Source organism: Sphingomonas trueperi, assembly GCF_011927635.1.
Classification (GTDB): Bacteria; Pseudomonadota; Alphaproteobacteria; order Sphingomonadales; family Sphingomonadaceae; genus Sphingomonas; species Sphingomonas trueperi.
This window is the reverse complement of the sequence record NZ_JAATJB010000001.1, coordinates 113,028-168,090: the sequence shown is the minus strand read 5'-3', so window position 1 is coordinate 168,090 and position 55,063 is coordinate 113,028. Positions and strand designations below refer to the sequence as shown.

59 protein-coding genes, 1 tRNA gene and 1 pseudogene (2 of these 61 only partly in view) are annotated in these 55,063 nt (G+C 69.0%); 49 read left to right on the top strand and 12 right to left on the bottom strand.

Translation table 11 applies throughout. From position 1 onward, the window contains the following. The 7 genes from GGR89_RS00830 to GGR89_RS00800 all read left to right on the top strand — a co-directional run. A protein-coding gene (locus tag GGR89_RS00830; protein WP_241213563.1) for a TonB-dependent receptor crosses the window boundary here: on the top strand, nucleotides 1-100 show its final stretch. Its footprint begins 2,900 nt before the window's first position; 100 of the gene's 3,000 nt are visible here — the last part of the coding sequence; the start codon falls outside the window, past its left edge; its stop codon occupies nucleotides 98-100. An 87-nt stretch (nucleotides 101-187) separates the two neighbouring features. Next, the gene (locus GGR89_RS00825) at nucleotides 188-1,246 is read left to right on the top strand and encodes a glycoside hydrolase family 43 protein (protein ID WP_125975493.1); all 1,059 of its coding nucleotides are present in this window, start codon (nucleotides 188-190) and stop codon (nucleotides 1,244-1,246) included. A gap of 26 nt (nucleotides 1,247-1,272) precedes the next feature. Continuing rightward, nucleotides 1,273-3,609, top strand: a complete 2,337-nt coding sequence (locus GGR89_RS00820) for a GH92 family glycosyl hydrolase (protein ID WP_125975496.1) — start codon at nucleotides 1,273-1,275, stop codon at nucleotides 3,607-3,609. Between the two features lie 17 nt (nucleotides 3,610-3,626). After that, entirely contained in the window at nucleotides 3,627-5,063 is a 1,437-nt protein-coding gene (locus GGR89_RS00815; protein ID WP_125975499.1) for a glycoside hydrolase family 125 protein, read from the top strand. 28 nt (nucleotides 5,064-5,091) lie between these two features. Then, nucleotides 5,092-7,413 carry a GH92 family glycosyl hydrolase gene (locus GGR89_RS00810; RefSeq protein WP_126002353.1) on the top strand — a complete coding sequence of 774 codons (2,322 nt, stop codon included), beginning with the start codon at nucleotides 5,092-5,094 and terminating at the stop codon, nucleotides 7,411-7,413. 317 nt (nucleotides 7,414-7,730) lie between these two features. Further along, on the top strand, nucleotides 7,731-10,745 hold the full coding sequence (locus GGR89_RS00805) for a TonB-dependent receptor plug domain-containing protein (RefSeq protein ID WP_241217942.1): 3,015 nt from the start codon (nucleotides 7,731-7,733) through the stop codon (nucleotides 10,743-10,745). Between the two features lie 212 nt (nucleotides 10,746-10,957). Next, on the top strand, nucleotides 10,958-11,248 hold the full coding sequence (locus tag GGR89_RS00800; protein ID WP_125975503.1) for a UvrB/UvrC motif-containing protein: 291 nt from the start codon (nucleotides 10,958-10,960) through the stop codon (nucleotides 11,246-11,248). 100 nt (nucleotides 11,249-11,348) lie between these two features. On the opposite strand, the gene era is transcribed toward GGR89_RS00800, so the two are convergent. The 3 genes from era to lepB form a co-directional block, all read right to left on the bottom strand. Then, a complete protein-coding gene (era, locus tag GGR89_RS00795) occupies nucleotides 11,349-12,257 on the bottom strand; it encodes a GTPase Era (protein ID WP_126002352.1) in 909 nt (302 codons plus the stop codon). A gap of 178 nt (nucleotides 12,258-12,435) precedes the next feature. Then, on the bottom strand, nucleotides 12,436-13,101 hold the full coding sequence (gene rnc, locus GGR89_RS00790) for a ribonuclease III (protein ID WP_126002439.1): 666 nt from the start codon (nucleotides 13,099-13,101) through the stop codon (nucleotides 12,436-12,438). Nucleotides 13,102-13,103: 2 nt separating this feature from the next. Then, complete coding sequence (gene lepB, locus GGR89_RS00785) at nucleotides 13,104-13,967, bottom strand: signal peptidase I (RefSeq protein WP_206431239.1); 864 nt, start codon at nucleotides 13,965-13,967, stop codon at nucleotides 13,104-13,106. 104 nt (nucleotides 13,968-14,071) lie between these two features. On the opposite strand from lepB, the gene pgi reads away from it, so the two are divergent. The 3 genes from pgi (at nucleotide 14,072) to gorA (ending at nucleotide 17,446) form a co-directional block, all read left to right on the top strand. Next, on the top strand, nucleotides 14,072-15,568 hold the full coding sequence (gene pgi, locus GGR89_RS00780) for a glucose-6-phosphate isomerase (RefSeq protein WP_125975505.1): 1,497 nt from the start codon (nucleotides 14,072-14,074) through the stop codon (nucleotides 15,566-15,568). Beyond that, complete coding sequence (locus GGR89_RS00775) at nucleotides 15,565-15,870, top strand: alkylphosphonate utilization protein (RefSeq protein ID WP_125975507.1); 306 nt, start codon at nucleotides 15,565-15,567, stop codon at nucleotides 15,868-15,870. The genes pgi and GGR89_RS00775 overlap by 4 nt, the downstream gene beginning before the upstream one ends. 229 nt (nucleotides 15,871-16,099) lie before the next feature. Continuing rightward, nucleotides 16,100-17,446 carry a glutathione-disulfide reductase gene (gene gorA, locus GGR89_RS00770; protein ID WP_125975509.1) on the top strand — a complete coding sequence of 449 codons (1,347 nt, stop codon included), beginning with the start codon at nucleotides 16,100-16,102 and terminating at the stop codon, nucleotides 17,444-17,446. A gap of 34 nt (nucleotides 17,447-17,480) precedes the next feature. Here gorA and GGR89_RS00765 read toward each other — a convergent pair whose 3' ends face one another. Then, nucleotides 17,481-18,746: a dicarboxylate/amino acid:cation symporter gene (locus GGR89_RS00765; RefSeq protein WP_125975511.1), complete on the bottom strand. Its 1,266-nt coding sequence runs from the start codon at nucleotides 18,744-18,746 to the stop codon at nucleotides 17,481-17,483. 71 nt (nucleotides 18,747-18,817) lie between these two features. On the opposite strand from GGR89_RS00765, the gene glmM reads away from it, so the two are divergent. The 8 genes from glmM (at nucleotide 18,818) to folP (ending at nucleotide 25,895) form a co-directional block, all read left to right on the top strand. After that, entirely contained in the window at nucleotides 18,818-20,158 is a 1,341-nt protein-coding gene (glmM, locus tag GGR89_RS00760; RefSeq protein ID WP_125975513.1) for a phosphoglucosamine mutase, read from the top strand. A gap of 29 nt (nucleotides 20,159-20,187) precedes the next feature. Further along, nucleotides 20,188-20,472 carry a hypothetical protein gene (locus tag GGR89_RS00755; protein WP_125975515.1) on the top strand — a complete coding sequence of 95 codons (285 nt, stop codon included), beginning with the start codon at nucleotides 20,188-20,190 and terminating at the stop codon, nucleotides 20,470-20,472. A gap of 43 nt (nucleotides 20,473-20,515) precedes the next feature. Further along, nucleotides 20,516-20,740 carry a DUF1272 domain-containing protein gene (locus GGR89_RS00750; RefSeq protein WP_125975517.1) on the top strand — a complete coding sequence of 75 codons (225 nt, stop codon included), beginning with the start codon at nucleotides 20,516-20,518 and terminating at the stop codon, nucleotides 20,738-20,740. A 4-nt stretch (nucleotides 20,741-20,744) separates the two neighbouring features. Beyond that, the gene (thiD, locus tag GGR89_RS00745; protein WP_125975519.1) at nucleotides 20,745-21,905 is read left to right on the top strand and encodes a bifunctional hydroxymethylpyrimidine kinase/phosphomethylpyrimidine kinase; all 1,161 of its coding nucleotides are present in this window, start codon (nucleotides 20,745-20,747) and stop codon (nucleotides 21,903-21,905) included. Continuing rightward, a complete protein-coding gene (locus tag GGR89_RS00740) occupies nucleotides 21,898-22,524 on the top strand; it encodes a ribonuclease HII (RefSeq protein WP_125975521.1) in 627 nt (208 codons plus the stop codon). Before thiD ends, GGR89_RS00740 begins: the two co-directional genes overlap by 8 nt. Before the next feature lie 236 nt (nucleotides 22,525-22,760). Then, nucleotides 22,761-23,330, top strand: coding sequence for a hypothetical protein (locus GGR89_RS00735; RefSeq protein WP_125975523.1), 570 nt, complete (start codon nucleotides 22,761-22,763; stop codon nucleotides 23,328-23,330). A gap of 251 nt (nucleotides 23,331-23,581) precedes the next feature. Next, nucleotides 23,582-24,712: a site-specific DNA-methyltransferase gene (locus GGR89_RS00730; protein ID WP_125975525.1), complete on the top strand. Its 1,131-nt coding sequence runs from the start codon at nucleotides 23,582-23,584 to the stop codon at nucleotides 24,710-24,712. 85 nt (nucleotides 24,713-24,797) lie between these two features. Continuing rightward, entirely contained in the window at nucleotides 24,798-25,895 is a 1,098-nt protein-coding gene (folP, locus tag GGR89_RS00725) for a dihydropteroate synthase (protein ID WP_125975527.1), read from the top strand. On the opposite strand, the gene GGR89_RS00720 is transcribed toward folP, so the two are convergent. Beyond that, a complete protein-coding gene (locus tag GGR89_RS00720) occupies nucleotides 25,880-27,307 on the bottom strand; it encodes a sigma-54-dependent transcriptional regulator (RefSeq protein WP_125975529.1) in 1,428 nt (475 codons plus the stop codon). The genes folP and GGR89_RS00720 overlap by 16 nt on opposite strands. 160 nt (nucleotides 27,308-27,467) lie before the next feature. Between GGR89_RS00720 and GGR89_RS00715 the strand changes: the two genes are divergently transcribed. The 9 genes from GGR89_RS00715 (at nucleotide 27,468) to GGR89_RS00675 (ending at nucleotide 33,149) form a co-directional block, all read left to right on the top strand. Continuing rightward, complete coding sequence (locus GGR89_RS00715) at nucleotides 27,468-27,605, top strand: aa3-type cytochrome c oxidase subunit IV (RefSeq protein ID WP_125975531.1); 138 nt, start codon at nucleotides 27,468-27,470, stop codon at nucleotides 27,603-27,605. Nucleotide 27,606: 1 nt separating this feature from the next. Beyond that, nucleotides 27,607-28,728 carry an NAD(P) transhydrogenase subunit alpha gene (locus tag GGR89_RS00710; RefSeq protein WP_125975533.1) on the top strand — a complete coding sequence of 374 codons (1,122 nt, stop codon included), beginning with the start codon at nucleotides 27,607-27,609 and terminating at the stop codon, nucleotides 28,726-28,728. A gap of 176 nt (nucleotides 28,729-28,904) precedes the next feature. Then, nucleotides 28,905-29,198, top strand: coding sequence for a proton-translocating transhydrogenase family protein (locus GGR89_RS00705; protein ID WP_093297885.1), 294 nt, complete (start codon nucleotides 28,905-28,907; stop codon nucleotides 29,196-29,198). A 2-nt stretch (nucleotides 29,199-29,200) separates the two neighbouring features. Continuing rightward, nucleotides 29,201-30,676, top strand: coding sequence for an NAD(P)(+) transhydrogenase (Re/Si-specific) subunit beta (locus GGR89_RS00700; RefSeq protein WP_125975535.1), 1,476 nt, complete (start codon nucleotides 29,201-29,203; stop codon nucleotides 30,674-30,676). A 12-nt stretch (nucleotides 30,677-30,688) separates the two neighbouring features. Further along, entirely contained in the window at nucleotides 30,689-31,225 is a 537-nt protein-coding gene (locus GGR89_RS00695) for a hypothetical protein (RefSeq protein ID WP_125975537.1), read from the top strand. Between the two features lie 63 nt (nucleotides 31,226-31,288). After that, entirely contained in the window at nucleotides 31,289-31,564 is a 276-nt protein-coding gene (locus GGR89_RS00690; RefSeq protein WP_125975539.1) for a hypothetical protein, read from the top strand. Nucleotides 31,565-31,701: 137 nt separating this feature from the next. Then, nucleotides 31,702-32,646: a helix-turn-helix domain-containing protein gene (locus GGR89_RS00685; RefSeq protein ID WP_125975541.1), complete on the top strand. Its 945-nt coding sequence runs from the start codon at nucleotides 31,702-31,704 to the stop codon at nucleotides 32,644-32,646. Nucleotides 32,647-32,707: 61 nt separating this feature from the next. Beyond that, nucleotides 32,708-32,783, top strand: a tRNA-Val gene (locus GGR89_RS00680). 114 nt (nucleotides 32,784-32,897) lie between these two features. Continuing rightward, nucleotides 32,898-33,149, top strand: coding sequence for a hypothetical protein (locus GGR89_RS00675; protein ID WP_125975543.1), 252 nt, complete (start codon nucleotides 32,898-32,900; stop codon nucleotides 33,147-33,149). Between the two features lie 528 nt (nucleotides 33,150-33,677). Here GGR89_RS00675 and epsC read toward each other — a convergent pair. The 4 genes and pseudogenes from epsC to GGR89_RS00655 all read right to left on the bottom strand — a co-directional run. Beyond that, a pseudogene (epsC, locus tag GGR89_RS00670) lies at nucleotides 33,678-34,241 on the bottom strand (serine O-acetyltransferase EpsC); the annotation flags it as partial. Nucleotides 34,242-34,333: 92 nt separating this feature from the next. Then, nucleotides 34,334-35,632, bottom strand: a complete 1,299-nt coding sequence (locus tag GGR89_RS00665) for a dicarboxylate/amino acid:cation symporter (protein ID WP_125975545.1) — start codon at nucleotides 35,630-35,632, stop codon at nucleotides 34,334-34,336. Nucleotides 35,633-35,756: 124 nt separating this feature from the next. Continuing rightward, nucleotides 35,757-36,125, bottom strand: coding sequence for a hypothetical protein (locus tag GGR89_RS00660; protein ID WP_125975547.1), 369 nt, complete (start codon nucleotides 36,123-36,125; stop codon nucleotides 35,757-35,759). A 69-nt stretch (nucleotides 36,126-36,194) separates the two neighbouring features. After that, nucleotides 36,195-36,758: a helix-turn-helix domain-containing protein gene (locus GGR89_RS00655; protein ID WP_125975549.1), complete on the bottom strand. Its 564-nt coding sequence runs from the start codon at nucleotides 36,756-36,758 to the stop codon at nucleotides 36,195-36,197. 90 nt (nucleotides 36,759-36,848) lie between these two features. On the opposite strand from GGR89_RS00655, the gene GGR89_RS00650 reads away from it, so the two are divergent. Then, entirely contained in the window at nucleotides 36,849-37,292 is a 444-nt protein-coding gene (locus GGR89_RS00650) for a DUF6456 domain-containing protein (RefSeq protein WP_125975551.1), read from the top strand. Here the strand turns inward: GGR89_RS00650 and GGR89_RS00645 are convergent. After that, entirely contained in the window at nucleotides 37,285-39,831 is a 2,547-nt protein-coding gene (locus GGR89_RS00645; RefSeq protein ID WP_245201524.1) for a DUF2339 domain-containing protein, read from the bottom strand. The two genes, GGR89_RS00650 and GGR89_RS00645, sit on opposite strands and share 8 nt — an antisense overlap. Nucleotides 39,832-39,880: 49 nt before the next feature. On the opposite strand from GGR89_RS00645, the gene GGR89_RS00640 reads away from it, so the two are divergent. Both GGR89_RS00640 and dapF read left to right on the top strand, forming a co-directional pair. Beyond that, a complete protein-coding gene (locus GGR89_RS00640; protein WP_125975554.1) occupies nucleotides 39,881-40,555 on the top strand; it encodes a glutathione S-transferase family protein in 675 nt (224 codons plus the stop codon). 9 nt (nucleotides 40,556-40,564) lie between these two features. Then, a complete protein-coding gene (gene dapF / locus GGR89_RS00635) occupies nucleotides 40,565-41,512 on the top strand; it encodes a diaminopimelate epimerase (RefSeq protein ID WP_209092075.1) in 948 nt (315 codons plus the stop codon). 34 nt (nucleotides 41,513-41,546) lie between these two features. Here the strand turns inward: dapF and GGR89_RS00630 are convergent, their stop codons facing one another. Next, nucleotides 41,547-41,783, bottom strand: a complete 237-nt coding sequence (locus tag GGR89_RS00630) for a helix-turn-helix domain-containing protein (RefSeq protein ID WP_125975558.1) — start codon at nucleotides 41,781-41,783, stop codon at nucleotides 41,547-41,549. After that, a complete protein-coding gene (locus tag GGR89_RS00625; RefSeq protein WP_241217943.1) occupies nucleotides 41,783-42,412 on the bottom strand; it encodes a hypothetical protein in 630 nt (209 codons plus the stop codon). Before GGR89_RS00625 ends, GGR89_RS00630 begins: the two co-directional genes overlap by 1 nt. Before the next feature lie 87 nt (nucleotides 42,413-42,499). On the opposite strand from GGR89_RS00625, the gene GGR89_RS00620 reads away from it, so the two are divergent. The 19 genes from GGR89_RS00620 to GGR89_RS00535 all read left to right on the top strand — a co-directional run. Continuing rightward, nucleotides 42,500-43,174 carry an acyloxyacyl hydrolase gene (locus tag GGR89_RS00620; RefSeq protein WP_125975562.1) on the top strand — a complete coding sequence of 225 codons (675 nt, stop codon included), beginning with the start codon at nucleotides 42,500-42,502 and terminating at the stop codon, nucleotides 43,172-43,174. A 172-nt stretch (nucleotides 43,175-43,346) separates the two neighbouring features. Next, on the top strand, nucleotides 43,347-43,850 hold the full coding sequence (locus GGR89_RS00615) for a hypothetical protein (protein ID WP_164542657.1): 504 nt from the start codon (nucleotides 43,347-43,349) through the stop codon (nucleotides 43,848-43,850). Beyond that, the gene (locus tag GGR89_RS00610) at nucleotides 43,847-45,172 is read left to right on the top strand and encodes a DNA-packaging protein (protein WP_125975566.1); all 1,326 of its coding nucleotides are present in this window, start codon (nucleotides 43,847-43,849) and stop codon (nucleotides 45,170-45,172) included. The genes GGR89_RS00615 and GGR89_RS00610 overlap by 4 nt, the downstream gene beginning before the upstream one ends. Nucleotides 45,173-45,364: 192 nt before the next feature. Beyond that, a complete protein-coding gene (locus GGR89_RS00605; protein WP_241213577.1) occupies nucleotides 45,365-45,655 on the top strand; it encodes a hypothetical protein in 291 nt (96 codons plus the stop codon). Then, nucleotides 45,652-46,752 carry a phage portal protein gene (locus GGR89_RS00600; protein ID WP_125975570.1) on the top strand — a complete coding sequence of 367 codons (1,101 nt, stop codon included), beginning with the start codon at nucleotides 45,652-45,654 and terminating at the stop codon, nucleotides 46,750-46,752. The genes GGR89_RS00605 and GGR89_RS00600 overlap by 4 nt, the downstream gene beginning before the upstream one ends. Beyond that, entirely contained in the window at nucleotides 46,749-47,057 is a 309-nt protein-coding gene (locus GGR89_RS00595) for a DUF6127 family protein (protein WP_125975572.1), read from the top strand. Before GGR89_RS00600 ends, GGR89_RS00595 begins: the two co-directional genes overlap by 4 nt. Next, nucleotides 47,054-47,422 (top strand): HK97 family phage prohead protease, encoded by a 369-nt coding sequence (locus tag GGR89_RS00590; protein ID WP_125975574.1) that lies wholly within the window; start codon nucleotides 47,054-47,056, stop codon nucleotides 47,420-47,422. The genes GGR89_RS00595 and GGR89_RS00590 overlap by 4 nt, the downstream gene beginning before the upstream one ends. Nucleotides 47,423-47,455: 33 nt before the next feature. Further along, entirely contained in the window at nucleotides 47,456-48,481 is a 1,026-nt protein-coding gene (locus tag GGR89_RS00585; protein ID WP_125975576.1) for a phage major capsid protein, read from the top strand. A gap of 16 nt (nucleotides 48,482-48,497) precedes the next feature. Further along, nucleotides 48,498-48,764, top strand: a complete 267-nt coding sequence (locus GGR89_RS00580; protein ID WP_125975578.1) for a spike base protein, RCAP_Rcc01079 family — start codon at nucleotides 48,498-48,500, stop codon at nucleotides 48,762-48,764. 139 nt (nucleotides 48,765-48,903) lie between these two features. Beyond that, entirely contained in the window at nucleotides 48,904-50,124 is a 1,221-nt protein-coding gene (locus GGR89_RS00575; protein WP_167712682.1) for a glycine-rich domain-containing protein, read from the top strand. 11 nt (nucleotides 50,125-50,135) lie between these two features. Next, entirely contained in the window at nucleotides 50,136-50,258 is a 123-nt protein-coding gene (locus tag GGR89_RS22550) for a hypothetical protein (RefSeq protein WP_277600102.1), read from the top strand. 61 nt (nucleotides 50,259-50,319) lie between these two features. Then, entirely contained in the window at nucleotides 50,320-50,886 is a 567-nt protein-coding gene (locus GGR89_RS00570) for a head-tail connector protein (protein WP_125974708.1), read from the top strand. After that, a complete protein-coding gene (locus GGR89_RS00565; protein ID WP_125974706.1) occupies nucleotides 50,871-51,080 on the top strand; it encodes a hypothetical protein in 210 nt (69 codons plus the stop codon). Before GGR89_RS00570 ends, GGR89_RS00565 begins: the two co-directional genes overlap by 16 nt. After that, nucleotides 51,077-51,478, top strand: coding sequence for a tail completion protein gp17 (gp17, locus tag GGR89_RS00560; protein WP_125974703.1), 402 nt, complete (start codon nucleotides 51,077-51,079; stop codon nucleotides 51,476-51,478). Before GGR89_RS00565 ends, gp17 begins: the two co-directional genes overlap by 4 nt. 174 nt (nucleotides 51,479-51,652) lie before the next feature. Then, complete coding sequence (locus GGR89_RS00555) at nucleotides 51,653-52,060, top strand: phage tail tube protein (RefSeq protein ID WP_125974701.1); 408 nt, start codon at nucleotides 51,653-51,655, stop codon at nucleotides 52,058-52,060. Beyond that, nucleotides 52,057-52,371, top strand: a complete 315-nt coding sequence (locus GGR89_RS00550; protein ID WP_125974699.1) for a gene transfer agent family protein — start codon at nucleotides 52,057-52,059, stop codon at nucleotides 52,369-52,371. Before GGR89_RS00555 ends, GGR89_RS00550 begins: the two co-directional genes overlap by 4 nt. Beyond that, a complete protein-coding gene (locus GGR89_RS00545; RefSeq protein ID WP_125974697.1) occupies nucleotides 52,368-52,562 on the top strand; it encodes a phage tail assembly chaperone in 195 nt (64 codons plus the stop codon). The genes GGR89_RS00550 and GGR89_RS00545 overlap by 4 nt, the downstream gene beginning before the upstream one ends. Further along, nucleotides 52,555-53,115 carry a tail tape measure protein gene (locus GGR89_RS00540; protein ID WP_125974695.1) on the top strand — a complete coding sequence of 187 codons (561 nt, stop codon included), beginning with the start codon at nucleotides 52,555-52,557 and terminating at the stop codon, nucleotides 53,113-53,115. The genes GGR89_RS00545 and GGR89_RS00540 overlap by 8 nt, the downstream gene beginning before the upstream one ends. Beyond that, nucleotides 53,115-55,063: the 5' portion of a DUF2460 domain-containing protein gene (locus GGR89_RS00535; protein WP_125974693.1), read on the top strand. 310 nt of this gene lie beyond the right edge of the window; 1,949 of the gene's 2,259 nt are visible here — the first part of the coding sequence; it begins with the start codon at nucleotides 53,115-53,117; its stop codon lies off the right edge, out of view. The genes GGR89_RS00540 and GGR89_RS00535 overlap by 1 nt, the downstream gene beginning before the upstream one ends.

Here is a 55,063-nt window from a genome sequence, read left to right as displayed (position 1 = left end):
GGAGGAGCGGGCGCATCTCGGCAATGACACCGACGCCCGCTTCATCAGCAATCAATATACCGGCCGCCGCGCCTATCTGGGCCTCGCCTACAAATTCTGATCAACCCCCCCTCTGGCGGGGCGGCCACGTGCCGCCCCGCCACCTTTTTTCCGCTTTTCATGCTGCGGATCGGCCAAGGAGAGGCTCATGCGAACGAAGCTCCGCCGGGCGCTCGCCCTTCTCGCCCTGATGGCGCCGCTCGCCGCCTCCGCGTCCAACCCGATCGTGCGCGGCTGGTATGCCGATCCCGAGATCCGGGTGTTCGCCGGGCAGTACTGGATCTACCCCACCTATTCCGCCGATGACGGCGCGCCCGATCGCACCCGCCGCTTCACGCCCGCGCAGGAAGAAGCGCGCAAGCGCAAGACGGTGCGGCCCTCCTACGCCTACCAGACCTTCTTTAACGCCTTCTCCTCGCCCGATCTCGTCCACTGGACGAAGCACTCCCATGTCCTCGACGTGACGCGGATTTCCTGGGCGGCCTATGCGATCTGGGCGCCCTCGGTGATCGAGGCGCAGGGGCGCTACTACATGTTCTTCTCCGCCAACGACATCCAGAGTGACAAGGAGCAGGGCGGCATCGGCCTCGCGGTCAGCGACAAGCCCGGCGGCCCCTTCCGCGATGCGCTCGGCAAGCCGCTGATCGGCGGCTTCCACAACGGCGCGCAGCCGATCGACCCCTTCGTGTTCCGCGACACCGATGGGCAGGTCTATCTCTATTATGGCGGCTGGCGGCACTGCAACGTGGTGCGGCTGAGCAAGGACCTGCGCCGCGTGCTGCCCTATCCCGACGGTTCGACCTGGAAGGAGATCACGCCGCCGGGCTATGTCGAGGGCTCCTTCGTCATCAAGCGCAAGGGGATCTATTACCTGATGTGGTCCGAAGGCGAATGGACGGGATCGGACTACCGCGTCGCCTATGCGACCGGGCCGAGTCCCACGGGTCCGTTCACGCCGCGCGGGACCATCCTCCAGGAGGATCCGAAGATCGCGCGCGGGGCGGGGCACCATTCGGTGGTCAACGTGCCCGGCACCGATCGCTGGTACATCGCCTATCACCGCCGCCCGCTCGCCGACCAGCAGGGCGAGCACCGCGAACTCGCCATCGACCGCATGACCTTCAACCCAGACGGCTCGATCCAGCCGGTCACGCTCACCAACCAGGGCGTGGCGCCCGAGCCGCTCCGCCGCACCCGCCGCAATTAACGACGCGCCCAGCCAAAGGAACCCTCGTGCCCCTTTTCTCCGCCAAGCCGCTCCGCGCCGCTGCCTTCGCGCTCCTCGCCAGCGTCGCCACGCTGCCTGCCATCGCGCAGCAATCCGATCGCAGCGAGGCGCTGGTCGATCTGGTGAACCCGCTGATGGGCACCGATTCCACCTATGAGCTGTCCTACGGCAACACCTATCCGGCGGTGGCGGTGCCCTGGGGCATGAACTTCTGGACCCCGGTCACCGGCAAGCCCGGCAGCGGCTGGGGCTATATGTACCATGACAACAAGATCAACGGCATCAAGCAGACCCACCAGCCCAGCCCGTGGATGAACGACTATGCCGCCTTTGCGCTGATGGCGGAGACCGGCCCGGTGCGGATCCGCGAGGCCGAGCGCGCCTCCTGGTACAGCCACAAGGCCGAGGAGAGCCACCCGTACAGCTACCGCGTCTACCTCGCCGACTATGACGTGACCGCCGAAGTGGCGCCCACCGCGCGCGCCGCGCAGTTCCGCTTCACCTTCCCCAAGGCCGACGACGCGCATATCGTGCTCGATGCCTTCGCCGGCGGATCGAGCGTCACCATCGACCGCGCACGGCGGCGGATCAGCGGCTGGGTGCGCAACAACCATGGCGGCGTGCCGGGCAATTTCCGCAACTATTTCGTCGCCGAGTTCGACCATGACTTCGCGGTCACGCGCAGCTGGGACGACAATTGGCAGCTGACCGCGGCCGCGCAGCGCGAGGGCGATCACGTCGGCGCAGTGGTGAGCTTCGCCACCCGCGCGGGCGAGCAAGTCCATGTGAAGGTCGCCTCGTCCTTCATCAGCCCCGAACAGGCCGAGCGCAACCTCGCCAGCGAGATCGGCGGCGACGACTTCGAGCAGACCAAGGCCAAGGCCAAGGCGGCGTGGGAGAAGGAGCTCGGCCGCGTCCGCGTGACCGATCCCAATCTCGACAATCGCCGCACCTTCTATTCGGCGCTGTACCGCATGCTGCAGTTCCCGCGCATGTTCTACGAGATCGATGGGCAGGGCCGCCAAGTGCACTACAGCCCCTATGACGGGCAGGTGCATCCCGGACCGATGTACACCGACAACGGCTTCTGGGACACGTGGCGCGCGGTCTTCCCCTGGTTCGCGCTGATGTACCGCGAGCGCGATGCCGAGATCATGCAGGGGCTGGTCAACACCTACAAGGAAGGCGGCTGGCTGCCCGAATGGGCGAGCCCCGGCTATCGCGACGTGATGATCGGCTCCAACTCGGCGATCCTGATCGCCGATGCGTACCTCAACGGCGTGCGCGGGTTCGATATCGAGCCGCTCTACGAGGCGATGGTCAAGAACGCGACGACCAGCCAGGGCCGGCCGAAGGACAAGAACGGCAATGTCGTCGGCGCGGTCGGCCGCGAGGGCGCGGAGTATTATAACCAGCTCGGCTATGTGCCCTATGACGTCGGCATCAACGAGAATGCCGCGCGCACGCTCGAATATGCCACCGCCGATTTCTCGCTCTCGCGCCTCGCCGCGGCGCTGGGCAAGAAGGACGATGCCCGCCTCTATGCCGGGCGGGCGCAGAATTTCCGCAAGCTCTACGATCCCGAGAGCGGCTGGATGCGCGGCCGCAACAAGGACGGGTCGTGGGAGACGCCGTTCAATCCGTACAAATGGGGCGATGCCTTCACCGAGGGCAATGCGCTGCATTACAGCTGGTCGGTGATGCAGGACGTGCAGGGCCTGATCGACCTGATGGGCGGCGACGCCAAGTTCGTCGACCGGCTGGACTCGGTGTTCGCCACCGCGCCAATCTTCGACGACAGCTATTATGGGCAGGTGATCCACGAGATCCGCGAGATGCAGATCGTCGACATGGGGCAATACGCCCATGGCAACCAGCCGATCCAGCACATGATCTATCTGTACGACTGGGCCGGGGCGCCGTGGAAGACGCAGGCGCATGTCCGCGACGTGATGCGCAAGCTCTATGCCGCCACGCCGGACGGCTATCCTGGCGACGAGGACAATGGCCAGACCTCGGCCTGGTACGTCTTCTCGGCGCTCGGCTTCTATCCGGTGACGCCGACGGTCGGCCAATATGCGGTTGGCAGCCCGCTGTTCCGCAACGTCCGGCTCACCATGCCCGGCGGCAAGGTGCTGACGATCGAGGCGGCCAACAACAGCGCCGAGAATGTCTACATCCAGTCCGCCACGCTGAACGGCCGCGCTTATGCCAAGCCCTGGCTGTCGCGCGAGGCGCTGCAGGCCGGCGGCACGTTGCGCTTCGTGATGGGGCCGACGCCGAACAAGAACTGGGGCGCGCGCAAGGCCGATGCGCCCTTCTCGATGAGCGCGCCCAAGTGAGCGCGGGGGAGTATCGCATGCGGTTCGATCGACGTTCGCTGATGGCTGGTGCCGCGGCGCTGGGTGCCGCCGCCGCGCTGCCGGGTGCGGCGCGCGCGGCCACTGCCTTCACGAGCAAGCGCCCGCCGGTCGCCAAGCGCCGCTTCGTCAGCAAGGCGGTGGAGGCGGAGATCGCGCGGGTGAAGGCGCGCATCGCCGATCCCGAACTCGCCTGGCTGTTCGAGAATTGCTACCCGAACACGCTCGACACCACGGTGGAGATCGGCACGCTCGACGGCCGGCCCGACACCTTCATCATCACCGGCGACATCAACGCGATGTGGCTGCGCGACAGCTCGGCCCAGGCGCAGACCTATGTCCATCTCGCCGGCCAGGATCCGGCGCTGCGCCAGCTGTTCGTCGGGCTGATTCAGCGCCAGGCGCGCTGCATCCTGGTCGACCCCTATGCCAATGCGTTCGAGAAGGACCCCAAGGCCAAGTCGAGCCTCGAATGGTCGCAGGTCGACGTGACCGACATGAAGCCGGGCGTCGCCGAGCGGAAATGGGAAATCGATTCGCTCTGCTACACGATGCGGATCGCGCACGCTTATTGGACGCACACGCGCGACAAGACACCGTTCGACGATCTCTGGTCGCAGGGCGCCAAGCTGGCGGTCGCCACCTTCCGCGTGCAGCAGCGCAAGGAAGGGCCGGGTCCCTATCACTTCCAGCGTCAGGCGGTCGCGCCGACCGATAGCGTGCCGATGGGCGGCTATGGCGCGCCGACGCGCAAGATCGGGCTGATCCACTCGATGTTCCGCCCCTCGGACGATGCCTGTGTCTATCCCTTCCTGATCCCGTCCAACCTCTTCGCGGTATCGGCGTTGCGCAAGGTGGCCCAACTCCACCGCGAGACGCGCGGCGACGAAGCGGCGGCGAAGGATGCCGAGGCGCTCGCCGACGAGGTGGAGAAGGCGCTGCACGAACATGCGCTGGTGCCGGACGGCAAGGGCGGCAAGGTCTGGGCCTATGAGATCGACGGCTTCGGCAACTGGATCTTCATGGACGACGCCAACGTCCCCAGCCTCTCCGGCCTGGCGATGATCGACGCCGCGCGCCGCGACGATCCGCTGTTTCGTCGCACCGCCGATCTCGCCTGGAGCGATCGCAACCCGTATTATTTCGAGGGCAAGGCGGCGAAGGGCATCGGCGGGCCACATATTGGGCTCGACATGATCTGGCCGATGTCGATCATCACCCATGCGCTCAACAGCGACGACGATGCCGTGATCGCCCAGTGCCTGACCTGGCTGAAGACCACGCATGGCGGCACCGGCTTCATGCACGAGAGCTTCAACAAGGACGATCCCGCCAAGTTCACCCGTGCCTGGTTCGCCTGGACCAACGGGCTGTTCGGCGACCTGATCCTCGACCTCGAGCGGCGCCGCCCCGCGCTGCTCGCCCGCACCTACTGATCCCTTTGCTTCCATGGAGCCGATGCCGATGACCATCGCCACACGCCGCCAACTCCTGCTGGGCAGCGGCACCGCCGCGATCGCCGCCGCGCTGCCGCGCACCGCCTGGTCCGCCGCCTTCGAGGCCGCACGGCCCGATCTGTTCATCGGTACCGGCGGGCACGGCCACACCTTCCCCGGGCCGGCGCTGCCCTTCGGCATGGTCCAGCTCGGGCCGGATACCGACAACAGCCGCTGGGATGCCTGTTCGGGCTATCACAAGGACGATGCCACGCTCCTGGGCTTCTCCCATACGCATCTGTCCGGCACCGGCATCGGCGACATGCTCGACGTGCTGGTGGTGCCGCGCCGCGGTCCGCTCAAGCTGACCCCCGGCACGCTGGAAAAGCCCGAGGGCAGCTATCGCCAGCGTTATTCGGACGAGCATGCCGAGCCCGGCTATTACCGCGTCCGACTGGAATCGGGCGTGCTCGCGGAGCTGACCGTCACCGAGCGCACCGGCCAGCATCGCTACACCTTCCCCAAGGGCGAGGGGCATATCCTGATCGATTTCGCCCATGCGATCATCGACAGCTGGGACAAGGGCACGCTGGTCGAGGACGCAGCGCTGGCGCTTTCGCCGGACGGGCTGCTGACCGGCAGCCGCAAGGTCAATCGCTGGGCCAAGGGGCGGCACATCCACTTCGCGATGCAGCTGTCGCGCAAGCCGAGCCGCGTGCAGTTCTTCGGCGATGACGACGTGCCCGCGCCGGCCGGCGCGACGGGCGTCACCGGCAAGCGGCTGAAGGTCGCCTTCTTCTTCGACGATGCGGGCGCCGCGCCGATCGAGATCAAGACCGGCATCTCGGCGGTCGACGTCGCGGGCGCCAAGGCGGCGCTCGTGGCCGAAGCGCCGGGCTGGGCGTTCGACGCTACCCGCGCGGCGGCGGCGCGGACCTGGTCGCGCGAACTCGACTGCATCCGCGTCGAGGGCGGCACGCCCGCGCACCGCACGATCATGGCGAGCGCGCTCTACCATGCCTCGCTGTCGCCGACACTCTTCACCGATCGCGACGGCCGCTATGTCGGCCTCGACCGGCAGGTCCACCAGGCGCCGGCCGACGCGCCCGCCTACAGCACCTATTCGCTATGGGACACCTACCGCGCGCTGCACCCGCTGCTCACCCTGATCCGCCCGGACATGGCGGCGCGCTTTACCCAGGACCTTGTCCGCCAGACCCAGCAGAGCCCCTATGGCCCGCCGGTCTGGCCGCTCCAGGGCGTCGAGACCGCGTGCATGATCGGCTGGCACGCCGTGTCGGTGCTCGCCGAGGCGCGCAACAAGGGCATCCAGGCCGATTATGCCGCCGCCTGGCCCAAGATCCGCGCGCGTGCCTTCGACCGGACCTTCCCGGACATCGACAGCACGCTGGGCCGCGGCTTCTACTACGACCTCGGCTATGTGCCGGCCGACAAGATCTGGGAATCGGTCAGCCGCACCCAGGAATATGCCTATGACGATTGGGCGATGGCGGTGCTCGCCGAAGCGGCCGGCGCGCACGACGATGCGGCGGCGCTGCGCAAGCGCGCGCAGAACTATCGCAACGTGATCAGCACCGAGATCGGCTTTGCGCGGCCGCGCTTTTCCGACGGCAGCTGGTGGAAGGACTATGACCCGATCCAGCTCGGCCACAACCCCGACAAGCAGCGCGATTATACCGAAGCCAATGGCTGGCAGGCGACCTTCCTCAACCAGCATGACGTCTACGGCCTGATCGAGCTGTTCGGCGGCGACGCGAAGTTCGAGGCCAAGCTCGATGCGCTGTTCACCGCGCCCTCGACGCTGCCCAAGAACGCGCCGCCGGACATTTCCGGCCTGGTCGGCCAGTACGCGCATGGCAACGAGCCCAACCAGCACGTCGCCTATCTCTATGCCTATGCCGGCGCGCCGTGGAAGACGCAGGCGATGGTCCGCCGCCTGTGCAACGAGATGTACAAGGCCGATCCGGACGGCGTGATCGGCAACGACGATTGCGGCCAGACCAGCGCCTGGTTCATCCTCAGCGCGCTCGGCTTCTACCCCGTCGATCCGGTGAGCGGCGTCTATGTGTTCGGCTCGCCGCTGTTCGATCGGGCCGAGATGCAGCTGGGCGGCGGGCGGACCCTGCGCATCCGCGCGGTCGGCAATGCAGCGGACCGGCCCTATGTCCAATCCGTTACCTGGAACGGCAAGCCTTGGACCCGCAACTGGATCGGTCATGCCGATCTGGCACGCGGCGGCGAACTGGTCTTCACCATGGGGGCCAAGCCGTCCGGATTCGGCGCTGCCAAGGCGGATCGGCCGCCCTCCTATGGACGCCTCGCGGGCTGAACAGACTTTGCGGGGAGCCCACATGCTCCCCGCAAAACGTTTGCGCTAAAACCAGAATGTAACCTTTCGGCAACGCATCGCAAAATATCGCAATCAAATTTCCTTTTTCGGTAACCAGGATGTTGCCGGGATGAAACCAGCATGACACCTTCTTGACACCAGGCCCGGTAAGGCGGGTCGGGACCCCAGACGCGAGCATCGCGCAGCCGCGCTCCCCCGAGCGTGGCGGTCCCGATCGGCCGGATGTCCCGAGGCCCTGGTCAGCAAGAGGGGACTTGTTCATGATGCTACGGGGAGTTTGGGCCAGCAGCTGTTGCGTGGCCGCGTTGATGGCGGCGCCTGCCGCCGCGCAGACCAATGACAATCCGCCGGTCTCGATCGGCGACCCGGTCGCCTCGGCGAAGTTGGCCGACGAATCGGACCAGGACGCAGCCGGCGGTCCGATCGTCGTCACCGGCACCCGCATCGTGCGCCCGAACAACCGTTCGGCCGCGCCGATCGTCACCACCACCGCTGCCGAGATCGCCGCGCAGGGCGCGACCACGATCGAGGAAGTGACCAACCGCCTGCCGCAGGTGCAGGTCAATTCCGAGCAGAATTTCAGCGACTCCGAAGGCCGCCAGCGCATCAAGCTGCGCAGTCTGGGCTATGAGCGCACGCTGATGCTGATCGACGGCCTGCGCATCGGCCTGCCCAACTCGGTCGACGTCGGCATCATCCCGAACGCGCTGGTCGATCGCATCGACGTGCTCACCGGCGGCGCCTCGTCGGTCTACGGGTCGGACGCGGTCGCGGGCGTGGTCAACTTCGTCATGAAGAAGAACTTCACCGGCATCCGCATCGACGGCAACTACAGCTTCTTCAACCATAACAACCGCAGCAGCGCGGTGACCGATGCGGCAGAGCGCGCCGGCTTCAACGCCCCGCTGGGGATGAAGAACGACGGCGGCCGTGCCGACGTCAGCATCGCGGCAGGCACCAACCTGTTCGACGGCCGCGTCAACATCTCGGCCTTCGCCGACTATCGCCAGTCGAGCCTGGTCCGCCTGCGCGACCGCGCGAACGCCACGTGCGAAGTGGTGACTAGCAGCCGCACCTCGCCGCTCGCCTGCTCGCGCGCGACGTTCACGCCGGCGGGCACGATCATCCCGCAGTCGGGCGCCAGCGCCGGCCAGGTGCTGGTCAACAATCCGAACGGCAACGGCACCTTCATTCCGATCAACAGCGGCGGTCCCGGCAGCTCGGCCAATCCGTATGATGACTGGGCCTTCCAGCGGCCGTTCCACCGCGTCAACGCCGGCGGCTTCCTGACCGCGCAGCTCGACGATCACATCGAGCTGTACAGCAACGTGCTGTGGTATCGCGACAAGTCGTACAACACCCAGCTGAACCGCACGTTCAACTTCGGCGCCTATGGCACCACCCCGTTCCAGGTGAATTGCGATAACCCGTTCCTCTCGGCCTCGCAGGCCCAGACCCTGTGCGGACCGAATGCGGGCCTGGCGGGCCAGTACGCGCCGATCGACGTGCGCTATCGCTTCGATTCCCAGCCGCTGGTGCGCCAGGAGTACATCAACGCCGGCTATCGCATCGTCGCAGGCCTGCGCGGCCGGGTGCTCGACAATGCCTGGTCCTATGACGTGGCCGGCATGCTGTCGCGTGCCCAGCTCGACACGATCGATCTGCCACGCGCGCGCTACGCCAGCATCAACCGTTCGCTCGACGTGGTGAACGTGAACGGCCGACCGACCTGCCGCTCGGTGGTCAACGGCACCGATCCCGCCTGCGTGCCGTTCAACGCCTTCGCGCCGTTCAACAATGATTCGGCGCTGAACAACTATCTGTTCGGCGGTGCGACCGGCGGCATCGCCAAGCGCATTCCGCGCCTGATGCAGTTCCTTGGCACGGTGAGCGGCGATCTCGGCAAGTACGGCATCACCTCGCCCTTCGCCGAGCAGGGCATCGCGATCGCGATCGGCGCCGAATATCGCGACGAGATGGATCGTACCGACTACAACGAGGTCTTCCGTCAGAACAACAGCAGCGGCGCCAACGTTCGCGCCACCCAGAACATCCTGGAAGGCAACATCGAAATCCAGGCGCCGCTGGTCGAGCGCCAGTCCTGGACGCACCTGCTGCAGCTGAACGGCGGCTATCGTCTGTCCAAGTACAACCGCCTGGACGACAAGTTCGGTACGTGGAAGATCGAAGGCATCTGGGCGCCCGTCGAGGACATCACCTTCCGCGCCTCGATCAACAAGTCGCAGGCGGCGCCTGGCGTCGGTGCGGCGGCCAATGCGTCGAACATCTTCTGGAACCAGGGCTTCTACGCGGATCCCTGCGCCCCGCAGATCAATGCGTCGAACCCGAACGGCCCGCGCGTCGCGCCGTCCTGGACGCCGCAGCAGTGCGCGAATACGGGTCTGCCAACCAACCTCTACAACAGCGCCACGCTGATCTGCCCGAACGATGCCTGCACCGTTCGCGAAGGCGGCTTCGCGTTGCGGCCAGAAACGGCTTATGGCAAGACGTTCGGCGTGGTCCTCCGCCCGCGCTTCGTGCCGGGCCTCACCGTGTCGGTCGATCGCTGGCTGATCGATCTGGAAGACCAGCTTGAGTTCTTCAACCCGCTCGACTGGCTCAACGGCTGCCTCACCACCGGTAACGACTATTATTGCCGCGGCATCAAGCGCAACGCCGACGGCACGCTGTCCAGCTCGCCGACGACCAGCCCGGCGACCGGCTGGGTTTCGCGTGGGTCGACCAACGGCTACAAGTCCAAATCGCATGGCTGGGACTTCCAGGGCCAGTATAATGTCGGCCTGGGCGGTGTCGGTTCGCTCGACATGAGCTTCAACGGCACACTGATGACGCTGGTTGGCAGCCAGGGCGCGCCGACCATCACGCCGCGCGACTGCACCGGCTATTTCGGCAGCGGTTGCGGCGAGAGCATGCCGACCTGGGCGCACCAGTTCCGCACCACCTGGATGGCGCCGAGCCGCATCGTCAGCGTGTCGCTCAACTGGCGTCACCGCAGCGGCATGCCGATGACGGCCTACGCCCCCGCCAGCACCGGCATCCCGGCACTGCCGGAAGCCGACAAGCGCGATGCCTATCCGGGCATCAAGGCCTATGACTGGTTCGACCTGGCGCTGACCTTCGACATCAACAAGCGCATGACGTTCCGTCTTGCCGCCAACAATATCTTCGATCGCGACCCGCCGATCGTGCCGGACAGCCGCAGCCGTATCGGCCTGCTGCGCGGCAACACGATCATGGGCTACGACCTGCTGGGCCGCCAGCTGGTCGCGGGTGTCTCGCTGCGCCTGTAACGAAACTGCAGCCTTCCCCCCGGAGATTCGTCTCCGGGGGATTATACCCGACGGGGCATCACCCCGCGACGGCCGACCTCGGCAGTCCGAACCGCACCAGATTCCGCGCAGCCCGTCGGCGTCGCTGGCCGAGCTCCGGCGAGGCCGCGGCGCACTGCGCCCGATTGGCGGCGGCCCTGTGGCCCGGATGCGTCCTCGTGCGTTACCGCCGAATGCCTATGACGATCGAACGCCTGCAGCAGCAGATGGATGAAGCCGTCGCCGCTCTCGATTTCGAGACCGCGCGACGATGCCGGGACATGATCAGTGCGATGCGCGCCGGCGCCACCGCCGCGGAGGCGGCGGCGTCCGATTTTGCCGGCCTGCAGCGCCAGACACCCGGCGCCATGGGCTTGGGAACAAGCCAACAAAAGGTGATACCGCCGCCGGGATGGAGCCCGCCGCCTCGGCCCGATCCGATGACTGCGCGGCGTTCCCGGCGGGGTCGCGGCCGCACCCGCTGACGCGGCCGACGGTGCTATCGGCGCGGAATGGACGCGCTGGAGTTTGCCCTTGCATGCTCGCGGGCCTGCCGGTGGAACGGTGTCCGCCCGGGGCCGGGCCTCAGTCTACCCAGTCGAGCCCGATTTCGCGGTACAGGCCGCGATCTTCCTCCCACTTGGGATTGACCTTGACGTGCAGGTACAGGTGCACCGGCACGCCGAGCAGCTTCGCGAGCTCGGCGCGGGCGCGGCTGCCGATTTCCTTGAGGCGCTGGCCGCCCTTGCCCAGCACGATCGCCCGCTGAGTGTCGCGCGCCACGAGGATCTGCTGGTGGATCTCGACCGAGCCGTCCGCCCGCTCGCTATACTTCTCGGTCTCGATCGCGCTGGCATAGGGCAGCTCGGCATGGAGCTGCAGGTAGAGCTGCTCGCGGGTCACTTCGGCGGCGAGCATGCGATCGGTCGCGTCCGAGACCTGGTCCTCGGGGAAATGCCACTCGCCCTGCGGCATCGCGCCGGCGAGCGCGGCCTTGAGTTCGGGGACGCCGTCGCCGGTCTGGGCCGAGACGAAATAGGTCTCGTCGAACGCCAGCGCCTCGTTGAGCTTGGCGGCATGGCCGAGCAGGCGCGGCTTGTCGGCGATGTCGACCTTGTTGAGGATCAGGATCTTGCGCCCCTTGCGGCCGCGCAGGCTGTCGATCACCGCATGGACCTTGGGGCCGATACCGCCCTTGCCGTCGACGACCAGCGCGACGAGATCGGCGCCATCGGTGCCGTCCCACGCCGCTGCGACCATCGCTCGGTCCAGCCGCCGCTCGGGTTCGAAGATGCCGGGGGTGTCGACCAGGATGATCTGGGTGTCGCCTTCGATGGCGATGCCCATCACGCGCGCGCGCGTCGTCTGCGCCTTGGGGCTGACGATGGCGACCTTCTGGCCGACCAGGGCATTGACCAGCGTCGACTTGCCGGCATTCGGCGCGCCGAGGATCGCGACGACGCCGCAGGATTGGGGGGTGGTGGGTTCGGTCATGGGTTCCGGTTGTACTGGGGAATGGGGGCGGGGGCGAGGGGGCTGTTCGAGGCCGAAAACCCGTCATCCCGACGAAAGTCGGGATCCATTGCCCTCACCGGCTCGGCTCGAGCCATGGCGTAGAAGCTACTGGATCCCGGCTTTCGCCGGGATGACGAAGATTGAGGGGGCGCTTTGTTCAGCCGCCCAGCTTGGCCAGCAGCGCCGCTGCCGCCGCGGTTTCGGCTTCCTGCTTGTTGCTGCCCTCGGCGCTCGCTTCGGCGAGCTTGCCGATCGACACCTTTACCGTGAAGCGCGGCGCGTGGTTGGGGCCGGAGCGGTCGAGGATTTCATATTCGGGCGGACGGCGGTTGCGCGCGGCAGCCCATTCCTGGAGCGCCGACTTGGGATGCTTGGGCGCCTTGGCGTGTTCGTCGATCCGGTTGCCCCAGGCCTTGCGGACAAAGGCGCGCGCGGCGTCGAGCCCGGCCTCGCGATACCAGGCGCCGATCAGCGCCTCCATCACGTCGCCCAGCACATTGTCGCTGTCGGCGGCGCCGTCGTCGCGCGCCTGCTTGCCGAGGCGGAGATGCGGCACCACGCCCAGCTCGCGCGCGACATCGGCGCAGACCGGGCCGGTCACCAGCGAGTTGAGCCGACGCGAGAGCGCGCCTTCTGGCTCCTCCGGGAACCGCTCGAACAGCCATTCGGCGACGATCAGCCCCAGCACCCGGTCGCCGAGGAATTCGAGCCGCTGGTAGTTGCCGGCGGCCTGGCTGCCATGGGTCAGCGCGCGCTGGAAGGCCGGCAGGTCTTTGGCGGGGCGGCCGAACGTCTTTTCGACCCAGCCGCCCAGATCGGGCACGCTCAGAAGCCTTCTCCGATCCGGCTCCACCGCGCCGCGGTGAACCAGGTCCAGGGGAGGAACCAGTTGGCACCGCCGTCAGTCGACCAGAAGTTCACCACCGCCTTGCCCTCGATATTCTCGATCGGCACGAAACCGATGCCCGAGCCATAGGGCGGCTGCTGGAAGCGGCTGTCAGTGGAGTTGTCGCGGTTGTCGCCCATCAGGAACACATGGCCGGCGGGGACGGTGAACACCTGCGTGTTGTCCTGCGGCAGATTGTCCTGATCGAGCACGTTATACTGCTTGCCGTTGGGCAGCGTCTCGCGGAACTGCGGGATGCGGCAGATCGGTGCGCCCTTGGCGTCCGCGGTCTGGAACTGCGTCGGGCAATGGGTGAAGTTCGGCGTGATCGGCAGCACGAAATCGGCGATGCGCTGCTTGGGCACCGGCTTGCCGTTGAGGATCACCTGGCCGTTGACCATCTCGATCGTGTCGCCGGGCAGGCCGATGACGCGCTTGATCCAGTCCTCGCCATTATGGTTCGGTGCCTTGAACACCACCACGTCGCCGCGGGCAGGATCGCGCGGCAGGATGCGGCCCGGGATCAGCGGCAGGCTCCACGGCAGCGAGTGCTTGGAGTAGCCATAGTTCCACTTGGTGATGAACAGATAGTCGCCGATCAGCAACCGCGGCAGCATCGACTCGCTCGGAATGCTGAACGGCGAGAAGATGAAGCTGCGCACCACGAACACGATCAGCGCCAGCTTGAGCAGGAAGGTGGCGAGGTCCCGCCACTCCGACTTCGGCTTTTCCGGCTTTGGGCCAGGCGCTTGCACGTTTTCGGGGCGCGAGGCGACGGGTTCGGTGGAGGCGGGCGTTTCCATGGGCACTGCTCTGCTAGGGCGCGGCGGGGAGGTCAAGCGGCGGAATGAGGCTGGAATGGGCCGGTGCGGGACGATAGGGGAGCGCTGCCACCAAGGAGATGAACATGGCCTTGCCCGACTGGACGCCGATCCAAGCCCTTCCCCAGACCAAGCTCACCGACCTGTTCGCTGCCGACGCCGAGCGGCTGTCGCGGCTGAGCGTCGATGTCGCCGGCATCCATTTCGACTGGTCCAAGACGCACCTGACGGCGGAGGCCGTGTCGGCCTTCGCCGCGCTGGCGCAGCAGATGGACTTCGCCGCCAAGCGCGACGCGCTGTTCGCCGGCGAGGTTGTCAACGTAACCGAAGGCCGCGCCGCCGAGCATACCGCCGAGCGCTATGAGGGCGCGCCCGAGAGCGTCGCCCGCGCGCGTTCGCAGCACGAGCGGATGCGCGCGCTGATCGATGCGATCGAGGCCGAGGCGCTGGGGCCGATTCGTCATATCCTCCACATCGGTATCGGCGGCTCCGCGCTGGGTCCGGACCTGCTGGTCGACGCGCTGGGTCGCGACATGGACCGCTACGACGTGGCGATCGTCTCCAATGTCGACGGCGTGGCGCTCGAAGACGCGATGGACGCGTTCGATCCGCAGGCGACGCTGCTGGTGATCGCCAGCAAGACCTTCACCACCACCGAGACGATGCTCAACGCGCAGAGCGCGCTTGCCTGGATGGCCGAGGGCGGCGTCGAGGATCCCTATGGCCAGGTGGTGGCGCTGACCGCTTCCCCCGACAAGGCGGTGGAATGGGGCGTCGACGAGACGCGCGTGCTGCCCTTCTACGAGAGCGTCGGTGGCCGCTATTCGCTGTGGTCGTCGATCGGCTTCCCGGCGGCGCTGGCGCTGGGCTGGGAGGCGTTCGCGGAACTGCTCGAAGGTGCGGCCGAGATGGACCGCCACTTCCGCCTGACCGATCTTTCGCAGAACGCGCCCGCGCTCGCGGCGTTCGCGGACCTCTATTACACCCAGGCGCGCGGCTGCGAGACCCGCGCGACCTTCGCCTATGACGAGCGGCTGAAGCTGCTGCCGAGCTATCTCCAGCAGTTGGAGATGGAATCGAACGGCAAGCGCGTCACGGCGCAGGGCGAGGTCGTGACCTACCCGACCTCGGCGATCACCTGGGGCGGCGTCGGCACCGATGCGCAGCATGCGGTGTTCCAGCTGCTCCACCAGGGTACGCACCTCGTGCCGCTCGAGTTCGTCGGCGTGATCGAGGCCGGCGACGCGCTGGCGCCGGAGCATCACCGCCAGCTGCTGCTCAACATGTTCGCGCAGGGCGCGGCGCTGATGGCCGGCAAGGGGCATGAGGATCCCGCACGCAGCTATCCGGGCGATCGTCCGTCGTCGACGCTGCTGCTCGACGCCGTCGACCCGCGCACGCTGGGTGCGCTGATCGCCTTCTACGAGCACCGGGTGTTCGTGAACGCGGTGCTGCTCGGCATCAATCCCTTCGACCAGTTCGGCGTCGAGCTGGGCAAGGAAATGGCCAAGGCGGCGGACAAGGGCGGGCTGGACTTCGACCCCTCGACCAACGACCTGATCCAGCGGGCGTTCGGCGCATGAGCGGCGAAGAAGAATATGTGTACGACGAGCCGAGCGGGGAGTGGATCCCCGCCGCCGAGGCCGCGGCCAAGGCTGCGGCCGCCGATACGGTGGAGGTGCGGGACTCGGTCGGCAACCTGCTGCAGGATGGCGACCAGGTGACGCTGATCAAGGACCTGACCGTCAAGGGCGCCGGCCAGACGCTCAAGCGTGGCACCTTGATCAAGTCGATCCGCCTGACCGGGGACGCGCAGGAAATCGACTGCAAGTTCGACGGCATCAAGGGCCTCGTCCTCCGCGCGGAGTTCGTCCGCAAGCGGTGAGCTCCGTTCCTTTCCCGCTTGCGGGAGAGGCTGGGGGAGGGGCCAACGTGGCGGCTCATGCCGTTACGGCGCAGTCCGCACCTGCCCATCCCCTCCTCCGACCCCTCCCGCAAGCGGGAGGGGAGCGATGGCGAGAGCGGTCGCACTCTTGTTTTCGGGCGCCGCACCCTATCTTCCTTCTCGACCCCTTCTTCCGGCCCCTCGCGCCGGCACACCTCCGGAGTGAACCATGTCCGACTATGACTTCGACCTGTTCGTGATCGGCGCGGGCTCCGGCGGCACGCGCGCTTCGCGCATGTCGGCGGCGTACGGCGCCAAGGTTGCGGTGGCGGAGGAATATCGCGTCGGCGGCACCTGCGTGATCCGCGGCTGCGTGCCCAAGAAGCTGCTCATCTTCGGCGCGCATTTCGCCGAGGATCTGAAGGACGCGCGCCGCTTCGGCTGGGACGTCCCCGATTGCCGCTTCGACTGGCCGACGCTGCGCGACAACGTCCTCGCCGATGTCGACCGGCTCAACGGCCTCTACACCCAGGGGCTGGAGAATAACGGCGTCACCATCTTCCACGAGCGCGCCACCATCACTGGCCCCAACGAGGTGACGCTGGCTAGCGGCAAGGTGGTACGCGCCAAGACGATCCTGATCGCCGCCGGTGCGCATCCGCACGTGCCGAGTTTCCCCGGCAGCGAGCATGGCATCACCTCGAACGAGGTATTCCATCTGGAGACGCTCCCCAAGCGCGTGCTGATCGCTGGCGGCGGCTATATCGCCAACGAGTTCGCCGGCATCTTCAACGAGTTCGGCTCGAAGGTGACGCTGGTCAACCGCACCGACGTGATCCTGCGCGGCTATGATGCGCAGGTCCGCGACCGGCTGCTCCAGATCTCGATGACAAAGGGCATCGAGTTCCGCTTCTTCGCCGAGTTCGAGAAGATCGAGAAGCAGGCCGATGAGAGTCTGCTGGTCTCGATGAGCGGGCATGATCCGATCGAAGTCGATTGCGTGCTGTTCGCCACCGGGCGCGTGCCCAACACGAAGGGGTTGGGCCTCGAGACCGTCGGCGTCGAGCTGAACGAGCGCGGTGCGATCAAGGTGGATGCCGATAATCGTAGCACGGTCGAGAGCATCTATGCGGTCGGCGACGTGACCGATCGCGTGCAGCTGACCCCGGTGGCGATCCGCGAGGGCCAGGCTTTTGCCGACACGCTGTTCGGCGGCAAGCCGCACCAGGTCGATTATCACTGCATTCCGAGCGCGGTGTTCAGCCACCCGCCGATCGCCTCGGTGGGCATGACCGAGGGCGAGGCGCGCAACAAGCTCGGCTCGGTGAAGGTCTATACCTCGGACTTCCGCGCGATGAAGAACGTGCTCGCCGGGCGGCACGAGCGCGCGCTGTACAAGATGATCTGCGACGGCGTGACCGGCCGGGTGGTGGGCCTCCACATGATCGGGCCGGATGCGCCGGAAATCCTCCAGGCGGCCGCGGTGGCGGTGAAGGCCGGGCTGACCAAGGATGCGTTCGACGCCACCGTCGCGCTGCACCCGACCATGGCCGAGGAACTGGTGCTGCTGAAGTAAGGGGCGCGCGCCTCCCCAGGGGGAGGCGCTTCCCTCAGGCCTCGTGGCGCAGGATCGCGTCGCCCGAGCCCGGCTGTGCGCCTGCCTTGCGCGACAGCCAGATCGTCGTGGCGAGATCCCAGGTGACGTTGCCGACGGTGCGCATGATGTCCGGCAGCGTCTCCACCGCGACCAGCAGGCCGAGCGGCGTGATCGGCGCACCGATCGTAGCCGCGACGGGCGAGATCGCGCTGACATAGCTCACCGTGCCCGGCAGCGACACCGAGCCCAGCGAGGTCAAGGTGGCAACGACGGCGCCCACCAGCAGAGTCGCCGGGTGCAGCGGCACGCCGAACCATTCGGCGACGTAGATGGCGACGGCGAAGTTCATCGCCGGGCCGGTCGAGCGGAAGATCGCCACCGCCAGCGGCATGGTGACGCCCGAGACCGCGACCGGCACGCCGACCTCTTCCGCGCCCTCGATCATCACCGGCAGCGTGGCGAGTGAGGATTGGGTGCTGAGCGCCACCGCCTGGCTGGGAAGTGCCGCGCGGAACATGCGGCCCAGCCCGATGCGGCCACCGAGCACGGCGGCGGGGTAAGCGAACAGCGTCACCACCAGCCCGACCGCCGAGACGATCAGGATGTAGTGGAACAGCGCGCCGAACGCGCCGGTGCCCGCCTTGGCGCCGACCACCAGCGCTAGCGCGAACACGCCGACGGGGCCGATCCACAGCACCCAGTCGATCACCACCAGCATCACGTCGCGCACCGCGACGAAGAAGTTGGTGAGCAGCGCGCGCGATTCCGCCGCGACCCGGGTGATCGCGAAGGCGAAGACCAGCGAGAAGATGATCAGCGACAGGAAGGCGTTCTCGGCTGCCGCCTTGACGATGTTGGCGGGAATGATCGCGGCGAGGAACTCGCCCAGCGGCGGCACCGGGCCGATCTTCTCGGCACCGGTCAGCGCGGCGCGCAGGCTGGCGGCGGATTCCTGCGGTAGCGGCGCGATCTTGAGAAACAGCGGGGTCAGCACCGCGGCCAGCAGCGCCGAGCAGAACAGCAGCACGACATAGAGCGCGATCGCCCGGCCGGCGAGGCGGCCGGCGGCGGCGGCCTCGGCGGTGGCGGTGACGCCGGTGATCAGCAGCGCGACGACCAGCGGCACGATCGTCATCTGCAGGCCGTTGAGCCATGCTTGGCCGACCGGCTGTGCCCAGCCGGCGATCGTCAGCCCCCATTGCGGAGAAAAAGCCGCCAGCGCGGCGCCGGCCGCGAGCCCGGCCAGCAGGGAAAGAAGAATACGGGTAGGTTGCGACATGCTCGCCCTTTGAGGTTTTCGCCGCTATCACAGCACGCACACAACGCCACAAGGGCGCGAGATCGAGACGCATGGCAAGAAAATATTTCGGCACGGACGGCATTCGCGGCGCAACGAACCTCGCACCGATGACGGCGGCGATGGCGATGAAGGTGGGGATGGCCGCCGGCGCGCACTTCCGCCGCGGCGACCATCGGCATCGGGTGGTGATCGGCAAGGACACCCGACTTTCCGGCTATATGCTCGAAAATGCGATGGTTGCCGGCTTCACCAGCGTCGGCATGGACGTGGTGCTGGTCGGCCCGATGCCGACCCCGGCCGTCGCGATGCTCACCCATTCGATGCGCGCCGATCTGGGCGTGATGATCTCCGCCAGCCACAATCCCTATGCCGACAACGGCATCAAGCTGTTCGGCCCGGACGGGTTCAAGCTTTCCGACGCCGATGAGGAGGCGATCGAGGCGCTGATCGACGGCGACGTGCCGCTGGCCGCCTCCGCCGATATCGGCCGCGCCCGCCGCGTCGAGGACGCGCGCGGCCGATACATCCACTTCGCCAAGTCGACCTTCCCGTCGGACCTGACGCTGGACGGCCTCAAGGTCGTGGTCGATTGCGCCAATGGCGCGGCCTATCAGGTCGCTCCCTCGGCGCTGTGGGAGCTTGGCGCCGAGGTCGTCTCGATCGGCGTCAGCCCCAACGGCAAGAACATCAACGACGGCGTCGGCTCCACGGCGCCGCAGGTGCTGAGCGAGACGGTGGTCGGCTCGGGCGCGGCACTGGGCATCGCGCTCGACGGCGATGCCGACCGGCTGATCGTGGTGGACGAAACCGGCACGGTGATCGACGGCGACCAGCTGATGGCGCTGATCGCCACCGGCTGGGCGCGGCAGGGCAAGCTCGCCGGGGGCGGGCTGGTCGCCACCGTCATGTCGAACCTGGGGCTGGAGCGGCACCTCGCCGCGCAGGGCCTGGGGCTGGTGCGCACCAAGGTGGGCGACCGCTATGTGCTCGAGAAGATGCGCGGTTCCGGCTACAATGTCGGCGGCGAGCAGAGCGGGCACATCATCCTCTCCGATTATGCGACCACCGGCGACGGGCTGGTCGCGGCGCTGCAGGTACTCGCCGAGATCGTCCGCGCAGGCGCGCCGGCGAGCGAGGTGCTCCACCGTTTCGAGCCGCTGCCCCAGCTGCTCAAGAACGTCCGCTTCGCCGGGGGCAAGCCGCTGGACGACGCGCGCGTGCAGGACGTGATCGCCGCCGCCGAGGCCGAGCTGAAGGGCCGCGGCCGCCTGGTGATCCGCGCCTCGGGTACCGAGCCGGTGATCCGCGTCATGGCCGAAGGCGACGACAAGGCGCAGGTGGAAGCGGTGGTCGACCGCGTATGCGATGCGGTGCGCGTCGCGGCAGGGTGATCGGCCAGGCGTCGCCGAAGGGTAGCTTCATGGATCGCTCGCCGCACATATTGGGCGCCGCGTCGAATTTGCTCGGTATCGCGCTGCTGATCATCACCGGCCTCAAGCTGACCAAGGTTGCCGATCAAACGATGGCCGACGAGGTGGCCATGGGCGCGTGCCTCTGCTTCGCCAGCAGCTGCCTGCTCTCCTATCTCGCGATCCGCTCGCCCGAGGCAACGCGGACGGAGGACATCGCCGACAAGGCATTCCTGTGCGGGCTGGGGGCGCTGCTGGTCGCGGTGCTGATCGTCGCCTTCAACCCGCCGCGCTGAGCGGCGCTTGCCTCCCGCGGCAAGGTGACTAGAAGGTTGGCCGATGCTGGAAATGCGGCCCGATTGCGAACGCTGCGGCGTCGACCTCCCCGCCGATGCCGGCGGCGCGTTCATCTGCTCGTTCGAATGCACCTTCTGCGCCGAATGCGCCGATGACATGGACGAGCGCTGCCCCAATTGCGGCGGCGAACTGCTCGATCGCCCCGCCCGCGTCGGCGACGCGCTGCGGCGACATCCGGCATCCACCGAGCGCAAGCACAAGGGATAAGGCCATGGGCGCACGCGTGCTGATCATTGCAGGCTCGGATTCCGGCGGCGGCGCCGGGATCCAGGCCGACATCAAGACCGTCACCATGCTCGGCGGCCATGCCATGACCGCGATCACCGCGATCACGGCGCAGAACACGGTGGGCGTGCAGGCAGTGCATCCGGTGCCGACCGACATGGTGATCGCGCAGATCGACTCGGTGGTGCGCGACATCGGTGTCGACGCGGTGAAGATCGGCATGATCGGCTCGGCGCGCACGGCGCTCGCAGTGGCGGAGCGACTGGACGAGCTGCCCGGCGTGCCGGTAGTGTTCGATCCGGTGATGGTTGCGACCAGCGGCGCCCGGCTGGCGGACGAGGCGACCGTCGCCGCGTTCGAACGGCTGATGGACCGCGCGACGGTGGTGACGCCGAACCTGCCCGAACTGGAGGCGCTGGGCCGCGATCCGCAGGAGATCGTCGCGGCGCATGGCTGCGCGGTGCTGGTGAAGGGGGGGCACGGCGAAGGGCCCGAGGTGGTCGACACGCTCTACTCCGTCGATCCGGAAGATCCGCCGCAGATCGAGTGGCGCGACCCCAAGATCGATACCGAGAACACGCATGGCACCGGCTGCACCTTGGCCTCCGCCATCGCCTGCGGGCTCGCCTGCGAATGGGACCTGCCCGAGGCGGTCAGCCGGGCACGCCGCTTCGTGCGGATTGCGATGCGCGAGGCCGAGGGGCTGGGGCGCGGGCATGGGCCCATGGCGCAGCAGGCGGTGCGGCTCGACCTCAACATGAGCTTCTTCGAGCCGATGCTGAACCAGGTGACGGTGCCGGCCAGGGATCTGGCCGCCAGCGAGCGCTTCTACCGGCTGCTCGGGCTGCGCCAGGTGGTGCGCGCCTCCCCGCGCTACGCCCGGTTCGAGACCGAGGGCGGCGCGACCTTCTCGATCGCCACCGACGAGGCGTATACCGCGCCGGTCGTCTATTTCGAATGCGGCGATCTCGACGTGACCGTTGCCTATCTCCAGCAGCAGGGCTTTCGCTTCGAGCAGGAGCCCCAGGACGAGAAATGGGGCTGGCGCGAGGCACGGCTGCGCGATCCTGCCGGCAATGCCGTTCGTCTCTATCAGGCTGGCGAGATGCGCCGCTTTCCGCCATGGCGCATTGAAGACGATGCCTGACCTTAGCTACGAAACCCGTTATTTCCAGCTCCATGCCGGCCCGGTCGCCGGGGTGGACGAGGCCGGGCGCGGTCCGCTGGCCGGGCCGGTGGTTGCCGCCGCCGTCGTGCTGGACCCGGATTGCATCCCCGAAGGCATCAACGATTCCAAGGCGCTGACCGCGGCCAAGCGCGCGCGGCTATGCGAGGAACTGCTTGCCTGCGCGAAGGTGGGCGTCGGCATTGCCAGCGTCGAGGAGATCGACCGGCTCAACATCCTCTGGGCCACGATGCTGGCGATGACGCGCGCGGTGGAGTCTCTCGGCTTCCCCCCGGCCTTCGTGCTGGTCGACGGCAATCGCTGCCCCAAATGGCATCATCGCAGCGAGGCGGTGGTCAGCGGCGACGCGCTCTGCCTGTCGATCGCCGCGGCCTCGATCGTCGCCAAGCATCGCCGCGACTGCATGATGGTCGAGCTCGACGCGCAGTTTCCCGGCTATGGCTGGGCGTCGAACAAGGGCTATGGCGGCAGGGCGCACCAGGAGGCGCTGCGCGCGCTGGGGCCGACCCCGCACCACCGCCGCAGCTTCGCGCCGGTTGCGCAGGCGCATCTCGATTTCGGGCCGATCGCGGCGGAGTAATCTCCCGGACCGTCGTTTCCTTACCCCCCGTCATTCCGGCGAAAGCCGGAATCCATTCGCCTCTTCGTTGCAGCAAGAGCCGCGCCGTAGGCCCCAATGGATCCCGGCTTTCGCCGGGATGACGGCCGGAGGAGTGCGCTCCACTTATATCGATCACCCGGCAAATTTTGCCTAGTACGCCCAAAGGCCCCGTCGCCGTCCTATGATGTTGGGATAGCAGCGGGAGGAAAGCGGGCATGGCGTATATGGGCAGCTTGATACGGGGGACGACCGGCGGGTTTCAGCCGGCAACGCGCTACGACCCGGTGCTGGCCGAGCTGCTCCGCGAGGCGATCATCGGCCCGGCCAGCTTCCACGAGATGGCGGCGATGGTGCGCTACGCCGAATCGCGCGGGCTCGGCGCGATCCGCTTTCGCTTCGATGACGATGCCGCGCTGACCGATCCCACCCATCCGCTGCATATCGCCTTTCTCGAGACGCTGCGCGACCCCGTGCTGGCCAGCGACTATGCCGATCTCGGCGAGATCGCGCCGTGGCGCGAGCGCGCGCTGGCGGTGCGGCTGCCTTCGGACATGCTGGGCGCGCGGGCGAGCCGCAAGGCGGTCCGGACCGCGATCCTCGCCACAGGAACCTCCTGGGAGGTCCGGGTGGCGCTATGCGTTGCCGCCCGCATCCGATTCGGCGGCGAGGCCGAATGGTTCGGTCGCGAGGCCCAGGCGCTGTACGAAATGGGCCTGTTCACCCAGGCCCGCGCCCGGCTTGCGGCGAGCGTCGCCGGCGGCGGCGAGGCCATTGCGATCGGTTGAATCGTTTGCGGAACGTTCCAGCTTATCCACAGGCCGGGAAAATTTTCACTGGCCAGGAACTGAGTCTTTTGGGCCACACCCACCAGCGCTTGGGCCTGTGGATAACTTCTTGACTCAAGATATGGCGGGTGCCGAAATGTTCCGCCGCGCCAAGCATCTGCTTCGGGTCACCGCCCGGCGATCCCCCCTCTTGACGGAGGAGTCGCTCGGCCCCGAATAGGGGTGCCTTTTGAGCGAAGGGGCAATGATTCATGGGCGTGCTGGAGAAGGTCAAACGGGCGGGTGTGCGCGTCGCGAAGCAGGCGCCGGCCGTGCTGCCGCTGGACACGATCCTGCGCCAGGATTGCATCGAGGCGATGCGCGGGTTGCCCGACAAGTCGATCGACATGATCTTCGCCGATCCGCCGTACAACCTGCAGCTGGGCGGCGACCTCAACCGTCCCGACGGCAGCCATGTCGACGCGGTGACCGACGAGTGGGACAAGTTCGACAGCCTCGCGGCCTATGACAAGTTCACCCGCGAATGGCTGGCGCAGGCGCGCCGGATCCTGAAGGACGATGGCACGATCTGGGTGATCGGCAGCTACCACAACATCTTCAAGGTGGGCTCGGCGATCCAGGACCTGGGCTTCTGGATCCTCAACGACATCATCTGGCGCAAGGCCAACCCGATGCCGAACTTCAAGGGCACCCGGTTCACCAACGCGCACGAAACCCTCATCTGGGCGTCGAAGGGCGAGAAGTCGCGCTACACCTTCAACTATCGCTCGATGAAGACGCTCAACGACGAACTGCAGATGCGCAGCGACTGGGAATTCCCGATCTGCAGCGGGCAGGAGCGGCTGAAGAAGAACGGCACCAAGGTTCACCCGACGCAGAAGCCCGAGGCGCTGCTGTACCGCGTGCTGCTGTCCTGCACCAAGCCGGGCGACGTGGTGCTCGATCCGTTCTTCGGCACCGGCACCACCGGCGCGGTGGCCAAGCGCCTCGGCCGGCGCTGGATCGGCATCGATCGCGAGGGGGTGTACGTGGAAGCGGCGCTGGAGCGCATCGCCGCCGCCCTGCCGCTCGACGAAAGCGCGCTGCAGACGATGCAGGCCCCCAAGGCCGCGCCGCGCGTGGCGTTCGGCCAGCTGGTCGAGAATGGCTATCTGGCGCCAGGCACCGTGCTCAGCGACCACAAGGCGCGCTGGCGGGCGACGGTGGGCGCGGACGGCTCGCTCAGCTGCGACGGGCAGGCGGGGTCGATCCACAAGCTGGGCGCGACGCTGCAGGGCGCGCCGAGCTGCAACGGCTGGACCTTCTGGCATTACGAGGACCAGGGCGGCCTCAAGCCGATCGACGCGCTGCGCCAGACCTATCTGCTCGCGACCCAGCCGTAACCAGCGTTTCCTCTCCCTCCCTCTCCCGTTGGGGAGAGGGGCATGATGGCTTCCCTCGTCGTACGCGTGCCGGTAGCACGGCAAGATGCCCGATATTCCCTCCGCCGCGCGCCTCTACCTCCGCCCAATCCAGTTCGTCGACACGCCGATCGGCCGCGACGGCGAGGTCGCGCGGCTGGCCGGCGGGCTGCTGTGGTTCTTCGCCTATGAACTGATCGCGGTGGAAAATGGTCGGCGGATCCTTCAGCGCACCCTCTCCATCGCCGAGGCCGAGGCCGATCCCCGCCTTGCCCCCATTGCCGCGCGCATCACCGCGCCCCGTCCGCCGCTGGTCCTCGGCCCGCGCACGCTGCGCTTCGACCAGCCGCAGGTGATGGCGATCCTCAACATGACGCCGGACAGCTTTTCCGACGGCGGCAAGCATCTCGGCGATCCCGCCGCAGCCGCGCAGTCGGGCGTCGACATGAGCATTGCCGGCGCCGCGATCCTCGACGTGGGCGGCGAGTCCACCCGCCCCGGCGCGGAGACGGTGTGGGAAGGCGACGAGATCGCCCGTGTCGTGCCGGTGATCGAGCGGCTGGCGGCGAGCGGCGCGGCGATCTCGATCGACACGCGCAAGGCCGCGGTGATGGAGGCGGCGCTCGCGGCGGGCGCCCATATCGTCAACGATGTCTCGGCGCTGCTCTACGACGATCGCGCACTGGAGGTGGTTGCGCGTGCCGGCTGCCCGGTGGTGCTGATGCATGCCGCCGATCCGAAGCATGGCGCCAAGGGGAAGGGCGCCTACGCCGACGTGCTGGTCGACGTCTATGACTGGCTGGAGGCTCGCGTGGAGGCAGCGGTTGCCGCGGGTGTCGATCGGTCGCGCATCGTCGTGGATCCCGGCATCGGCTTCGGCAAGACGCTCGCCGACAATCTCGCGCTGATGAACGGCCTGGCGCTGTTCCACGGCCTCGGCTGCCCGATCCTGCTGGGGGCCAGCCGCAAGCGGATCGTCGGCGCGCTCGCCAGCGAGGCGCCGGCCGAACGGCGGCTGGGGGGCTCGCTGGCGCTGGCGCTCAAGGGCGCCGGGCTCGGCATGCAGCTGCTGCGCGTCCACGACGTGTTCGAAAGCGTCCAGGCGCTGCGGGTGTGGCGCGGCATGCAGGACGCCGCGCTCACCGGTCCTCACGCGGCGGTCTGATCAATTCCCAGCTCGCCGAGCTTCCGGTAGAGCGTCGAGCGGCCGATGCCGAGGCGGCGGGCGACCTCGGTCATCCGGCCGCGATAATGGCCGATCGCCAGCCGGATCACATCGGCCTCGATTTCGTCGAGCGGGCGCAGATTGCCGTCCGGGCGGAACAGCGTGATGCCGCCCATGCCCGACTGGTTGGCGACCGGACCCGACGTCATCGGCTTGCCCAGCGCGATCTGGGCGATCTGCGGGAAGTCGTCCCGGGTCAGCCCTTCCTCGTCGCAGAGCACCGCGGCGCGGAACAGCGCGTTCTGCAGCTGGCGGACATTGCCCGGCCAGTCATAGGCGGTGAGCAACTGCAGCGCGTCCTCGCTGATGCCGAGGGGGCGCAGGCCCGGCTGTTCGGCGATGCGCGCGAGCAGGTGGCGGACCAGCGCGGGGATGTCGCCGGCGCGTTCGCGCAAGGGAGGGATCGTCACCTGGACGACATTGAGGCGGTAATAGAGGTCCTCGCGAAACCTTCCCGCTTCCACCTCGGCGAGCAGCGGCACGTTGCTGGCGGCGACCACCCGAACATCGACCTCGCGCGGGTGGCGCGCGCCGAGCGGCTGGATCTCGCCGGTCTGCAGCATGCGCAGCAACTTGACCTGCGCCTCGAGCGGCATCTCGCTGACTTCGTCGAGGAAGATGGTGCTGCCGTCGGCATCCTGGAGACGGCCGACCTTGCGCTCGAAGGCGCCGGTAAAGGCACCCTCCTCATGGCCGAACAGCTCCGATTCGACCTGGTTGGCTGGGATCGAGCCGCAATTGACGCAGATGAGTTCCTTGCGCGCGCGCGGCGAGGCACCGTGGATCGCCTCCGCCACGACATGCTTGCCGACGCCGCTCTCGCCTTCGATCAGCACCGGCACGCGCGCGCGCGCTGCTTTGGCGGCGACCGCCAGCGCGGCGCGGAACTGCGGGGCCGAGCCGACGATCTCGGCGAACCCCAGATTGGCGGTGAGCTTCTCGGTGAGCGGACGGAGCTCGCCGGCGCTGCTGCCGCCCATCGCGCTCTCCAGCGCGGCGAGCAGCCGTTCGGAGGCGATCGGCTTGACCAGGAAGTCGCTGGCCCCGGCGCGCATCGCACCGACCGCGGCGGCGACCGAGCCGTTGGCGGCGAGCACCAGGATCGGCATGTGCGGGCGGCGGGCGCGCAGCTCGGCGATCAGGATCGCGGCATCGGCATCGGAAGCGGGATGGTCGAGCAGGATCGCGTCGACCGCGAGGCCGTCGGGCGTCCCCAGCGTCGCCAGCGCGCTCTCCGCATCGTCGGCGAAGATCGTCCGCCAGCCACGGCGCGAGGCGATCGCGGCCACCAGGCGCCGCTGCGCCGGTTCCGAATCGATCAGCAACAGAAGACGTTGCCCGTTGCGCGTCATGCCGACTCCAGTCCCAAATGTCCCGTTTCGAGCCGCATCGGTTAGACCAGATGCGTAAAGTTCGGCTTAAGCAGGGCCGAAACAGTTCTTTGTGGGGCGGGGTTGAGGCACGCCGGAGCAGCGGTATAAGACATCGAGCACCTAGGAGAGGAGCGCATCAATGGCTGAAACAGGTGAAAGCGCCGGCGAGATCCAATCGCATGTCGAAACCTTCAATGGTTTCACGGCTTTGATGAAGTGGGGCACGGTGGCGGTTTTCCTCATCGCTGCGTTCGTCGTCTTCCTGATCGCCCGCTGACGTGAAGATCGCAGTACTCAAGGAAGCGGCAATTGCCGAACGACGTGTCGCGGCTACGCCCGAAACCGTCAAGAAATTCATTAATTTGAAGGCTTCGGTCGCGGTCGAGTCCGAGGCGGGACTTGCCGCCTCCTATGCCGATGCCGCCTTCCGCGAGGCCGGGGCGACCACCGGCACGCGCGCGGACGTGCTCGCCGATGCCGATATCGTGCTCGCGGTACAGGGCCCGGACCCCGACAGCCTCGCCGGCCTCAAGCCCGGCGCTTGGCTCGTCGCCGGGCTCAATCCCTTCGGCGAGCGCGCCCGAATCGACCGCTATGCGGCGCTGGGCCTCGAGGCGCTGGCGATGGAGTTCATGCCGCGCATCACCCGCGCGCAATCGATGGACATTCTCTCCTCGCAGTCGAACCTCGCCGGCTACAAGGCGGTGCTCGACGCCGCCGCCGAGTACGACCGCGCCTTCCCGATGATGATGACCGCGGCCGGCACGGTGAGTGCCGCCAAGGTGTTCGTGATGGGCGTCGGCGTCGCCGGTCTCCAGGCGATCGCCACCGCGCGCCGGCTCGGCGCACAGGTCTCGGCCACCGACGTCCGTTCGGCGACCAAGGAGCAGATCCTGTCGCTCGGCGCCAAGCCGATCTTCGTCGAGAATGTCGCCGGGATCGAGGGCGAAGGCTCGGGTGGCTATGCCACCGAGATGAGCGACGCCTACAAGGCCGCGCAGGCCGAGCTGGTCTCGGCGCATATCGCCAAGCAGGACATCGTGATCACGACGGCGCTGATCCCCGGCCGCGCCGCCCCCCGGCTGATCAGCGACGCGCAGGTCGCGACGATGCGGCCGGGCAGCGTGATCGTCGACCTTGCGGTGGAGCAGGGCGGCAATGTCGAGGGCTCGGTGGTCGGCGAGATCGTGGAGCGCCACGGCGTGAAGATCGTCGGCCATCGCAACGTGCCCAGCCGGCTCGCGGCGGACAGCTCGGCCTTGTTCGCACGCAACCTGTTCAACTTCCTCTCGGCCTTCTGGGACAAGGAAGCGGGCAAGCCCGTGCTCGACGAGGAGATCGGCACCGCCGTGCGGGTGACGCAGGGCGGCAAGGTGGTGCACGAGAGGCTGCTGTCGTGACCAATCCTCCCCTGAAAGGGGAGGTGGCGCGCAATGGCGCGACGGAGGGGTGTCGCCGCGCGGGGTGTAGCCCTTCGATTGCAGCGGGGACACCCCTCCACCAGCCTGCGGCTGGTCCCCCTCCCCGTTCCGGGGAGGATCTTTCCGCGCGACCGCGCGCGGATCAGGAGTAGATCATGGACTTCATCTCGATCCTCTCGGTTTTCGTGCTCGCCTGTTTCGTCGGCTATTATGTCGTCTGGTCGGTCACGCCGGCGCTGCACACGCCGCTGATGGCGGTGACCAACGCCATTTCCTCGGTGATCATCGTCGGCGCGCTGATCGCCGCCGCGGCTGGTAGCCTGGGGGGGGCGGGCGAGACCTCGAAATGGCTTGGGCTGCTCGCGGTGGTGCTGGCCAGCATCAACATCTTCGGAGGGTTCGCGGTGACCGCGCGGATGCTCGCCATGTACAAGAAGAAGGTTCGCTGAGCATGGAGAGCATCGCGCAAAATCCCTGGGCGGCACTCGCCTATCTCGTCGCCGGGGTCTGCTTCATCCTGGCACTCCGCGGGCTGTCGAGCCCCGCCACCAGCCAGCGCGGCAACCGTGCCGGCATGATCGGCATGACCATCGCGGTGGTGACCACATTGGTCACCCATGTCCCGCGCATCGCGCCGCCCTGCCCGACAGGCGCCATCTGCGAGAATTACGGCACGCCGGTGCTCGACACGCTGACGCTGGTCGAGCTGCTGGCGGCGATCGGCATCGGCGCCGCGATCGGTATCGTCACGGCGCGGCGGATCGCAATGACCGCGATGCCGCAGCTCGTCGCCGCCTTTCACTCGCTGGTCGGGCTGGCGGCGGTGCTGGTCGCCGGCGCGGCCTTCCTCAATCCCGGCGCGTTCGGCATTGCCAGCGACGGCGTGATCTTCCTCCAGAGCCGCATCGAGATGGGGCTGGGCGTCGCGATCGGCGCGATCACCTTCTCGGGATCTGTGATCGCGTTCCTCAAGCTCAACGGCAATATGGGCGGCAAGCCGATCCTGCTGCCCGGGCGCCATGCGATCAACCTGGGCGTGCTCGCCGCGATCCTCGGCCTGATCGCCTATTTCACGCAGGACCAGAGCCCCTGGATTTTCTGGACCGTCACCGCGCTGAGCTTCGCGATCGGCTTCCTGCTGATCATTCCGATCGGCGGCGCGGACATGCCGGTGGTGGTGTCGATGCTCAACAGCTATTCGGGCTGGGCGGCGGCGGCGATGGGCTTCACGCTGCACAATTCCGCGATGATCATCACCGGCGCGCTGGTCGGCAGCTCGGGCGCGATCCTCAGCTACATCATGTGCCGCGCGATGAACCGCAGCTTCCTCAGCGTGATCGCGGGCGGCTTCGGCGGCGATGCCGGCGGGGGACCAAGCGGCGCGGCGGCGGTCGACCGGCCGTGGAAGCGCGGGAGTGCCGAGGACGCCGCGTTCCTCATGTCCCAGGCCGAGCAGGTGATCATCGTCCCCGGCTATGGCATGGCGGTGGCGCAGGCGCAGCACGTGCTGCGCGAGATGGCCGACAAGCTCAAGGCGCACGGCGTGCGGGTGAAATACGCGATCCACCCGGTCGCCGGCCGCATGCCTGGGCACATGAACGTGCTGCTCGCCGAAGCCAATGTCCCCTATGACGAGGTGTTCGAGCTGGAGGACATCAACTCCGAGTTCGCCCAGACCGACGTCGCCTTCGTCATCGGCGCCAACGACGTGACCAACCCCGCCGCCAAGACCGACAAGTCCTCGCCGATCTACGGCATGCCCGTGCTCGACGTGGAAAAGGCCAAGACGGTGCTGTTCATCAAGCGCAGCATGGGCGGCGTCGGCTATGCGGGCGTCGACAACGAGTTGTTTTATCGAGATAATACGATGATGCTGCTCGCCGACGCCAAGAAAATGGTCGAGGAAATCGTCAAGTCGCTGGATTGATCGGGGATTGGCGTGGTCGGATCGATATTTGGCGGCGCGTTTCGCCTGTTGCGGCAGCATCCGCTGGCGGTGCTGGTCTGGGCGATCCTCTACCTGGTCGGCATCTTCGCGATCGGGCTGCTGCGGATCCTGATCGCGCCGGCCGATCCGGCCAACATCGCGGGCGCGATCGGTGCGGCGCTGCTCAGCCAGGGGCTGGCGCTCGCCCTCGTCGCGGTGCTGATCACCGCGGCGACCCGCGCGACGCTGCACCCCTACAAGCGCGGCGCCTGCTATCTGCGGCTGGGCGCCAACGAGCTGCGCGTGTTCGCACTGCTGGTGCTGCTGACCATCGCAAGCATGGTCGCGACCTTCCTGCTGACGCTCGCCAACGGCTTCCTGCTGGGGCTGCTCGCCTGGCTGGCGCCTGGGGCCGCGACCGGCTGGTTGGGTGCGCTGCTGCTGCTGGTAGAGCTGGCCGCGCTGCTCTTCGTGCAGGTTCGCCTCTCGATCGCGCTGCCGCTCACCTATCTCTACGAGGCGATCACCGTCGACGAGGCCTGGGCGTAATCGCGCGGCCATTTCTGGTCGATCTTCGGTGCCTTCGCGGCGCTGGCGCTGCTCGTCGCATCGGTGGGGCTGGCGCTGCTCGCCCTCTTCTTCCTGCCGATCCTGAGCACGCTGGTGCAGACCGGCGCCAATGCGCAAGCACTGATGGAAACGTTGCTGATGATCGTGCTCGCCGCCAAGAACCTGCCGGCCATCTCGCAGCTGCTGCTGGTTTCCGGCATGCTCGCGCTGGTCGCGCTAGGCTTCGTGCTGATGACCGCGACTCTCGCCAACGCGGCGCGGACCATGCTCGGATTGCAGGACGGCCAGATCGAGGATTTGCGCCGGTCGCGCGGATAGTTCCGAATTCTCTGCTCCACTTCGGAGATACCCCATGTGCGCTCTGCCAAATCGCTCCGATTTGGAGTAGAACAGACTCCGCCATTTCGGAGCGATACGGCATCTGTTGGAACAGATGTCGAACCATGGGGGCGGACATGTACGAGGCAATTGGGGCCGGGGGGCTCGAAAACATTTCCTACGACATCGCGGTCGATGTCGCGCAGATCGTCGCCGGGTCGCCGGGGCGCGCGGCCGCGGCGGAACGGATCGTCGCGGCGGCCGGCTTGCGAGCCCGCCAGCCGCTGGACGCCGCGAGCGCATTGCAATCCGAGACGCTGCTCGACGGCGTGCAGCTGCTGTTGCTGGAGGCGGAGGGCATCGCGCCCGCGTTGCTCGAACCGCTGCTGATCCGGCTCGGCGCGATGGCCGAAGCGCGCGGCGTGCCGCTGATCGCGACGGTGGCACAAGCGCAGATCGACATCGCGCTGGGCCTGCTGCCCGCATCGGCGCTGCTGCAATGCGCGCCGAGCGATGCGGACCGGCTCGGCGCGGTGCTCGCCGCCCGCCGCGAACCGGTGGCGCGGCTGCACGACGGCATGCGCGACCAGGAGACGATGCGCATGCGGCGCTTCCACGAGGAAGTGGCGCGCATCGCCGACTCGCTCTCGCGCCTCACCCGCAGCGAACTGCCCGAGCGCAGCGCGAGCGTGCGAAACGACGCCATGGCGTTCCGCATGGACACCGACACCGTCGAGACGGACGCGGCGGAGATCCGCCGGGTGATCCGCGCGCGGCGGATGCGGGCGGAGTTCTTCGATGGCGACCTGTTCGCCGATCCCGCCTGGGACATGCTGCTCGATCTCTTCGCCGCCGAACTCGAGCATCGCCAGATCTCGGTCTCCAGCCTGTGCATCGCCGCCGCGGTGCCGCCGACGACCGCGCTGCGCTGGATCGGCACGCTCAACGAGGCGGGACTGTTCGACCGCAGGGCCGATCCCAGCGACCGCCGCCGCGCCTATATCGCGCTCAGCGAATCGGCGCGGCGCGGGATGGAGCGCTATGTCGCGGCGGTGAAGCGGGCGGGACTTTCGCTCGTTTGAGGCTTGCCCTTCGCGCGCGGCTTTGGCATCGGCGTCCGACGCGGACGCCTCCGGCGCGCGCGGGCGGTTAGCTCAGTTGGTAGAGCATCTCGTTTACACCGAGAGGGTCGGCGGTTCGAGCCCGTCACCGCCCACCATCTTCCTTCGTCGATTCAGGAAGCGGGCTGGCGGCTTTCGCCCACTTGCGGACATCGAGAAGCACCGCCAACCTGCCGGGAGCGGATGAGAGGTAGGGTCCGATGGCTATACAAATGCTGACCGGCGACGATGCCATCGCGCGGATCAAACTATGCACAGCGACCGGCGGCCAGGTGCTCGGGGTAGATGGGATCGAGATAGCTGCCGAAGGCCATGTCGGTCGGCTCGATCTCATTCTCGATCTTTCCGCGCGTGCCATCACTCCCGAAGCGGCTGGACAGGAAGCGATCGGTTTCGTGGGAGCACACGCAGCCGACAACATATTATTCGACGTCGTGACGGGGCACCCGGAGGATGTCGCCTAACGCCCCAGTAGCGGACGGCGACATCTAGGTTTAGGATGACCAACGATGCGCTTAGCCTCGAACCTCATAGGCATTCTTCTGCTGAGCAGTTGCTCTGGTGGAGCCACGAATGAGCTGACGTTGGCGACAGCAGATGGCCCCAACCCAAGTCTGATCGCTAGAATCGAGGCAAAGTTATCTGCGGATGCTTGCTTATCCAACATTGCTTCGATGCGACGTGAGTACCGATATCTATGGCGTGACGGTAAAGTTCTGCGCGATTTTATCGACGTGAAAGTGCAAGAAGCAGGGGTGGACGGTCTCCCCGCTGGGCGTTTTGTCGAGGACGCGAAAGTGCAGCCTAGATTTGACGATCGAGACTACTTCGTTGCCTTCGCGACCTACACAGTGCGAGGAGACGCGCTGGATCTATGGTCCTGTGGCCGAAATATAGGTGGTAGCATTCGGCACAAACCGATTTTCTAAAGGTCCGCTTCCCACCCAGTTTCGGCCGGTCGTAGGCGCCATCTGCGTCCACCCCCTAGTTGTTTAGTCGCGATGCGCCGCCAGCCGCGCCGTCAGGTTGCTCTGCGCATCGTCGTGGAGCGACACCGCCGCCGGTTGCACCAGCACGCTGTGCGGGGGCACGTCGTCGAGCAGCGAGACCTTGCCGCCGATCGTGCTGCCGCGGCCAATCGTCACGCGGCCGAGGATCGTCGCCCTCGCATAGACGATCACGTCGTCCTCGAGGATCGGATAGCGGGCATAGCGGCTGCGCGCGCCGAGCGTGACGTGCTGGTAGAGCCGCACGTTGCGGCCGATGATCGTCGTATCGCCGATCACCACGCCGGTGCCGTGGTCGATGAAGAAGCTCGGCCCGATCGTCGCCGCCGGGTGGATGTCGATGCCGGCATTGGCGAGCTCGGAGAGGATCCGCGCGACGATCACCGCACCCAGCCCGTGCAGCTGGTGCGCGACGCGATAATGGAGGATCGCCAGCGCCCCGGGATAGCTGATCAGGATTTCGTCGACGCTGCGCGCGGCGGGATCGCCGACGAATGCCGCGTCGACATCGGTGTCGAGCAGGGTGCGGATCTCGGGCAGCGCGGTGCTCGCGCCAGGCCGAGCGGACGGTGGTGAGCGCCGAGACCGCATCGGCGATCTCGCCGGCAGAGGCGTGGTCCGAAACTGCCGTCGCCGAGGGATCAGGCCGTCGCCGCGCGCGCCGGGGTGCCGAGCGGGTCGAGGGCGAGCAGGCCGCTCTGGCGCGCGACGATCGTCGGCACCAGCGCCTGGCCGGCGACGTTCACCGCGGTGCGGCCCATGTCGAGGATCGGGTCGATCGCCAGCAGCAGCCCCGCGCCTTCAAGCGGCAGGCCCAGCGTCGACAAAGTGAGGGTGAGCATCACCGTCGCGCCGGTGAGCCCCGCGGTCGCCGCCGAGCCGACCACCGCCACGAAGGCGATCAGGCCATAGTCCGCCAGGTGCAGCGGCACGCCGAAGAATTGCGCGACGAAGATCGCCGAGACGGCGGGGTAGATCGCCGCGCAGCCGTCCATCTTGGTGGTCGCGCCCAGCGGCACCGCGAAGGCGGCATAGGCCGCGGGCACGCCCAGCCGTTCGACCACCTCCTCGGTCACCGGCAGCGTGCCGACCGAGGAGCGCGAGACGAAGCCGAGCTGGATCGCCGGCCAGGCGGTGGCGAAGAAGCGCAAGGGGTTGAGACCGTTGGCGAGCAGCAGGGCCGGGTAGACGACGAGCAGCACCAGCGCGAGGCCGATATAGACCGCCGCCGCGAAGGCGCCGAGCGCCGACAGCGCGTCCCAGCCATAGCGGACCACCGCATCGCCGATCAGCGCGGTGGTGCCGATCGGCGTCAGCGCGATCACCCAGCGCAGCAGGCGGCGGAAGATGGCGAGCGCCGAGGCGTTGAACTGGAGGAAGGCGCTGCCCGCCTCGCCGACGCGCACCGCCGCCGCACCGATCGCGATCGCCGCAACGATGATCTGGAGGATGTTGAACGACAGGCCGGTGGTCGCACCGCCCTCCTTGAGCGTCGTTGACGCGGTGATCCCGAGGAAATTGGCGGGGACGACACCCTTCAGGAAATCGAGCCACGAGCCGGTGCTTGACGGCGCCTTGGCCGCGCTCGCCGCGACGCCGGCATGGAGGCCGGGCTGGAGCAGCAGGCCCAGCGCGATGCCGATCAGCACCGCGATCAGCGCGGTGGCGGCGAACCAGAACAGCGTGCGGGCGACCAGCCGGGCGGCATTGTCGAGGTCGCGCAGCGCCGCGATCGAGGCGATGATCGCGGTGAACACCAAGGGCGGCACCAGCGCCTTGAGCAGCTGGACGAAGATCTGCCCGGTGGTGTGGAGCGCCTCGCCGATTCCCGCCTGTCCGGTCGCGCGAACGGCGAAGCCCAGCGCCAGGCCCGCGGCCATGCCGAGCAATACCTGAAGGGCGAAAGTGGGGCGGATACGGGCGGGGACGGCATTGGCCATGCGGGGCGGCTCCTTTCGGAGTGCCACGATATCCTACCCGCTAAGTAGGAGAACAAAGATTTGCTATCAGCCCGGCTGGGCGGGCTTGGGGCCGGGCGACCGCCCCGGGTCGCCCGGCGCGCGCTCAATTCGCCTTGAACGTCGGCTTGTCGCCGGTGAAGGCGACGGTGACATAGCTGTTGTCGCACAGGTTGATGTTCGGCCAGACCGCGTCGGTCTTGTCCTCGAAGGTGGCGCGCAGGTCGAACTTGCAGGCGCTCGCCGCCTTCTCGAAATGCACCGTGGTCCGGGCGCCCGGCTTGACCTTGCCGTCCTTGTTGAGCTCGGCATCGACCTTGTTGTCGACCCAGCTGCCGCTGCCGGCGGGGGCGACTTCGATCTTGGTGATCAGCTTGCCGGTGGCGTTGGTGAGCATGAAATCCCACTCGTCGGCCAGCGCGGGGCCGGCCGCGGCGAGGATCGCGGCGGATACGATGAGAGCCAGTTTCTTCATGGTCTTCTTCCCTCCTGTTGCGCAGCATGTTGCGCCGAACGGGTGCAGCGAGCAAGGGCGTAACAATGCCTATAGCGTGCGCACCAGGCGCACCGCGACGGCGATCCAGGCGGGATCCGTCACCACCTGCTGACGGCCGCCCGCGCCGGGGGGGAGCAGCTGCAGCCGGGTACCGTCGCGCCCGATCAGCCGGCCGAACAGGAAGCGACCGGCGGGGCGCGGCACCAGCACGTCGCGGTTGAGCGCGCGGCCGAAGTCGGTGGGGGCGAGCCGCTCGCACCAGATCGCGTCGCCGGTGCGATAGTCGCCGATGCTCGCCTCCACCGCGACGGCGACGGTGCCGGCCTCGGGTCGGGGAGGAACCAGCGTCGCGGGGCGGCGCGGGGCATGGGCGCCGTCGGCCTCCAGTATCGCGGCCACGGGCACGTCCGGGCGATCGGGGAGCTGGACCAGATCGGCGGCATCCACCTCCAGGGCGGCGGCGATCCGGTTGAGCCAGGCGACGGAGACGGTGCGGGTGCCGGTTTCAAGCCGGCCGATCGTCTGCGCGGTGGTGGGCGGCTGGCAGCGGCGGGCGACGTCGTCGAGGGTCATTCCCTTGGCGCGGCGGACTTCGCGTATCGCGGTGATCATGGCCTGCTCCTAACCAAATCGGTTTTCCTCTTTCCTACAGATGCGCCGCGATGGCAAGAGGAACGAATCGGAACAAAAGGAGATCGTGGCATGCGCGAGCTGGTGGAGCGACCGACGGGCAAGGGCCGCAGCGTGACGGTGAACCTGGGCGAATCGCCGCTCGACTGGCTGCGCGCGCGCGGCCATGTCGATGCCCGGCAATATGAGGCGGGGGAGCGGCTGCGCGGCGATTACGAGACGGCGTCGCTGGGGCCGCGGGTGACAATGCGCTGGGATGCCGCGCCGCGCGAGGGCGGGCGACGCGCGGCGCCCGAGCCGCTCGACCCGACGCTGGCGCAGATCGCCGCCAAGCGCCGCTTCGATGCGGCGATCGCGGCGGTGGGCGGCGGGCTGTCCGACATCCTCTGGCGCGTGGTCTGCGCGGGCGAGGGGCTGGGCGCCGCCGAAAAGGGCCTCGGCTGGCCGGCCCGCGCGGGCAAGCTGGTGCTGTGCCTCGCGCTCGACCGCGTGGCGGACCATTACCGGCTCAGGTGACCGGAGGCGGCTCGGGTGCGGCGGCGGGGCGGGCGAGGAAGCGGCTATAGGCCCAGCCGATCGCGATCAGCGCCACGCCGAGCCCGAGGAAGGACAGGATGCGCAGCAGCCCGTCGAGCGCGGCGGCGTCGACCAGGAACACCTTGCAGGTGGTGAGGGTGAGCAGGCCGAGGCCGGCGAGCCGCAGGTCGTGCCGCCCCGCCGCGATGCCGCGCCCCAGCCAGGCGAGCGCGAGCAGCAGCAGCGCCGCCGAATAGCCGCCATTTTCCAGGCTGCCGATCGGCCCGGTGAGCAGCGTGCCGTGCGCCGTCCAGCGGATCGCGGCGAGCGCGGCGGCAATGCTCAGCAGCGCAGCGGGGACGCGCAGGCGCGGCAGCGTCCAGCACCAGAAGGCGGCAAGGGCGAGATGCGCGGCGAGGAGGGGGCCGGCTTGCTGCGCGACGAAGGCGGGGTTGAGCAGCACCAGGTCGAACCACGTCAGCCGGGCGAGGCCGAGCAGCAGCAGCGCCCGGGCCAGCCTGGGCAGCCGCGCGGCGCGGAGCAGCGCCCATCCGGCGGCGAGCGCGGCCTGGGTGAACAGCGCACGCTCGACAAAGCCCCAGGCGAGGAACCGCTCGGGCGTGGCGATCGCCAGCGGCTGCTTGGCGAGCGTGTAGAGCAGCAGCACCGCGCTCGTGCCCGCCAGGATCGCGGCGGCGCGGCGGGTGCGGCCGAAGGCTCGCGGATCCGCGACGAGGAAGGCGAGCGCGGCGGCAACCGGCAGCGCGAGGACGCGCAGCAGATCGGCGAAGAGCGGCAGTTCCCTGTAGGGCAGGCGGTCGCCGGTGAGCGAGGCGAAGATCGCCGAGGCGATGTCGAGCAGCGGGAGCGCCGCGGCGATCAGCGCGGCGAGCAGCCACAGGAGCGGCAGCGCGAACAGGCTCGGCGCGCGCACCTGCCGGGCCCAGAGGGCGAGCCCGCCCAGTACCAGCGCGAGCGGCAGCGACAGCCAGCCATGCGGCAGCGGCTGGGCCAGCGCCACGGTCAGCAGCAGCGCGCTCGCCAGCGTCGCGGCGGTGAGCGCGGGATCGTCGGCGTCGCTGCGCAGCATCCAGGCGAGCCGCGCGCAGGCGAGCGTGGCGCCGAGTTCGAGCAGGCCCCAGCCGAGCGGGGGCAGCAGCGTCGGCGCCAGCAGGTGCGCCACCAGCACCGGTCCGCCCGCGCCGAGCAGCGCGAGCGCGATCCATTGCCGCCCGCGTCCCGCCAGCGCCTGGCCGGCGCCGGTGAACAGCAGCGCGGCGACGAGTGCGCCGACGGGCGTGGCGCCGCGGTTCATGGCGGTGAGTCCCAGGCCCTCCAGCGCGAGCAGCAGCGCCACCGCGGCGAGCGCGCCGGGCAGATAGACGGCGTCCCGCCAGGCAAGCACCAGCGTCGCGGCGGCAAGCACGAGGTAGAAGCTCCAGGCGAGCGGCCCGAAGTCGAGTCCCGGCGCGATCGCCACCAGCTGCAGCAGGCCGACCAGCAGCGGCGCGAGGCGGAGCCAGCGGTTGCGCAGCCCTGCGGCGGGCAGCGCGGCACTCGCGCCGCCGGCCAGCAGCATGGTGTAGAGGCCGATGGCGGAGAGGTTGCCGCGCCCGTCGAGCACCGCGATCAGGAACTGGGTCCAGGCCAGCCCCGCGACGCTCGCGGCCAGCGCCAGCCAGCCCCAGCGGCGATGCACCGCGAGCCCGAACAATGCGGCGCCGAACAGGCCGAGATAGACGAGCAGCGGCGCGATCCCCGCCGCGTCGAACCCGGCGACCAGCGGCGCGAGAAAGCCGCCCGCCAGCGCCATGATCGCGGTGGGCGGGCCGTGGCGCAGCGACAGCCCCATCGCCCCCAGCGTCACCAGCACGACCGCGCCGAAGGCGGTGAGCGGCGCGATCAGATGGTAGAGCGCGGCGGCCATGTAGAGCGTGCCGTACAGGCTCGCGATCCCCGCGCCGGCGAACACCTGCCCCAGCCGGGCATCGTCGCGGGTGGCGGGCAGGCGACGCACCGCTTCGCTCGCCGCGACCAGCGCGAGGCCGAACAGCGCGGCAATGAACGTGCGCGCGGCGGGACCGAGCAGGCCCTGCTCGATCGAGTAGCGCACCAAGAAAAAGCCGGCGAGCACCAGCGCGATGCCGCCGATCCAGATCGGCAGGCGGCCGCCGACCAGCGTCTCGAAGCTGAGGCGGGGCAGGGTGAAGGCGGGGCTTGGCGGTGCGGGTGGTGCCGCTGTCGGCGCGTCCTCGCGTACCATGGAAGTTTCGGCCTCCACCGCGCGGGCCCTTGCTGCCTCGGACTCGATCGTGGTTCGAACGCTCGCCACCGGCCGCGGCGCCGGTGCCTGCGCGCGGCCGTCGAGCCGCGCGATCCGCACCTCCAGTGCCTGCAGGTCGCGCTCCAGCCGGTCGATGCGGCGCTTCAGCACGGCGAAGGCGGTCGCGGCGGCGACGGCGAGCAGCAGGAAGGCATAGGCGGTCATCACGCCCGGCTTCGCACGTTCGGGCGGCGATGTCGCGCACAGGCCACGCAACACGGCTCAAAATCGGCTATGCTACCCGCCATCAAGGAGAGGAACGCCGATGATCGTCTATGGTTCGACATTGTCCCCCTATGTCCGCAAATGCATGGTGTTCGGGGCAGAGAAGGGCTTGGAACTGCAGCTGAAATTCGCAGGACCCGGCAGCCCGGACCCCGAGTTTCGCGCGATCAGCCCGTTCGGCAAGATGCCGGGCTTCCGCGACGGCGACTTCACCATCGCCGATTCGTCCGCGATCGTGACCTATCTCGAGGCCAAGTACCCCGAGCCCAACCTGATCCCGCTCGCGGCGGAATCGCGGGCTCGGACGATCTGGTTCGACGAAGTGGCGGATACGATCATGATGGCGGCGGGTGGGGCCATCTTCGGCAATCGGTTCGTGAAACCGCGGGTGATGCAGCTGCCCTGCGACCATGAAGCCGCCGACCAGGCCGAGAACGAGCAGCTGCCGCCGATCTTCGCCTATCTGGAGAAGACCATCCCCGACAGCGGCTTCCTGGTCGAGGACCGGCTGACCCTCGCCGACATCGCCATCGCCAGCCCGCTCGCCACGCTGGGCTGCATCGGCGTGTGCGTCGACGCTGCCCGCTACCCGCGCACCGCCGCCTATGTCGAGGCGATCCACGCCCGGCCGAGCTTTGCCGCGATCCTCGCGCGCGACAAGGCGCAGGTGGCGGCGATGGGCGGCGCAGTAGCCAAGGCGACCGCCGCCGCCTAAATGGGCGGCATGCGTATCGAATTCACCAAGTGCCACGGTTCGGGCAACGACTTCCCGCTGATCGACGCGCGCGCGTTGACGCTGTCCGAAGCCGACTGGGCGACGCTCGCCCGCCTGCTCGCCGATCGCGCCGGGCCGGTGGGCGGCGACGGCCTGCTCGCGCTGGTGCCGGGCGACGACGCCCACGCCTTCGGCATGCGGATGTGGAATTCGGACGGCTCCGAGGCCGAGACCTGCCTCAACGGCCTGCGCTGCACCGCGCGGCTGGGCTTCGACCTGCTGGGGCTGGACGCCGCGCAGGTAAAGCTCAAGACCAGCTCGGCCAGCGTTTTGCGCGATCCCGAGATCGCCCCCGGCGTCGCGACGATCCGCACGCTCGTGGGGCCGAACTCGACCCGCGCCGCCGATGTCGGGCTGGTCGGGGCGCCCGAGCAGGTGCGCGACGCGCCGATTGCCGGCCTGCCCAACCCCCGCGCCTTCACCGCGGTGGCGATGCCCAACCCGCATCTGGTGACCTTTGTCGACCAGGTCGACGAGGCCGAACTGGTGGAACTTGGGGAATGGTGCGAAAGCCGCCCGCCGCTATTGCCCGCGCGCGCCAATGTGTCCTTCGTCGAGGTCCGCGGGCCGACCCGCCTGTTCGTCCGCACCTTCGAGCGCGGCGTCGGGCTGACCGACAGCTGCGGCAGCGCGATGGCGGCTTCGGTGCTGAGCGCCGCGCTCACCGGCCGCGTCCCCTTCGGTACCCCGATCGAAGTGTTCAACCGCGGCGGCATGGTCCGCGGCCAGGCCGAGCCGGACACGCGGGTGATGCTGAGCGGCAACGCGACGTTCGAAGCGGAACGGGCGGTGGAGGTGGATTTCGCCGCCGGCACCCTCAGCGCGGTGGCGACGCTGCGCGATCGCGAGGCGGAGCGCGCGGCGTGGGAGGCGATGGTGGCGGGGCTGGCGCAATAGCGACGCGGTCCCCCGTCCGTCCACGTGAAAGGCTCTAGCCGCCTTCCTCGCCCCGCAGGTCGTCGTCGGACGGATCATAGTCCAGCAGGTCGCCCGGCGTGCAGTTGAGGTAGCGGCAGATCGCCGCCAGCGTGGCGAAGCGCACCCCCTTCACCCGTCCGGATTTCAGCAGCGACAGATTCGACTCGGTGATCCCGATCGCTTCCGCCAGTTCCTTCGAACGGACCTTGCGACGGGCGAGCATGACATCAAGGTTGACGATAATTGGCATCAGACGAAGCTGTCCAGATCGCGGCGTGCTTCGAAGCCGGCCTCGATGGCCCAGATCGTCGCATAGGCCGCCAGTGCCAGAAGCAGGCCGCCGCCGATCTTGTCGAGATAGATGTACAGCTCGATCTTCTCGCCATTGGGCGTGCCGGGCGAGAGGACCGTCGCCAGCAGGCTATCATAGACAGGGCTGGTCAGCGCCCAGACCAGCGCCGCGATTGCGGAGACGCGCAGCCATCGCAGCGCGCGGGGCAGCGCATCGGGACCACCATTGCCGCCCAGCCGCCGCAATGCGAGGCCGACCCCGGCCAGCAGCAAGGCGAACGGACCGAGATTGATGGCTTCGACGGCGGCGAGGCCCAGGCGAACATCCGGTCGGGCGACATAGGCTTCGAAAGTTCGCAGCGCCGCCGGCGTGGCCAGTACAGCGACCCGCACGTCCTGATCGAGCAGCTGGGTGGGCCGCGCCCGCCAGGCACAGGGGGCGTCTCCACCGCAAATCGGCGACGCGCCGGGCGAAATCCCCGCCACGGCGATCACGATCCCCATTACCAAGGCTGCGACAAGGAAGGTCGCCCCCATGGCCCGGCACAGCACGGCCTTGCGGCGCGGCAGCCAATAGCTGTTTGTCATCAAAATCTTTCTGTTTGACGGTAATATATTCTCATTATACACGATGCAGGCGGTCTAACGATAGCCGCGCCGTTCGGGGGAACCGACATGAAGCTATGGAATTCCGGTGCCTTGGGCGCCGTGTTGACGCTCGCCTCCACCACAGCAATGGCGCAGGAAATCACGCCCGCGCCGACACGGCCCGATGGGGCGGAACTGGCGATCGGCGTGCTCCGCCACGGCGCGAATTTTCACCCGCTGGGCAGCAAGCTGATCTTCGACCTGCCGGCACTGCCACAGGGGCAGATCTATGAAGGCCAGGAGGAAAATGGCACGACCGACGTGGAACTGGCCTACCGTAGCAGGCCGCTGCGCGTGTTGCTGAAGCCACGGCTGACCGGCAAGCTGCAAGTGAATACCAACGGACGGACCAGCTTTGCCAGCGTCGGCGCCGAATGGCGGCAGCATATCCTGCACAACCGGCTGTACGGCCAGGTGGGGATCGGGATTACCGTTATCGACGGCTATCGTTTCACCCCGGATCCTTTCGCGCCGAGCATTGCCGTGGATGAGGCGCGGCGCCGCTACGACATCTATCGGCGGCGGACCTCGTTCGGATCGAAGGTGCTGTTCAACCCGAATGCGGCGATCGGCGTTCGCCTGAGCGCGAACTGGGCGGCGGAACTGGCATGGGAGCATTACAGCCACCACCAGCTCTTTTCGGATCAGAACCCCGGCATCGACACGATCGGCATCCGACTGGTGCACCGTTTTGGCCGCTGATCCCGCCTGGCGATCCTGCCAATGTACCAAATAGGATAAAAAGTCTTGACATCGTCACGCTCCTGTGGCACAAAACAGGAACGCTGAAGAATTGCGAGTCGCCTCGGCGGCTTCATGGAACGGGCCGGGCACATCAGTGCCGCGGCCCGTTCGCGCTTTCGGAAGAGGTGCCATGACTGACGTGATCGGCAAGGCGACCAATCGTCGCCTGCAGAAGCGCAAGCTGCCGGCCCATGCCTGGAGTGATCGGCAGGAGCGCGCGTTCCTCGACATGCTCGCGGCGACTTGCAACGTGGTGCGGTCGTGCAAGCAAGCGAAGGTGGATCATCGCTCTGCCTATCGCCGCCGCCGCGAAAATCCCGTGTTCGCGAGCGCTTGGCGGGCGGCGATTCTCACGGGCTATGAGCGACTGGAGGAGCAGCTGCTCGCCCAGTTGGCAGCGCCGCACCCGTTCGAGGAGGATGGTATCGACGAGGTACCGCCGCCGGCCGGGGCATTCGATGCCAAGCTGGCGATGGAGCTGCTGCGCATGCATCGGGCAACGGTGGAGAACCGGCCGCAAACGCCGCGCGGGCGGGTGGTACGGGTCAGCCGCGACGAGGCAGAGGCTGCGCTGAACAAGAAGCTGGACGCGCTGGCCAAGCGGCTCGCCGAAGAGCGCGGGGATCAGCCATGACCCCGGCCGATGCCGAGGATGCGTTGGCGCGGTTGGCATTGGCACCGCGCGATGAGCGGGTGCAGATGATCCGCGAGATGCCGCGCTCGCACCTCCGCTTCTTCAACGAGGCGTGGTGGCGTTGGGCGCATGAAGGCCAGTTCTGGCCTGAGGGGGATTGGCGGGTCTGGCTGATCCGTGCGGGCCGTGGTTTCGGCAAGACGCGCGCGGGGGCGGAATGGATCAGCGAGATGGCGCGGCAGCGGGCCGAGGCCAGGATCGCGCTGGTCGGCGCCACCGTGGACGAGGTTCGCCGGGTGATGGTGGAGGGACCGGCCGGGCTGCTGGCGGTGGCCCGCGAGCTGGAGACGATCGGCTGGCATCCGACGCGCGGCGAGCTGGTGTTTGCCTCGGGTGCGCGCGCGTTCGTCTATTCGTCCGAGGCGCCCGAGAAACTGCGTGGGCCCGAGCACGACTTCGCCTGGTGCGACGAACTTGCCAAGTGGCGCGCGGGAGCAGCGGACATCGCCTGGGACAATCTGATGCTGGGGATGCGCCGCGGCGAGCAGCCGCGGGTGGTGGTCACGACCACGCCGCGGCCGGTTAAGCTGATGCGGCGGGTGATGGCGATCCCGCGCCCGACCCTGCACGAGACAAGGGGGCGGACGCGGGACAATATCCATCTGCCGCGCAGCTTCGTGGAGGCGATGTTCGCCGAATATGCCGGCACGCGGCTCGGGCGGCAGGAGCTGGACGGCGAGATGATCGACGATGTCGCCGGCGCATTGTGGCCGCGTGCGCTGATCGAGCGCCAGCGCCGCGCGGTCGACGTGCCCTTGGTGCGGGTGGTGGTCGGGGTCGATCCGCCGGCCGGGACCGAGGGCGATGCCTGCGGGATCGTCGCGATCGGGCTGGGCGAGGACAAGCACGGCTATGTGCTCGCCGATGCCAGCGTCGCAGGGCTCGGCCCCGAAGGCTGGGCGGCGGCGGTGGCGGACTGCGCGGCGCGGTTCGAGGCCGAGTGCGTGGTGGCGGAGAAGAACCAAGGCGGCGCGATGGTGGGAAGCGTGCTCAAGGCCGCGGACAGCGCGCTGCCGCTCCGGCTGGTCCATGCCAGCCGCGGCAAGGTGGTGCGCGCCGAGCCGGTGGCGCTGCTCTACGAGCGCGGGCTGGTGTGGCACGCGAGCGTGTTCGCCGAACTGGAGGCGGAACTGGCCGGGCTGCAGGCGTGCGGCGGCTATGAAGGGCCGGGGCGCTCGCCCGACCGCGCCGATGCGCTGGTCTGGGCGGTGACCGAGCTGATGCTCGGCCGGCGCGGCAAAGCGGCGGTGCGGGTGGTGTGAGACCCCAGATCCTCCCCGGTACGGGGAGGGGGACCGCGCGGCGCAGCCGCGTGGTGGAGGGGCCGCGCCGTAAGGCGCGGTGTGCCCAAGCCGCCCGATACCGCCGCGTGCCGCGGCGGCCCCTCCACCATTCGCTGGCGCGAATGGTCCCCCTCCCCGTTCCGGGGAGGATTTAGACATAGGAGAAACGCAATGCGAAACTGCATGGCTGCAGGGCTGCTCGCCCTGCTGACGGGCGCGTGCGCGCTCAATGCGCAGACCGGCATCGCGGTGGGCGCCGGCGTTACCGTCGCGGTGAACGACCGTGACGGCGACGGCATGCTCGATGCCGCCGAGGTGCAGGCGCTGATCGCGAAGGTATTTCCCCCCGACAAGCTGACCGGCGGGTTCTGGGACGGGATGCGCGCCAGCCTCACCGCTGCCTATTGGGCACGCGACCTGGACCAGGATGGCAAGCTCAGCGTCGCGGAGCTGGCGCGATGAAGTGGTTCGGGCGCAAGGCCGCGCGCGAGGGGCAGCGGCCGGCGCTGGCGCGGGGCGGCTGGGGCAGCTTCGGCGACTGGCCGCGCAGCTACGAGGTACAGCTGCGCGAAGGCTATTGCCAGAACCCGGTGGCGCAGCGCGCGGTGCGGCTGGTGGCGGAGGGCGTCGGCGGCGCACCGCTGACCGGCACCGATCCGGGGCTGGTGGCGCTGGTCGCCGCCCCCTCGGGCGGGCAGCGGCTGCTCGAGACGCTGGCGGCGCAGCTGCTGCTCCACGGCAATGCCTATGTCCAGCTGCTCACCGACGAAGCGGGCAAGCTGCAGACGCTCTATGCGCTGCGCCCCGAGCGGGTGACGGTGGAGCCCGATGCCGCCGGCTGGCCGGTGGCCTATCGCTACCGGGTCGGCGAGCATGTTACCCGGCTGGCGGCGGACGATGGCGGGCGGCCCCAGATCCTGCATCTGCGCGCCTTCCACCCGGCCGACGACCATTATGGCCTGGGCTGCCTGGACGCGGCGGCGGGCGCGATCGCGATCCACAATGCGGCGACGCGGTGGAACAAGGCGCTGCTCGACAATGCCGCGCGGCCGAGCGGGGCGCTGGTCTATGATCCGGGCGACGGTTCGGCGCTGGCGCCCGACCAGTTCGCTCGCCTGAAGGACGAGATGGAGGCCGGGTTCGCCGGCGCCGCCAATGCCGGGCGGCCGATGCTGCTCGAAGGCGGGCTCAAATGGCAGGCGATGAGCCTGACCCCCGCCGACATGGATTTCGTCGGGCTCAAGGCGGCGGCGGCGCGCGAGATCGCGCTGGCCTTCGGGGTGCCGCCGATGCTGCTCGGGCTGCCCGGCGACGCGGCCTACGCCAATTACCGCGAGGCCAATCGCGCGCTGTGGCGGCTCGCGATCCTGCCGATGGCCGAGCATCTGCTCGGCGGGCTGGCGCAGGGGCTGGGCGCCTGGTTTCCGGGCGCCGCGCTCGCGGTCGATCTCGATCGGGTGACGGCGCTGGCCGAGGAGCGCGAGCTGCTCTGGCGGCAGGTCGCGGGCGCCGATTTCCTGACGAGCGAAGAGAAACGCAAGATGGTGGGGTTGCCATGACCGATGGAACGATGCTCGGCCAGCTGATCGCGCAGGCCGAAGAGGAAGGCGCCGAGCTGACCACGCTCCGCGCCATTGCCGAAGAGGCAGGCACCGTGGGCGCGAACCGCGCGCTGGCCCGGCTGGGGCTGGAGGATGCGGGTGCGGCCAAGGACATGGCCGAACTGCGCGAGCTGCTGAGCGCGTGGCGCGATGCCAAGAAGTCGATGATCAAGGCGGTGATGCAGTGGCTGGGGCGGACGATGGCGGCGCTGGTGCTGGTGCTGCTGGCGCTGCGGCTGGGCTTTCCCGGCTGGCTGAAATGAGCGTGCGCTTCGCCGGCTATGCGGCGGTGTTCGATCGCGAGGATCGCGGCGGCGATGTGGTGCGGCGGGGGGCGTTCGGGCCGGTGGGGCCGGTGCCCTTGCTCTGGCAGCATCGCGGTGCGCCGGTCGGCACGATCGAGGCGATCGGCGAGGATGCGCGGGGGCTGCGGGTGATCGGCCGGGTCGAGGATCCGCGGCTCGCGGCGCTGGTCGCCGAGGGCGCGGTGGCGGGGCTGTCCTTCGGCTACCGCGTGGGCGCCGCGCGGCGCGGCCGGGTGCGCGAGCTGACCGCGGTTCGGCTGATCGAAGTGAGCCTGGTGGCCGAACCGATGCAGCCGCTCGCGCGGGTGCATGCGGTCGGCTGAGTTTTTTCCGATTTTCTGAGGTGGGAGAAGACCATGGATGCGATGGAAACGAGCTTCGAACAGGTGACGCTGCCGCCGGTGCGGCCGATGCTGGCCGGTGGCCGGCCGGTCTCCAGCGCGGCGTTCGACGGCTATCTGCGCGGCGGCGTGGAGACCAAGGCGCTGTCGGGTGCGAGCGGCGCCGAGGGCGGCTATGCGGTGCCGCGCGAGATCGACGCGCAGATCGACGCGACGCTGCAGGCGATCTCGCCGATCCGCAGCATCGCCAATGTCGTGAAGGTGGGGTCGAGCGGCTATCGCAAGCTGGTCGCGAGCGGCGGCTTCGACAGCGGCTGGGCGTCCGAGACCGCGGCGCGCCCGGTCACCGCGACGCCGGTGTTCAACGAAGTCGCGCCGCCCTTCGGCGAGCTCTACGCCAACCCGGCGGCGAGTCAGGCGATGCTCGACGACGCGATGTTCGACGTGGAAAGCTGGCTGGCCGGCGAGATCGCCCGCGAATTCGCCCAGGCCGAGGGCACGGCGTTCGTCAGCGGCAGCGGCACCAACCAGCCCAAGGGCTTCCTCGCGGTGCCGACCTCGACGGCGGCGGATGCGACCCGCGCCTTCGGCACGCTGCAATATCTGGCTACCGGCGCGGCGGGTGCCTTCGCGGCGAACCCGGAAGAGAAGCTGATCGACCTGGTCCAGGCGCTGCGCGCGCCCTATCGCCAGGGGGCGAGCTGGGTGATGAATTCGGCGACGCTCGCGCGGATCCGCAAGTTCAAGACCAGCGACGGCCAGATGCTCTGGCAGCCCGGCATCGCCGCGGGCCAGCCGGCGACGCTGCTGGGGTATCCGGTGGTCGAGGCCGAGGACATGCCGGACATCGCCGCCAACGCCTTCTCGGTCGCCTTCGGCAATTTCCAGGCGGGCTATCTGATCGCCGAGCGCGGCGACACCCAGCTGCTGCGCGATCCCTATTCGAACAAGCCCTTCGTCCATTTCTACGCGACCAAGCGGCTGGGCGGCATGGTGAGCAATTCGGAGGCGATCAAGCTCCTCAAGTTCGCCGCGAACTGAGCCGGAGGAGGAACCAATGGCAGACAGTTTCGCAAACCGGGCCGACCATGTCGCGGCCCCGGCGACCTCTGCGATCCCGGTGGTGCCGAGCGACACCACGGCGCTGACCGACATCCCCAAGGCGCTTTATGTCGGCACCGGCGGCGCGGTGACGATGCGCGGGGTCAACGGCAGCGTCGACACGGTGTGGAAGAACGTGGCCAGCGGCACGATCCTGCCGTTCCGCGCGCGCTATGTGCGGGCGACCGGCACCACCGCCGCCGACCTGCTGGCGCTCTACTGATGGACGGGCTTTCGCTGTCCCTCCCGGCGGCGGCGCGCCGGCGTGCGCCGCCGCCGGCGGGGGCTGGGCTCTCGACGCGGGTCGACCGCACCACCAGCACCGTGGATTCCACGCTGCGCAGCACCGACAGGAGCTGAGCATGGCCAAGCAGAGCATCAATGTCGGGTCCGCCGCGAACGACGGCACCGGCGATACCGAGCGTGCCGCCTGGATCAAGGCGAACGCCAATTTCGACGAACTCTATGACGGCGCCGCGCGGCTGCCCGAGATCGAGAAGACCGCCGCCTATACGGCGTCGAGCGACGATTGCGGCAGCTCGATCCGCGCCGATGCGAGCGGCGGCGCTTTCGCAATCACCCTGCCGGCGAGCGCGGTGCGCGAGGGCGACTTCCTGCGCGTCCACAAGGGCGATGCCAGCGGCAATCGGGTGACCGTGCGCAATGCGTCCGCAAGCGACGTCGCGTGGCTGTCGGCGCAGGGCGACGCGGCGTGGTTCGTCTGGTGGCAGGGCGCGTGGGAGGCGTTCGACTGGCGGATCGCGCCGCTGCGGATCGTCTATGCCAGCTCCGCCACCAGTACCCGGCCCCCGCTGGCGACCGGGCTGGAGGTGATGGCGGTCGGCGGGGGCGGGGGTGGCGGCTCCGGGCGTTGCGGTGCCAACGGGTCGATCCGCACCGGCGGCGGGGGCGGTGGCGGCGGCATGGTGCAGCTGCTGCGCTTCGCCGCCGCCGCGCATGGGACCTCCGAGTCGGTGACGGTGGGGGCGGGCGGCAATGGCGGTCCTTCGCCGGGCACCGCCGCTGCGAACGGCGTCGCCGGCGGCGGCGGCGGCGCGAGCCTGCTGGGCGCGCTGATCCGCGCCGATGGCGGCAATGGCGGCGGCGCGGGCCAGGCCGCCAATGCGAGCGGCGGCGCCACGTTGCCCGTCGGCACCTTCGGCGCGGTGGGCAGCGGCGGGGCCAGCGCCTCGACCGCGACCGCGGGGCTGGGCGGCAACGGCGCCACCGGCGGCGGCGGCGCGGGCGCGAGCCTCGATGCGAGCAATGTCGCGCGGGGTGCGGCGGCCGGTGGCGCGGGATCGAGCCATGCCGCCGCGCCGCCTGCGGGCGGGACGGCGGGCACGGCGACGGTCCCCGCCGGCGGCGCGGGTGCCGCCGCCGATCCTGCAGTGCAGTCCGGCGGCGCGGGCGGCGGTGGCGGCTTTTCCGGCAACCTGATCGGCAATGCCGGCGCCGGGGGGGGCGGTGGTACCCCCGGCGGTGGCGGCGGCGGCGGGGGCGCGTGCGACACCGGCTTCTCGCCAGGCGCGGGCGGCAATGGCGGGCGCGGCGAGGTGCGCGTCACCTGGACCTTCGGCTGAGGAGCGGGGCGATGGCGGTCTATCGAGTGATCGAGGCGGGCGAGGTGGTCAACCGGATCGAATGGGACGGCACGTCCCCCTATGATCCGGGCGAGAACCGGACGCTGGAGGCCGAGGCGGAAGCCGGCGCCTGAGCCGGGGCCTGAGCCGGGGCCGCAGTAACGCGCGGCGGCAACCAACAGAGGGAGAAGAACCATGGACGCACCGCCCTTTCCGGCGGCGGCGATCGCGAGCGCGTGCGCGGCGGTGAAGGACTATCTGCGCATGGCGAACGGCACCGACGATGCCGCCGTCACCGCCGCGGTCCAGACCGCGCTGGCGCTGGGCGAGGCCTTTACCGGCACCGCCTGGATCGCGCGCCAGTGGCAGGCCTGGCTCGCCCGCTCGCCCGATTGGCAGCGGCTGCCGGTGGCGCCGGTGACCGCGATCGGCGCGGTGGAGACGGTCGATGCCGCCGGCACGGCGACGGCGCTGCCGGTGACGGCGTACACGATCGATCTGGATGCGCGCGGCGAGGGCTGGGTGCGGCTGGCGCCGTCGACGGTGCCGGCGCGGGTGCGCGTGACTTTCGTCGCGGGCACCGCGCCGGGCTGGGACAATCTGCCGCCGCCGCTCGCGCAAGGCGTGGTGCTGCTCGCGGCGCATCTGCTCGAGGCGCGCGGCGACGCATCGGTGCCGCCCGCGGCGGTGGTGGCATTCTGGCGGCCGTGGCGGCGGCTGCAGCTGATGGCAGGAGCAAGGCGGCAATGCTGGAGCAGCTGAAGGCGCGCGCCGAAACCACCGGCCGCGCGGCGGCCTCGGACGCGGCCGGGCGATTGGCCGAGCGGGTGCGCGAAGCGGTGCCGGCCGTGTCGGTCACGGTCGAGGGCAGCGCGGTCACGCTGGCGGGGCGCGGGCTGTGGCGGCGCTGGCTCGCCGACCCGGCGCTGCGCTGGCTGGGAGGGCTGCTGCGATGAGCCCGCAGGAAGCGATCACTGCGGCGATGCGCGCAGTGCTGACCGGCACGGGGGCCTTGTCGGCGCCGGTGAACGGCGTGTTCGATGCGCCGCCGCAGCGCGCGGTGCGGCCCTATCTGCTGGTTGACGAGGCGATCCTGACCGACTGGAGCACCAAGGACCAGGACGGCCGCGAGGTGCGCACCGCGGTGCTGGTGCGCGATTCCGGCGCGACGCGGCAGCGGGTGCGGGCGCTCGCCGCGGATGTCGAGGCGGCGATCGCGGCAATGCCGGCGGCGCTCGGCGGCGGCTGGCGGATCGTCAGCCGGGTGCTGGTCCGCACGCGGGTAGTCGACGAGGGCGCGAGCGGGGTGACGGCGGTGGTCGAGCACCGGGTGCGGATGCTGCGGGGCGGGTGATTGCCCCCTCCACCACGCCGCTGGCGCGGCGCGGTCCCCCTCCCCCGCTTCGCGGTGGAGGAGACGCTATCCGCACAAGGGTTTCCTCTCCCGCGAAGCTGGGGAGGGGGACCGCCGCCGAAGGCGGTGGTGGAGGGGGCAAGCCCCCCCCCAAACAACCAACAGGAGACGAACATGGCAGCGGAAAAAGGCAGTGCCTTCCTGCTCAAGGTGGGCAATGGCGCGACGCCGGTGGTCTATGCCACCGTGGCGGGGCTGCGGACGACGCAGCTTTCGGTGAACGGCGAGGCGGTGGCGATCACCAGCAAGGATTCGGGCGGCTGGCGCGAGCTGCTGTCCGGCGCCGGGGTGCGATCGGTGAGCGTGTCCGCCGCGGGCGTGTTCACCGGATCGACGGCCGAGGTCCGCGTGAAGGCCAATGCGCTCGCCGGCGCGCTCGACGATTATCGGCTGAGCTTCGAGAGCGGCGAGACGATGACGGGCAAGTTCCTCGTGACGAGGCTCGATTATGCCGGCGATTTCAACGGCGAGCGCAGCTACACGCTGAGCCTGGAAAGCTCCGGGCCGGTGGTGAGCGCATGACCGGCACGGCCAATCCGGTGCGCGGCGAGGCGACCCTGCGGGTGGGCGGGGTGCCGCTCGTCCTGCGGCCGAGCTTCGAGGCGCTGGTCGCCGCCGAGGCCGAGCTGGGCCCGCTGTTCGCGCTGGTCGAGCGTGCCGCAGCAGGGCGGCTGGCGCTGGGCGAGATGGTCGCGCTGTTCTGGCACTGCCTCAAGGCGGCCCCCGAGGGCATGACGCGCGAAGCCTTTTCCGAAGGCGTGGCCGAAGCCGGGCTGGTGGCGGCGACGCCCGCGCTCAAGGCGCTGATCGGCCAGATCCTGGCGGGGCGGTGACGAGCTTCGCCGAGGCCGCCGGGCGGCTGGCCGGACTGGCGGGGCTCGCCTTCGGCTGGAGCCCCGATCGGTTCTGGCGAGCGACCCCGGCCGAGCTCGCCGCGCTGCTGGCCGCCGCCATGCCCGAGGCGGGGGAGCCGCCGAGCGCGGACCTGATCGCACGATTGCAGGAGCAGTTTCCCGATGGATGAGGAAATCGAACGGCTGGTGGTGTCGGTGCGGGCCGATACCGCGGGCTTCGCGCGCGACGTGGATGCGATGCGCGGCACGCTGGAAGGGCCGCTGGCCACGGGCGTCGACCGGGCGGGCAAGACGATCGAGACGACGCTGCTGCGCGCGGTGCAGACCGGCAAGCTCGGCTTCGACGATCTCGCCAAGATCGCGATCCGCGCGCTGGAAGAGATCGCCAAGTCGGCGATGGGCATCAGCTTGCCCTCGAGCCGCGGGGGCGAGAGCGCGGGCGGCGTGCTGTCGCTGCTCGGCGGGCTGCTCGGGCTGCCCGGCCGCGCGACCGGCGGGCCGGTGAGCCCGGGGCGCCCCTATTGGGTCGGCGAGCGCGGGCCCGAGCTGTTCGTGCCGACCAGCGCGGGGCAGGTGGCGCCCGCCAGCGGGCAGGGTGGTGGGCGCGACGTGCGCGTGTCGATCACGGTCAACGCCGCCGCCGATGCCGCGCCCAGGGCGCTGGCGCAATCGAGCCGGCAGGTGGCGCGGGCGGTGCGCTCGGCACTGGCGGGGCTCGACTGATGGGCTGGTGGCTCGCCGCGCGGCGGCGCGACCAGGCGACGGGGGTGATCAGCCGCTTCGATCCGGTCTATTGGACGGTCAACTTTCCCCGGCCGATGATGGCGAGCGTGGTCACCACCGCGCCCGATGCGCTGCGCGTCGACCTGGTGTTCCAGCGGCGCGGCGATCTCGCCGGGCTGATCTGGGAGGCCGAGGACCGTTGGGACCATCCGCTGCTTGCGTACGCTACCGCGCGCGACTTTCGCGGTTGCCGGCTGCGGTTCCGCTGGCGCTCGTCCGGGGTGATCGCGCTCGACGCGGTCAACGGCCCGGTGCTGACGATCGAGGGGCGGGATGCAGGCGGCGCGCCGCGCGCCTGGTATGTGCGGCTGTGGAACTATGCCAGCGGCGCGGCCGACGATGCCGAGGTGACGATCGACTTTGCGGATGTCGCGGGCGGCTTCCTGCTGCCGGGCGAGGCGGATCCGGTCTGGGCCGGGGATGTCGACCGGATGTTCGTCTCGCTGGTGCCGCCGGGCTATGTCGCGGGCGACACCATGCCGCTGGCGGCGGCGAGCGAGGGCTGGGTGGCGCTGACCGGCATCGCCTGCGACGGGCCGGGATCGGTGCTGGCGATCGGCGACGTGGTGGTGCCCGAGCACGGCCTGTCGATCGCGACCGGCTATGACGACGGCTACAACCAGACGCCGGCGCGGCTGCTGCGGAACGTCCTGCAGCTCGGCTATCGCGGCGACATTCTCCATTATGTCGGCATGAGCCATTATTTCCGGCTCGAACCCGCCTCGGGGGGCTTCTATGCGAGCCTGGCCGGCGGGGCGCTCAACCGGGCCTGCGCGGCCTGGCATGCGGACTTTGCCGCGCGGGCCAAGGCGCTCGGCTATGGCGTGATCTGGTCGCTGAGCTACGAGCTGCTCGACCAGCATTGCTGGGGCGACTGGAAGCAGCGCGCCGCCGACGGCAGCCCGGCGCTGACCGGGTGGAGTCCGCCCTCGACCTTGCTCTCGCCCGCGCACGCCGGGGCGATGGCCTATCTGCGCGCGGTGGCGCTGGCGTTCGTCGGTACCGCGCAGGCGGCGGGGCTGGCGGTGAAGTTTCAGGTGGGTGAGCCGTGGTGGTGGGTGATGGCCGATGGGCGCCTGTGCATCCACGACGCGGCGGCGCAGGCGGCGCTGGATAACCCCGCAGCGCAGAATCTGAAGGGTACGGTAAACACCGCCGTGCTCGATGCGGCGGGGGCGTTGCTGGCGGCCTCGACGCTGGCACTGCGCGACGCGGTGAAGGCCGCCGCGCCGGAAGCGCAGGTGCTGCTGCTCACCTATCTGCCGACCGTGCTCGATCCCGCGATGCCGGAGGCGAAGCGCGCCAACATGCCGGTCGGCTGGGCCTCGCCCGCCTTCGATGTGCTCCAGCTCGAGGATTATGACTGGGCGGCGGCAGGCAATGCGGCGGCCTCAGAGCGGGCGGTCGCGGCGGCGCAGGCGCGGCTCGGCTATCCGGCGGCGCGGCAGCATTATCTCGCCGGCTTCGTGCTGCGCGCCGAGGACCGGCTCCAGTGGCGCGCGATCGCGGAAGCCGCCGAGCGCGGCCGCGCGCGCGGGGTCGCGGCGACCTTCGTGTGGGCGCTGCCGCAGGTGGCGCGCGACGGTTTCACCCATTTCGACCAGGAGGCGGATTTGACGCCCTTCGACGACGTGTCCTTTCCGATCGCGCTCGGCCGCGAGGCCGAGGTGGTGCCCGAGCTCTCCACCGCGATCGTCACCAGCGCGGGCGGCGCCGAGCGGCGCAACGCCGCCTGGGCGCAGGCGCGGACCCGCTATGATGTCGGGCCCGGCGTCCGCTCCGAGGCGGACATCGCGGCGCTGCTCGGCTTCTACCGGGCGCGGATGGGGCCGGCGCGCGGGTTCCGGCTGCGCGACCCCTTCGACTATGAGGCGAAGGACCAGCTGCT

Coding starts and splice junctions, on each gene's coding strand:
- GGR89_RS00825 (WP_125975493.1), top strand. CDS start 188: ATGCGAACGAAGCTCCGCCGGGCGCTCGCCCTTCTCGCCCTGATGGCG.
- GGR89_RS00815 (WP_125975499.1), top strand. CDS start 3,627: ATGCGGTTCGATCGACGTTCGCTGATGGCTGGTGCCGCGGCGCTGGGT.
- GGR89_RS00810 (WP_126002353.1), top strand. CDS start 5,092: ATGACCATCGCCACACGCCGCCAACTCCTGCTGGGCAGCGGCACCGCC.
- GGR89_RS00800 (WP_125975503.1), top strand. CDS start 10,958: ATGCCTATGACGATCGAACGCCTGCAGCAGCAGATGGATGAAGCCGTC.
- era (WP_126002352.1), bottom strand. CDS start 12,257: ATGACCGAACCCACCACCCCCCAATCCTGCGGCGTCGTCGCGATCCTC.
- lepB (WP_206431239.1), bottom strand. CDS start 13,967: ATGGAAACGCCCGCCTCCACCGAACCCGTCGCCTCGCGCCCCGAAAAC.
- pgi (WP_125975505.1), top strand. CDS start 14,072: ATGGCCTTGCCCGACTGGACGCCGATCCAAGCCCTTCCCCAGACCAAG.
- GGR89_RS00775 (WP_125975507.1), top strand. CDS start 15,565: ATGAGCGGCGAAGAAGAATATGTGTACGACGAGCCGAGCGGGGAGTGG.
- gorA (WP_125975509.1), top strand. CDS start 16,100: ATGTCCGACTATGACTTCGACCTGTTCGTGATCGGCGCGGGCTCCGGC.
- GGR89_RS00765 (WP_125975511.1), bottom strand. CDS start 18,746: ATGTCGCAACCTACCCGTATTCTTCTTTCCCTGCTGGCCGGGCTCGCG.
- glmM (WP_125975513.1), top strand. CDS start 18,818: ATGGCAAGAAAATATTTCGGCACGGACGGCATTCGCGGCGCAACGAAC.
- GGR89_RS00755 (WP_125975515.1), top strand. CDS start 20,188: ATGGATCGCTCGCCGCACATATTGGGCGCCGCGTCGAATTTGCTCGGT.
- GGR89_RS00750 (WP_125975517.1), top strand. CDS start 20,516: ATGCTGGAAATGCGGCCCGATTGCGAACGCTGCGGCGTCGACCTCCCC.
- thiD (WP_125975519.1), top strand. CDS start 20,745: ATGGGCGCACGCGTGCTGATCATTGCAGGCTCGGATTCCGGCGGCGGC.
- GGR89_RS00740 (WP_125975521.1), top strand. CDS start 21,898: ATGCCTGACCTTAGCTACGAAACCCGTTATTTCCAGCTCCATGCCGGC.
- GGR89_RS00735 (WP_125975523.1), top strand. CDS start 22,761: ATGGCGTATATGGGCAGCTTGATACGGGGGACGACCGGCGGGTTTCAG.
- GGR89_RS00730 (WP_125975525.1), top strand. CDS start 23,582: ATGGGCGTGCTGGAGAAGGTCAAACGGGCGGGTGTGCGCGTCGCGAAG.
- folP (WP_125975527.1), top strand. CDS start 24,798: ATGCCCGATATTCCCTCCGCCGCGCGCCTCTACCTCCGCCCAATCCAG.
- GGR89_RS00720 (WP_125975529.1), bottom strand. CDS start 27,307: ATGACGCGCAACGGGCAACGTCTTCTGTTGCTGATCGATTCGGAACCG.
- GGR89_RS00715 (WP_125975531.1), top strand. CDS start 27,468: ATGGCTGAAACAGGTGAAAGCGCCGGCGAGATCCAATCGCATGTCGAA.
- GGR89_RS00705 (WP_093297885.1), top strand. CDS start 28,905: ATGGACTTCATCTCGATCCTCTCGGTTTTCGTGCTCGCCTGTTTCGTC.
- GGR89_RS00700 (WP_125975535.1), top strand. CDS start 29,201: ATGGAGAGCATCGCGCAAAATCCCTGGGCGGCACTCGCCTATCTCGTC.
- GGR89_RS00685 (WP_125975541.1), top strand. CDS start 31,702: ATGTACGAGGCAATTGGGGCCGGGGGGCTCGAAAACATTTCCTACGAC.
- GGR89_RS00675 (WP_125975543.1), top strand. CDS start 32,898: ATGCTGACCGGCGACGATGCCATCGCGCGGATCAAACTATGCACAGCG.
- GGR89_RS00665 (WP_125975545.1), bottom strand. CDS start 35,632: ATGGCCAATGCCGTCCCCGCCCGTATCCGCCCCACTTTCGCCCTTCAG.
- GGR89_RS00660 (WP_125975547.1), bottom strand. CDS start 36,125: ATGAAGAAACTGGCTCTCATCGTATCCGCCGCGATCCTCGCCGCGGCC.
- GGR89_RS00655 (WP_125975549.1), bottom strand. CDS start 36,758: ATGATCACCGCGATACGCGAAGTCCGCCGCGCCAAGGGAATGACCCTC.
- GGR89_RS00650 (WP_125975551.1), top strand. CDS start 36,849: ATGCGCGAGCTGGTGGAGCGACCGACGGGCAAGGGCCGCAGCGTGACG.
- GGR89_RS00640 (WP_125975554.1), top strand. CDS start 39,881: ATGATCGTCTATGGTTCGACATTGTCCCCCTATGTCCGCAAATGCATG.
- dapF (WP_209092075.1), top strand. CDS start 40,565: ATGCGTATCGAATTCACCAAGTGCCACGGTTCGGGCAACGACTTCCCG.
- GGR89_RS00630 (WP_125975558.1), bottom strand. CDS start 41,783: ATGCCAATTATCGTCAACCTTGATGTCATGCTCGCCCGTCGCAAGGTC.
- GGR89_RS00625 (WP_241217943.1), bottom strand. CDS start 42,412: ATGACAAACAGCTATTGGCTGCCGCGCCGCAAGGCCGTGCTGTGCCGG.
- GGR89_RS00620 (WP_125975562.1), top strand. CDS start 42,500: ATGAAGCTATGGAATTCCGGTGCCTTGGGCGCCGTGTTGACGCTCGCC.
- GGR89_RS00615 (WP_164542657.1), top strand. CDS start 43,347: ATGACTGACGTGATCGGCAAGGCGACCAATCGTCGCCTGCAGAAGCGC.
- GGR89_RS00610 (WP_125975566.1), top strand. CDS start 43,847: ATGACCCCGGCCGATGCCGAGGATGCGTTGGCGCGGTTGGCATTGGCA.
- GGR89_RS00605 (WP_241213577.1), top strand. CDS start 45,365: ATGCGAAACTGCATGGCTGCAGGGCTGCTCGCCCTGCTGACGGGCGCG.
- GGR89_RS00600 (WP_125975570.1), top strand. CDS start 45,652: ATGAAGTGGTTCGGGCGCAAGGCCGCGCGCGAGGGGCAGCGGCCGGCG.
- GGR89_RS00595 (WP_125975572.1), top strand. CDS start 46,749: ATGACCGATGGAACGATGCTCGGCCAGCTGATCGCGCAGGCCGAAGAG.
- GGR89_RS00590 (WP_125975574.1), top strand. CDS start 47,054: ATGAGCGTGCGCTTCGCCGGCTATGCGGCGGTGTTCGATCGCGAGGAT.
- GGR89_RS00585 (WP_125975576.1), top strand. CDS start 47,456: ATGGATGCGATGGAAACGAGCTTCGAACAGGTGACGCTGCCGCCGGTG.
- GGR89_RS00580 (WP_125975578.1), top strand. CDS start 48,498: ATGGCAGACAGTTTCGCAAACCGGGCCGACCATGTCGCGGCCCCGGCG.
- GGR89_RS00575 (WP_167712682.1), top strand. CDS start 48,904: ATGGCCAAGCAGAGCATCAATGTCGGGTCCGCCGCGAACGACGGCACC.
- GGR89_RS22550 (WP_277600102.1), top strand. CDS start 50,136: ATGGCGGTCTATCGAGTGATCGAGGCGGGCGAGGTGGTCAACCGGATC.
- GGR89_RS00570 (WP_125974708.1), top strand. CDS start 50,320: ATGGACGCACCGCCCTTTCCGGCGGCGGCGATCGCGAGCGCGTGCGCG.
- GGR89_RS00565 (WP_125974706.1), top strand. CDS start 50,871: ATGCTGGAGCAGCTGAAGGCGCGCGCCGAAACCACCGGCCGCGCGGCG.
- gp17 (WP_125974703.1), top strand. CDS start 51,077: ATGAGCCCGCAGGAAGCGATCACTGCGGCGATGCGCGCAGTGCTGACC.
- GGR89_RS00555 (WP_125974701.1), top strand. CDS start 51,653: ATGGCAGCGGAAAAAGGCAGTGCCTTCCTGCTCAAGGTGGGCAATGGC.
- GGR89_RS00550 (WP_125974699.1), top strand. CDS start 52,057: ATGACCGGCACGGCCAATCCGGTGCGCGGCGAGGCGACCCTGCGGGTG.
- GGR89_RS00540 (WP_125974695.1), top strand. CDS start 52,555: ATGGATGAGGAAATCGAACGGCTGGTGGTGTCGGTGCGGGCCGATACC.